The organism is Vibrio aestuarianus (assembly GCF_012395185.1).
GTDB classification, from domain to species: Bacteria; Pseudomonadota; Gammaproteobacteria; order Enterobacterales; family Vibrionaceae; genus Vibrio; species Vibrio aestuarianus.
This window is the reverse complement of sequence record NZ_JAAZTU010000019.1, coordinates 1-57,671: the sequence shown is the minus strand read 5'-3', so window position 1 is coordinate 57,671 and position 57,671 is coordinate 1. Positions and strand designations below refer to the sequence as shown.

At 42.2% G+C, this 57,671-nt stretch carries 47 protein-coding genes (1 of these 47 running past the window's edge); 23 read left to right on the top strand and 24 right to left on the bottom strand.

Translation table 11 applies throughout. The annotated features are described in order from the left end of the window. A protein-coding gene (locus HGG78_RS10760; protein ID WP_171375430.1) for a CoA pyrophosphatase crosses the window boundary here: on the bottom strand, positions 1–135 show its beginning. Its footprint begins 471 nt before the window's first position; 135 of the gene's 606 nt are visible here — the first part of the coding sequence; the start codon lies at positions 133–135; its stop codon lies beyond the left edge, outside the window. Positions 136–306: 171 nt separating this feature from the next. Between HGG78_RS10760 and HGG78_RS10755 the strand changes: the two genes are divergently transcribed. Next, positions 307–846: a heme NO-binding domain-containing protein gene (locus HGG78_RS10755; RefSeq protein ID WP_053312301.1), complete on the top strand. Its 540-nt coding sequence runs from the start codon at positions 307–309 to the stop codon at positions 844–846. A gap of 7 nt (positions 847–853) precedes the next feature. Then, complete coding sequence (locus HGG78_RS10750) at positions 854–2,554, top strand: ATP-binding protein (protein WP_172532884.1); 1,701 nt, start codon at positions 854–856, stop codon at positions 2,552–2,554. Positions 2,555–2,568: 14 nt separating this feature from the next. Here the strand turns inward: HGG78_RS10750 and pabB are convergent, their stop codons facing one another. Further along, on the bottom strand, positions 2,569–3,951 hold the full coding sequence (pabB, locus tag HGG78_RS10745) for an aminodeoxychorismate synthase component 1 (protein WP_172532883.1): 1,383 nt from the start codon (positions 3,949–3,951) through the stop codon (positions 2,569–2,571). 175 nt (positions 3,952–4,126) lie between these two features. Here pabB and HGG78_RS10740 point away from each other — a divergent pair, with 175 nt between their 5' ends. From HGG78_RS10740 to HGG78_RS10705, 8 genes are all read left to right on the top strand, one after another. Beyond that, a complete protein-coding gene (locus HGG78_RS10740) occupies positions 4,127–5,647 on the top strand; it encodes a fumarate hydratase (protein ID WP_053312298.1) in 1,521 nt (506 codons plus the stop codon). Between the two features lie 101 nt (positions 5,648–5,748). Beyond that, a complete protein-coding gene (locus HGG78_RS10735; protein ID WP_168522055.1) occupies positions 5,749–5,934 on the top strand; it encodes a hypothetical protein in 186 nt (61 codons plus the stop codon). Positions 5,935–6,125: 191 nt separating this feature from the next. After that, entirely contained in the window at positions 6,126–7,505 is a 1,380-nt protein-coding gene (locus HGG78_RS10730; protein ID WP_172532882.1) for a YcjX family GTP-binding protein, read from the top strand. After that, positions 7,502–8,527, top strand: coding sequence for a YcjF family protein (locus HGG78_RS10725; RefSeq protein ID WP_172532881.1), 1,026 nt, complete (start codon positions 7,502–7,504; stop codon positions 8,525–8,527). The genes HGG78_RS10730 and HGG78_RS10725 overlap by 4 nt, the downstream gene beginning before the upstream one ends. Positions 8,528–8,649: 122 nt before the next feature. Continuing rightward, positions 8,650–10,194 (top strand): transcriptional regulator TyrR, encoded by a 1,545-nt coding sequence (tyrR, locus tag HGG78_RS10720; protein WP_053312294.1) that lies wholly within the window; start codon positions 8,650–8,652, stop codon positions 10,192–10,194. Continuing rightward, a complete protein-coding gene (gene rimJ / locus HGG78_RS10715) occupies positions 10,194–10,772 on the top strand; it encodes a ribosomal protein S5-alanine N-acetyltransferase (protein ID WP_172532880.1) in 579 nt (192 codons plus the stop codon). The genes tyrR and rimJ overlap by 1 nt, the downstream gene beginning before the upstream one ends. Then, on the top strand, positions 10,772–11,362 hold the full coding sequence (locus HGG78_RS10710; RefSeq protein ID WP_172532879.1) for an HD domain-containing protein: 591 nt from the start codon (positions 10,772–10,774) through the stop codon (positions 11,360–11,362). Before rimJ ends, HGG78_RS10710 begins: the two co-directional genes overlap by 1 nt. A gap of 9 nt (positions 11,363–11,371) precedes the next feature. Beyond that, positions 11,372–11,845: a DUF2947 domain-containing protein gene (locus HGG78_RS10705; protein WP_053312291.1), complete on the top strand. Its 474-nt coding sequence runs from the start codon at positions 11,372–11,374 to the stop codon at positions 11,843–11,845. A 47-nt stretch (positions 11,846–11,892) separates the two neighbouring features. On the opposite strand, the gene HGG78_RS10700 is transcribed toward HGG78_RS10705, so the two are convergent. The 3 genes from HGG78_RS10700 to HGG78_RS10690 form a co-directional block, all read right to left on the bottom strand. Further along, positions 11,893–12,744 carry an EamA family transporter gene (locus tag HGG78_RS10700; protein WP_172532878.1) on the bottom strand — a complete coding sequence of 284 codons (852 nt, stop codon included), beginning with the start codon at positions 12,742–12,744 and terminating at the stop codon, positions 11,893–11,895. Between the two features lie 145 nt (positions 12,745–12,889). Beyond that, complete coding sequence (gene alr / locus HGG78_RS10695) at positions 12,890–14,113, bottom strand: alanine racemase (protein WP_172532877.1); 1,224 nt, start codon at positions 14,111–14,113, stop codon at positions 12,890–12,892. A 67-nt stretch (positions 14,114–14,180) separates the two neighbouring features. After that, entirely contained in the window at positions 14,181–15,812 is a 1,632-nt protein-coding gene (locus HGG78_RS10690; protein ID WP_172532876.1) for a methyl-accepting chemotaxis protein, read from the bottom strand. Positions 15,813–16,224: 412 nt separating this feature from the next. On the opposite strand from HGG78_RS10690, the gene HGG78_RS10685 reads away from it, so the two are divergent. Genes HGG78_RS10685 through HGG78_RS10675 form a run of 3 tightly spaced genes read left to right on the top strand, consistent with a single transcriptional unit; the run spans position 16,225 to position 19,451 of the window. After that, positions 16,225–17,646 carry an SLC13 family permease gene (locus HGG78_RS10685; RefSeq protein WP_053312289.1) on the top strand — a complete coding sequence of 474 codons (1,422 nt, stop codon included), beginning with the start codon at positions 16,225–16,227 and terminating at the stop codon, positions 17,644–17,646. A 7-nt stretch (positions 17,647–17,653) separates the two neighbouring features. Then, positions 17,654–18,991 (top strand): ATP-binding protein, encoded by a 1,338-nt coding sequence (locus HGG78_RS10680; protein WP_172532875.1) that lies wholly within the window; start codon positions 17,654–17,656, stop codon positions 18,989–18,991. Continuing rightward, a complete protein-coding gene (locus HGG78_RS10675) occupies positions 18,978–19,451 on the top strand; it encodes a response regulator (RefSeq protein WP_053312287.1) in 474 nt (157 codons plus the stop codon). The genes HGG78_RS10680 and HGG78_RS10675 overlap by 14 nt, the downstream gene beginning before the upstream one ends. Positions 19,452–19,987: 536 nt before the next feature. Here the strand turns inward: HGG78_RS10675 and cspE are convergent. Continuing rightward, positions 19,988–20,200, bottom strand: coding sequence for a transcription antiterminator/RNA stability regulator CspE (gene cspE / locus HGG78_RS10670; RefSeq protein WP_010317961.1), 213 nt, complete (start codon positions 20,198–20,200; stop codon positions 19,988–19,990). Positions 20,201–20,714: 514 nt separating this feature from the next. Here cspE and HGG78_RS10665 point away from each other — a divergent pair. After that, positions 20,715–21,809 carry a NapC/NirT family cytochrome c gene (locus HGG78_RS10665; RefSeq protein ID WP_053312286.1) on the top strand — a complete coding sequence of 365 codons (1,095 nt, stop codon included), beginning with the start codon at positions 20,715–20,717 and terminating at the stop codon, positions 21,807–21,809. A 22-nt stretch (positions 21,810–21,831) separates the two neighbouring features. Then, a complete protein-coding gene (locus HGG78_RS10660; protein WP_172532874.1) occupies positions 21,832–24,279 on the top strand; it encodes a trimethylamine-N-oxide reductase 2 in 2,448 nt (815 codons plus the stop codon). A 129-nt stretch (positions 24,280–24,408) separates the two neighbouring features. Here HGG78_RS10660 and HGG78_RS10655 read toward each other — a convergent pair whose 3' ends face one another. Continuing rightward, the gene (locus tag HGG78_RS10655; RefSeq protein WP_172532873.1) at positions 24,409–25,785 is read right to left on the bottom strand and encodes a DEAD/DEAH box helicase; all 1,377 of its coding nucleotides are present in this window, start codon (positions 25,783–25,785) and stop codon (positions 24,409–24,411) included. A 282-nt stretch (positions 25,786–26,067) separates the two neighbouring features. Here HGG78_RS10655 and HGG78_RS10650 point away from each other — a divergent pair, with 282 nt between their 5' ends. The 4 genes from HGG78_RS10650 (at position 26,068) to HGG78_RS10635 (ending at position 29,478) form a co-directional block, all read left to right on the top strand. Beyond that, positions 26,068–27,504, top strand: coding sequence for a 6-phospho-beta-glucosidase (locus HGG78_RS10650; protein ID WP_172532872.1), 1,437 nt, complete (start codon positions 26,068–26,070; stop codon positions 27,502–27,504). Positions 27,505–27,540: 36 nt separating this feature from the next. Further along, positions 27,541–28,551 (top strand): LacI family DNA-binding transcriptional regulator, encoded by a 1,011-nt coding sequence (locus HGG78_RS10645; RefSeq protein ID WP_053312282.1) that lies wholly within the window; start codon positions 27,541–27,543, stop codon positions 28,549–28,551. Positions 28,552–28,660: 109 nt separating this feature from the next. Continuing rightward, on the top strand, positions 28,661–28,882 hold the full coding sequence (locus HGG78_RS10640; RefSeq protein ID WP_053312281.1) for a hypothetical protein: 222 nt from the start codon (positions 28,661–28,663) through the stop codon (positions 28,880–28,882). A 257-nt stretch (positions 28,883–29,139) separates the two neighbouring features. Then, positions 29,140–29,478, top strand: a complete 339-nt coding sequence (locus HGG78_RS10635; protein WP_053312373.1) for a YggL 50S ribosome-binding family protein — start codon at positions 29,140–29,142, stop codon at positions 29,476–29,478. Positions 29,479–29,552: 74 nt separating this feature from the next. On the opposite strand, the gene HGG78_RS10630 is transcribed toward HGG78_RS10635, so the two are convergent. The 4 genes from HGG78_RS10630 to HGG78_RS10615 form a co-directional block, all read right to left on the bottom strand. After that, positions 29,553–30,101: an MSHA operon transcriptional regulator gene (locus HGG78_RS10630; protein WP_053312280.1), complete on the bottom strand. Its 549-nt coding sequence runs from the start codon at positions 30,099–30,101 to the stop codon at positions 29,553–29,555. A gap of 407 nt (positions 30,102–30,508) precedes the next feature. Then, on the bottom strand, positions 30,509–33,319 hold the full coding sequence (locus tag HGG78_RS10625; protein ID WP_172532871.1) for an Hsp70 family protein: 2,811 nt from the start codon (positions 33,317–33,319) through the stop codon (positions 30,509–30,511). A 51-nt stretch (positions 33,320–33,370) separates the two neighbouring features. Then, a complete protein-coding gene (locus HGG78_RS10620) occupies positions 33,371–35,254 on the bottom strand; it encodes an Hsp70 family protein (RefSeq protein WP_172532870.1) in 1,884 nt (627 codons plus the stop codon). Then, positions 35,254–35,886: a DUF2760 domain-containing protein gene (locus tag HGG78_RS10615; RefSeq protein WP_171980973.1), complete on the bottom strand. Its 633-nt coding sequence runs from the start codon at positions 35,884–35,886 to the stop codon at positions 35,254–35,256. Before HGG78_RS10615 ends, HGG78_RS10620 begins: the two co-directional genes overlap by 1 nt. 290 nt (positions 35,887–36,176) lie before the next feature. Here HGG78_RS10615 and HGG78_RS10610 point away from each other — a divergent pair, with 290 nt between their 5' ends. Further along, positions 36,177–36,707, top strand: a complete 531-nt coding sequence (locus HGG78_RS10610; RefSeq protein WP_171980972.1) for a 3'-5' exonuclease — start codon at positions 36,177–36,179, stop codon at positions 36,705–36,707. Between the two features lie 17 nt (positions 36,708–36,724). Here HGG78_RS10610 and HGG78_RS10605 read toward each other — a convergent pair whose 3' ends face one another. The 9 genes from HGG78_RS10605 to HGG78_RS10565 all read right to left on the bottom strand — a co-directional run bounded on the left by HGG78_RS10605 (position 36,725) and on the right by HGG78_RS10565 (position 46,670). Further along, positions 36,725–37,330: a CDP-alcohol phosphatidyltransferase family protein gene (locus HGG78_RS10605; RefSeq protein ID WP_172532869.1), complete on the bottom strand. Its 606-nt coding sequence runs from the start codon at positions 37,328–37,330 to the stop codon at positions 36,725–36,727. Next, on the bottom strand, positions 37,323–37,970 hold the full coding sequence (locus tag HGG78_RS10600) for an ATP-binding cassette domain-containing protein (RefSeq protein WP_168522091.1): 648 nt from the start codon (positions 37,968–37,970) through the stop codon (positions 37,323–37,325). Before HGG78_RS10600 ends, HGG78_RS10605 begins: the two co-directional genes overlap by 8 nt. After that, positions 37,936–39,645: an ABC transporter permease gene (locus HGG78_RS10595; protein WP_172532868.1), complete on the bottom strand. Its 1,710-nt coding sequence runs from the start codon at positions 39,643–39,645 to the stop codon at positions 37,936–37,938. The genes HGG78_RS10600 and HGG78_RS10595 overlap by 35 nt, the downstream gene beginning before the upstream one ends. Before the next feature lie 5 nt (positions 39,646–39,650). Beyond that, positions 39,651–40,796 (bottom strand): ABC transporter substrate-binding protein, encoded by a 1,146-nt coding sequence (locus HGG78_RS10590; RefSeq protein WP_172532867.1) that lies wholly within the window; start codon positions 40,794–40,796, stop codon positions 39,651–39,653. Between the two features lie 347 nt (positions 40,797–41,143). Continuing rightward, the gene (locus HGG78_RS10585) at positions 41,144–42,388 is read right to left on the bottom strand and encodes a YeeE/YedE family protein (protein ID WP_172532866.1); all 1,245 of its coding nucleotides are present in this window, start codon (positions 42,386–42,388) and stop codon (positions 41,144–41,146) included. Positions 42,389–42,462: 74 nt separating this feature from the next. Next, on the bottom strand, positions 42,463–44,163 hold the full coding sequence (locus HGG78_RS10580; RefSeq protein ID WP_172532865.1) for an FAD-dependent oxidoreductase: 1,701 nt from the start codon (positions 44,161–44,163) through the stop codon (positions 42,463–42,465). A 10-nt stretch (positions 44,164–44,173) separates the two neighbouring features. Beyond that, entirely contained in the window at positions 44,174–45,382 is a 1,209-nt protein-coding gene (locus tag HGG78_RS10575; protein ID WP_254068199.1) for an alanine:cation symporter family protein, read from the bottom strand. A gap of 333 nt (positions 45,383–45,715) precedes the next feature. Further along, complete coding sequence (locus tag HGG78_RS10570) at positions 45,716–46,174, bottom strand: tellurite resistance TerB family protein (RefSeq protein WP_053312268.1); 459 nt, start codon at positions 46,172–46,174, stop codon at positions 45,716–45,718. Between the two features lie 124 nt (positions 46,175–46,298). After that, the gene (locus HGG78_RS10565; RefSeq protein ID WP_053312267.1) at positions 46,299–46,670 is read right to left on the bottom strand and encodes a VC1380 family protein; all 372 of its coding nucleotides are present in this window, start codon (positions 46,668–46,670) and stop codon (positions 46,299–46,301) included. 124 nt (positions 46,671–46,794) lie between these two features. Between HGG78_RS10565 and HGG78_RS10560 the strand changes: the two genes are divergently transcribed. Further along, positions 46,795–48,105, top strand: coding sequence for a MipA/OmpV family protein (locus tag HGG78_RS10560; RefSeq protein WP_053312266.1), 1,311 nt, complete (start codon positions 46,795–46,797; stop codon positions 48,103–48,105). 97 nt (positions 48,106–48,202) lie between these two features. Here HGG78_RS10560 and HGG78_RS10555 read toward each other — a convergent pair whose 3' ends face one another. Beyond that, entirely contained in the window at positions 48,203–48,790 is a 588-nt protein-coding gene (locus HGG78_RS10555) for an FMN-dependent NADH-azoreductase (RefSeq protein WP_172532863.1), read from the bottom strand. 183 nt (positions 48,791–48,973) lie between these two features. On the opposite strand from HGG78_RS10555, the gene hrpA reads away from it, so the two are divergent. Continuing rightward, the gene (gene hrpA, locus HGG78_RS10550; RefSeq protein WP_172532862.1) at positions 48,974–52,909 is read left to right on the top strand and encodes an ATP-dependent RNA helicase HrpA; all 3,936 of its coding nucleotides are present in this window, start codon (positions 48,974–48,976) and stop codon (positions 52,907–52,909) included. A 103-nt stretch (positions 52,910–53,012) separates the two neighbouring features. Next, positions 53,013–53,498, top strand: a complete 486-nt coding sequence (locus HGG78_RS10545; protein ID WP_053312264.1) for an outer membrane beta-barrel protein — start codon at positions 53,013–53,015, stop codon at positions 53,496–53,498. A 173-nt stretch (positions 53,499–53,671) separates the two neighbouring features. Here HGG78_RS10545 and HGG78_RS10540 read toward each other — a convergent pair whose 3' ends face one another. The 3 genes from HGG78_RS10540 to HGG78_RS10530 all read right to left on the bottom strand — a co-directional run bounded on the left by HGG78_RS10540 (position 53,672) and on the right by HGG78_RS10530 (position 57,408). Further along, a complete protein-coding gene (locus HGG78_RS10540) occupies positions 53,672–53,851 on the bottom strand; it encodes a hypothetical protein (RefSeq protein ID WP_053312263.1) in 180 nt (59 codons plus the stop codon). 147 nt (positions 53,852–53,998) lie between these two features. Beyond that, on the bottom strand, positions 53,999–55,498 hold the full coding sequence (locus HGG78_RS10535) for a diguanylate cyclase (RefSeq protein ID WP_172532861.1): 1,500 nt from the start codon (positions 55,496–55,498) through the stop codon (positions 53,999–54,001). Positions 55,499–55,926: 428 nt separating this feature from the next. Continuing rightward, positions 55,927–57,408 (bottom strand): carboxypeptidase M32, encoded by a 1,482-nt coding sequence (locus HGG78_RS10530; protein ID WP_172532860.1) that lies wholly within the window; start codon positions 57,406–57,408, stop codon positions 55,927–55,929. Between the last annotated feature and the right edge of the window lie 263 nt (positions 57,409–57,671).

The following is a 57,671-nucleotide window of genomic DNA, read 5'->3' as shown; positions in this document are numbered from 1 at the left end:
ACCAACCAATACTGATGCTCGTCGTAGAGATGATGAGGAGAGGTGAGCCACTCTTTGTAGTGATTCAGCATGGTATCCCACAGGTCGATTAAGTTGAAAGCTTTGAATGAAATCGATTTTAGTTAGCTTGAACACAATTTCTCCCTTGCAAGCGATAGTAGATGACATGCACCTAAGCATAGTTATTAACACTACAATTAATCATAGGATAAAAGAGTTAGCCTGTTGATAATTTAGAATATCTGTTATTTGAAATTACGTATTTTATAGCTCATGCTTTAATTAGATTAACCCAAGGATATCGCAATGAAAGGAATTATTTTTACTGAATTTATGGAATTAGTGGAAACGAAATTTGGCCTCGAAGTATTAGATGAAGTGCTGGAACGTTCTGATGATTCGGGGATATATACATCAGTGGGTAGCTATGATCACCGTGCGTTAGTCAAATTAATTATTGAGCTGAGTAAAATGACAGGTGTATCTGCAGAAGAGTTACAACGCGTCTTTGGCGAGTATGTTTTCAAAAATTTATATGCTTCACTTCCATCGAATGCAAGCTTGTTTCAATGTGATACTTGCTTTCAGTTCATTCGTCATGTTGAAGATTATATCCATATTGAGGTAAAAAAACTCTATCCTGAAGCAAAACCACCTAAATTTGAATTTATGAATGAAAGCCAAACAGAGCTGATTTTCGACTATAAAAGTGCTCGTTGTATGGCGCATGTGTGCTTAGGGCTAATTGAAGGGTGTGCAGATTACTTTAATCAAAGCGTTGTAATCGAAATGCAATCGCAAAATGCTGATAGCAGTCATGTTCGTTTTACTGTGATGTTGAGTTGATGGCATTATGAGCACCGATGGCCCATTAGAACGTAAATTATTGAGAGAAATTGCTGCTCGCAAAGAAGCTGAAAAGCTGCTTGAGCAGAAAAGTTACGACTTGTATCAATTGAACCAACGGCTTGATTTGGCGCTTAAACAACTCGAGATTAAATCATTGCGTGATTTGCGAAAATTTGAATTTGAGGAGCAGATCGACGAAACCTTGATTTATTTTGGGCGAGCCTTCTTAAGTCGAACGTTGGATGACACGCTGCTAGCCATGTTCATCAAGCGACTTAGTGAAAGCTCAGTGATTGAATCGACCTATTTGCAATTTTCACATTCAATCTTACCTACTTTAAGTTGTCTTGAACTTGGCAACGATCAGTTAAAAACCATTGATTCTGAGCAGCACGACATTAGCTGGCAACAAGATAATCTTTATGTGCCAATTATTGTTGAGCGACAGTATGTCGGTCGATTAATTTTCGAAGTGAAATTCGACAGTGTGGAAAGAGACTTCATTATTAACCAAATGGCGTTAGTGGGTGAATTACTGTGCAGTGCAATCAGTCGGCAACTGATCATGACGCGCCATATAGAATCTCGTAAGCGTGCCGAAGAATCAGAAAAATCGACCAAAGAATTTGTAGCAATGATAAACCATGAATTGCGTACCCCACTTAATGGTTTACTAGGTAGTGCAGAGTTATTAGCCGATACACCATTGAACCGAGAGCAGTGTGATTACTTAGCCAATTTAAAGCATTCAGGCGATATGCTGCGGATCATTATCAATGACTTACTTGATTTTAGTAAAATGAATGCTGGTATGATGCAACTGATCCCAACGCAGTTTCATTGGAATGTTTTTGAGCAAGCGCTGGTGGGTATATTAATGCCTAAAGCGCAAGAAAAACGACTCTCTTTTGTAATCGAAAAGCAAAGTGATTTTCCACAGTGGTGGGTTGGTGATGTGGAAAGACTTAAACAGGTTCTGGTCAATTTAATTGGTAATGCAATCAAGTTTACCCACCAAGGTGAGGTACGATTAACGCTTAAATGGGTTAATAAGCAATTAAATATCATAGTCAGTGACACGGGAGTTGGTATTCCAAAGTCGGCTCATGCCAATTTATTTGATCCTTTTATGCAAGCAGATCGTTCAAGTAAACGTAATTTCGAAGGTACTGGGCTAGGACTTGCTATTTGCAAAAGCTTGGTTGAACTGATGGAAGGGGAACTTTGGTTTGAAAGTGAACAAGGTGAAGGAACCCAGTTTTTTATTACATTACCTTTGCAAACCTGCAGTGGCCAAATGTTACTTGAGTCTGTGACGCAAGCGAGTGAGCATGCAATACCGCTAAGTTCTCGATCTATTTTAGTGGTGGATGATATCCGAATGAATCAAATCATCATCAATCAAATGTTAAAAATGCTGAACATTCAACCTGATATTACTACCAATGGGGTTGAGGCTATAGACGCGGCACAGCGTAATACCTATGACCTGATTTTTATGGATTGTCGAATGCCAGAAATGGATGGATTTGAAGCTACTCAATTGTTACGGGAAAAGGGATATTCTATACCGATTATTGCATTGACGGCAGGAACGACGTTAGAAGAGCGCGAGCGTTGTTTACAATGCGGAATGGACGATATTCTGACTAAACCATACACAGCCAACGATCTTGAACGAATGCTGATCAAATGGCTGTGCTAATGGACGAGCAAACTTTAAGTAAGGATGGGTAAGATGCGACTGAGTTTATCCAATGTTTCTTGATATTCCGCTTCCCATTGGCTATCAGCAACAATGCCACCGCCAGCCCAGACATATAGTTGGTTATTTTCTGCCACGAGAGTACGAATAGTGATGCTTGTATCCATTTGCCCATGGCGACTGATATAACCAATACTGCCGCAATAGGCGCTACGGCGATGAGGCTCTAACTCTTCAATAATCTCCATTGCGCGCACTTTAGGTGCGCCAGTAATAGAACCACCGGGGAAGCTGGCTCTTAATAAATCAGCCGCTGAATATTGGCTCGCGAGCTCCGCTCTAATGGTGCTAACTAAATGATGAACCGCAGGAAAGCTCTCTATATCAAATAATTTTGGCACATGCACACTTCCAGGCTTTGCGACTCGCCCGACATCATTGCGCAGCAAGTCAACGATCATCAGATTCTCTGCCTGATCTTTCTCTGCACAAGCCAGTTCGCTGGCATTTTCTGCATCTATTTTAGGGTCATGATTGCGGGGACGTGTGCCTTTAATTGGCTTGGTCTCGATGACGCCTTGTTTGACTTGCATAAATCGTTCTGGGGAAACACTAATAATGGCACATTCGGCAAGACGGATGAATGCCGAAAAAGGTGCTGAATTAACCGCCTCCAGCTTTTGGTAAGCATGCCATTCATTGCCTTGGTAAGTTGCTTGAAAACGTTGCGCGAGATTAATTTGATAGCAGTCGCCATCTAATAAATAGCGTTGAATTTGCTCAAACTTACCTTGGTATTGTTGCTTGTTCATATTTGAGCACCATGGTGAGGTTAGCTCAAAATGGTCGGTATTTAGTGAAGATTGGTGGTTTAACCAATGCCAAGCGTTTTCAACATCAACACCAACAACGCAAGCACTTTGCTTTTGATGATCAACAATGACTGCCCATTGATACAGTCCAACCGCCATATCCGGTGCCGATAAATCATGTTCTGCAATGGTCGGAAGTTGTTCAACTCGTCTGCCCAAGTCATAAGCAAAATAGCCTAATGCACCACCAACAAAGGGCAAGTCTTCAGTAATTTCAATATCGGGTAAGTACTGATTCTGCAATTGACTGATTAGCTTAAAGGGGTCAAGTTGCGAATGATACTGGTATTCTGGCTCACATATCGTAGTGCGATGACCATGAGTTGTCAGCGTCACAATCGGTTGCGCTACTAGAATATCAAAGCGGCTATCGATGTGAGATGTTGAACCGGAGCGTAATAGCATTGCCCATGGGAGTTGTTCGATCTTAGAAAACAATTGATGAGCGAGATCGACATGGTAAGTCAGTGATTTGACATTAATCTTATTTATTTCGTTGTTATTCATTTGTGTAATTTGTGACAAAGAGACCGATCACTACATGGCGTGTTGAGGAAAGCAAGAGTATCATAAAAAGCGAATTAAAAGCTGCTACTTGATTGAATCACCTCAATAAGTCGAATTGCGCCACTAGGCTTACTGCTTATTGACTGAGGATCAGGCAACAGTCAAAGGAAGCATAACAATAACGAGGCATGCAATGACGGTAATTCGCAAGCAGGACGTGATCAGCAGTGTCGCTGATGCACTTCAATATATCTCTTACTACCACCCCCTAGATTTTGTTCAAGCCCTAGAAAAAGCTTACCACCGAGAAGAAAGCCAAGCCGCAAAAGATGCGATTGCGCAAATACTGATTAACTCTCGCATGTCGGCTGAGGGGCATCGTCCAATTTGCCAAGATACTGGCATTGTTACCTGTTTTGTTAATATCGGTATGAATGTTCAGTGGGACTCAGACCTTACTGTGCAAGAAATGGTTGACGAAGGTGTGCGTCAGGCTTATACGAACCCGGATAATCCATTGCGTGCTTCTGTTTTGATGGACCCTGCTGGTAAACGTATTAATACAAAAGACAATACACCAGCGGTTGTTCATATCAATATGGTGCCTGGTGATAAAGTAGATATCCAAATCGCAGCCAAAGGTGGCGGTAGCGAAAATAAAACCAAAATGGTCATGCTCAACCCGTCAGATGACATTGCTGAGTGGGTAGAGAAAACCTTACCGCTGATGGGTGCCGGCTGGTGTCCTCCGGGTATGCTTGGGATTGGCATTGGCGGAACCGCAGAAAAAGCCGCTGTATTAGCCAAAGAGTCATTGATGGAACACATCGACATTCAAGAATTGATTGATCGGGGTCCACAAAATGCTGAAGAAGAGTTACGTCTTGATATCTTTAATCGCGTCAACAAATTGGGGATTGGTGCGCAAGGCCTTGGCGGTCTAACCACTGTGGTAGACGTCAAAATTAAAACGGCGCCAACGCATGCCGCTTCAAAACCGGTGTGCATGATCCCGAACTGTGCGGCTACGCGCCATGTTCATTTCACGTTAGATGGCTCCGGCCCTGCTGAGCTTACACCACCGAAGCTAGAAGATTGGCCACAGATCACTTGGGATGCTGGAGCCAGTGCCCGTCGTGTTAATCTTGATAGCGTTACTAAAGAAGATGTTCAAGATTGGAAAACAGGTGAAACATTACTGTTGTCCGGCAAAATCTTAACCGGTCGTGATGCAGCGCATAAGCGCATTCAAACCATGCTGCAAAATGGTGAAGGTTTGCCAAAAGGTGTCGACCTCAAAGGTAAATTCATTTACTACGTAGGGCCAGTTGATGCGGTTGGTAGCGAAGTCGTTGGCCCTGCAGGCCCAACAACATCGACACGGATGGATAAATTCACCGACATGATGCTTGATGAAACAGGCATTATGGGCATGATTGGTAAAGCAGAGCGTGGTCCTGCTACCGTTGAGTCAATCAAAAATCATAAAGCGGTTTATCTCATGGCCGTTGGCGGCGCTGCATACTTAGTCGCGAAAGCCATTAAGAAAGCACGCGTTGTGGCGTTTGAAGATTTGGGCATGGAAGCGATTTATGAGTTCGATGTTGAGGACATGCCGGTCACGGTTGCTGTCGATTCGCGCGGGGCAAATGCTCACCAAATCGGCCCTGACACATGGAAAGTGAAGATTGCCGAAGCGGAAAGCAAAGCTTAGTCTAAGCGAATAATGATCAGATATAACTGCAGCTTCGGCTGCAGCTATTGTCTTCAACTTAATGAAAATCCGCTAATTATTAGAAACGTCGGGAGGGCACGATGCCTCGATTTATTCAGATTTTACAAATTGCGATAGCCGTTGTCGTCGGTGCCTTTATTGGTTACGACCTGATTTTACACGGCATCAGCATTTTTAATGAGAAGTACGTAACGATAACTTGCGTACTATGGTTTATTTTAGAAATTGCTTTGTTTGTGATCTACAAACTGATTGAAGAAGACTGAGTTCTACGCTTTCCAAGAGTGGGCCTTTCGAGGTTATATCTTGAACAAGATATAAGCCCAAAGATAGGTATTGTCTTTATGTAGCAACAACTCTGGTTAAGCCTCTGATTTTATTCGGAGGCTTTTTTGTTCATCTCGTATTAAGATAGATGAATGCACAATAGCGCCAGTGAATAAATTGGAGTGGGTGAATGAAGCGAATTCGTCGAGAAGTGTCAGACTTAATCAATCGTGGGCTAGATTCTCATGTCAGAATTGCCGTTACGGGGTTATCACGAGCAGGGAAAACGGCTTTCATTACCTCGTTGGTTAATCAGTTATTGCATACCTCAACTCATGCGAATTTGCCGCTTTTGTCTGCGGCTCGCGACCGGCGTATTGTCGGCGCAAAGCGTGTCCCGCAAACGAATATGATGGTTCCTCGCTTTGCTTATGATGAAGCAATGCAGCAACTGCATAGTGATCCACCTCAATGGCCTACGCCAACGCGTGATGTGAGTGAAATTCGCCTTGCAATCAAATACAAGCCTCAAAAACGCAGCAAAAAATTATTAGGTCATACTTCTACGCTTTATCTCGATATTATCGATTATCCTGGTGAGTGGTTGCTTGATTTACCACTGCTTGAAATGACTTTTGAACAATGGTCTGAAAAGCAGTTTTCAGCATTAAAAGAGGTGCGTTCTTCCTTAGCACAACCTTGGTTAGACGCTTTGTCTGGGCTCGATCTCACTCATGAGTCGAACGAACAAAAGCTCGCGATGATAGCGAAGCTTTACACTGATTATTTGCATGAGTGCAAAAATGCGGGACTACATTGGGTGCAACCGGGGCGTTTTGTTTTACCGGGCGAACTTGAAGGGGCGCCTGTGCTGCAGTTTTTTCCGTGTGAAAATCCCTACGGTGAAAGAAAGGTAGACAAGCATAGCTATTATTCAATGCTGAAAACACGCTATGAGGAGTATCAAACTAAGGTAGTGAATGCGTTTTATAAACACCATTTTTCAACCTTTGATCGACAAATCGTACTCGTTGATTGTTTGACTCCATTGAATGAAGGTTACGAGTCGTTTCTAGATATGCGCAGCGCGTTAGAGCAGATAATGAATAGCTTTCGCTATGGAAGAAATGGGCTGCTTAAGCGACTTTTCGCTCCAAAAATAGACAAAGTTCTGTTTGCTGCAACCAAATCAGACCACGTAACACCAGAGCAGCACCCACATTTAGTGTCACTGTTACAGCAAATGGTTCATCCTGCTTGGCAAAGTGCCGCATTCGAAAATATTGAAATGAGCTGTATCAGCATGGCATCGGTGCAAGCAACTCAAACTGGTTTTATCAATAGCGGTGATACAAATATGCCCGCACTGCAAGGGGTTACTTTAAATGGTGAACCGCTTACCGTATTCCCTGGTGATGTGCCGAAAAAGCTACCGAGTAAAGAGTATTGGCAACAACAAGGATTCGAATTTACTCATTTTAGACCTAAGACTTTTAGTAGCGATGATCCGTGTCCTCATATTCGTTTGGATAAAGCATTGGAATATCTGATTGGAGATAAGCTGAAATGAGTGATTTTAAAACCAAGCAAGTATTCGAACAGCCGCTTAGTACCGAGCCATTGGCGTCTGAAGAGCTAACAGCGCAGCAGCAATTTACGAGCAGCGAGGCTTTTGTTCCTGTTGAAATTAAAGAGCAACAAGAAGAGGCTGAAGCTCAGCTAGAACAAGTCATCAGGCCAAGTAAAGGACGAAAGTGGTTGGCTAGCGGTTTGTTAGTCAGTTTTTCTGGATTAGTCGCATGGCAAGCGATTGATTCGGTGATTACTGCCGTTCAATCGGCAGATTGGTTAGCTTTAGGTTGGTCTGGTTTTATTACTGCCTTGGCATCGATAGGTATCGGTTCTATAGCCAAAGAACTTTGGAAATTACGCTCGTTACGTCATCACTTTAGTGTGCAAGAGCAGAGTGAGCTGCTTATTTTGTCAGATAGCGTCGGTCATGGTAAGGCATTTTGCCAAGCAATCGCTAAGCAGGGGGGGATTAAAACAGAAAGCCCCGCTTATGATCGTTGGATTAATAGTGTCAACGCATCACACAGTGATGCCGAAGTACTCGATATGTATGACGCGATGGTGTTGGCAGAGCAAGATAAAAAGGCGACTCGAATCGTTTCTCAATATTCAACGGAAGCGGCAGCATTGGTGGCAATTAGCCCATTGGCTGTGGCCGACATGCTGCTTGTCGCATGGCGTAATTTTAAGATGATTGATCAACTGGCCGCATTGTATGGTGTTGAATTAGGTTATTGGTCGCGTCTTAAGTTATTTAAAGTTGTATTGATCAATATGGCCGCGGCAGGTGCGAGTGAATTGGCTATTGATGCCAGCATGGATTTAATGTCGATGGATTTGGCTGGTAAAGTTTCAGCGAGAGCGGGACAAGGGCTTGGAGTTGGTATACTGACTGCACGTTTGGGGCTAAAAGCGATGAGCTTACTAAGACCAATGCCGTGGCATCAAGATAGAAAAGTAAAACTGAGCGCCATTCGCAAGCAGATTGTGGCTAAGGTAGCGACTTTAGTGGTGAAATAGTCAGCACTTATCAATAAAACTGCGTGAATGTGAACAGCAAAACATTAGATGACTTGACGCCTTACAAGGCTTGATAGAAACTACTGTCAACTTTTCCTGACACTTTCTATTAGGATTTTTAAGTGCGTCTTGAAGTCTTTTGTGAAGATAGACTCGGTTTAACCCGAGAACTGCTCGATATTCTCGCCTCAAGAAATATCGATTTACGTGGAATAGAAATTGATGTGAGTGGCATTATTTACCTCAACTGCCCTGATATCGATTTTGATACATTCAGTGAATTGATGGCGGAAATTCGCCGAATTTCTGGCGTGAAGGATGTCCGTAAAATTCAGTTCATGCCGATGGAACGTCATAATACTGAATTACTGTCGCTACTTAATAACGTTCCTGATGCTGTTTTTGCCATTGATCTAAAAGGGTTTGTCGATATGGCAAACTACTCTGCATTATCTCTATTCAATAAGGCAGAAAAGGAAGTGATTGGCCACCCCATATCAGCACTGCTTCCTGCATTCAATTTTTCTCGATGGATAGAAGGCAATAAAGTTCGTCAGCGTGAAGACATTGTTTTGGATGGTCTGGATTACATGATGGAAATGATGCCCGTCTACATTACGGGTGATTCCAAAGAGTCCACTTTAGCCAGTACCATGATGATGATCCGCTCCAAAAGTGCCTCGACTATTACGGATGATCACTTGCCATTGCATAACAATCTAGGCTTTGAACATTTTGTGGGTATTTCAAACCGTCACAAAGCACTTATTAGCCAAGCGAAAAAACTATCAATGCTCGAACAGCCTTTATTAATTGAAGGTGAGACTGGCACTGGTAAAGAAATGTTGGCGAAAGCGTGCCATAACCGTTCCCATCGTGCGGCATTCCCATTTCTGGTATTAAGCTGTGCTTCAATGCCTGATGATGTGGCTGAAACAGAATTGTTTGGTCATGCACCTGGCTCATTTAACCATCAGCAGGGCCATAAAGGGATATTTGAACAAGCAAATGGCGGTACCGTTTTCCTTGACGAAATTGGTGAAATGAGTCCCCATTTACAGATTAAACTACTGCGTTTTTTACAAGATGGCACTTTTCGCCGCGTAGGGGAAGAACATGAAGTGCATGTTGATGTGCGCGTTATTGCTTCTACACGCTATAAATTGGCTGACTTAGCTGAATCTGGTGCGTTTCGCGAAGATTTGTTCTACCGTCTTAATGTGTTAACGCTACGAATTCCTGCGTTACGAGAACGTTCAAATGATGTCCAACCACTGCTTGAACTGTTCATGGCTAAGCATATCAATAAGATGGGAATGAAGAAGCCGGAACTGGCTGAAGATCTTGTAGACCAGTTAGCGCTTTATCAATGGCCTGGCAATATGCGCCAATTAGACAACATGGTATTACGCGCTTTAACGGAAATGCCTGACAATGTCCTTAGTATTGATCTTTTCCATCTTCCACAGCTCGAAACGGTGACGGCAAGTAGTACTAATATCAATATCGACGGTTCACTAGATGACATCATGAAAGAATATGAAGCGCAGATTTTAGAGCGTTTGTATCAGTCGTTTCCCTCAAGCCGAAAATTGGCAAAACGCTTGAATGTCTCTCATACGTCGATTGCCAATAAGTTACGTGATTACGGAATTCGGAAAAATTAATGCACTCTCATAGTACGGTTGCACAAGTCTATGAAGTGGACGAGGACATTGTGCTAAGAACTGCTCAACCCGGCGATGCTGATATGATTGTCAGTTATTTTAATGCGAACAGAGCACATCTTCGTCCTTGGGAGCCGAAAAGGGAAGCGGCATTCTTTGACGTGAATGGTTGGCGTCAAAAGCTGATCAAACTGCATGAGCTGCACAAAATGCAACTTGGCTATTACTTGCTGATTATCGATAAAGTCAATAACGAGATGCTTGGAACCATTTCGTTTAGTAACATGTCGCGTTTCCCATTTCACGCTTGCAATTTAGGGTATTCACTGGCTGAACATGCTCAAGGTAAAGGTATTATGGGGCGTTCACTGCGTATGGCATGTGACTATATGTTTAACGTACAGAATATGCATCGAATCATGGCTGGGTATATGCCATCTAATAAACGCAGTGAAGCGGTTTTAATGAAAATGGGCTTCCAAAAAGAAGGTTATGCAAAAAACTATTTGCTGATAAATGGCAAATGGGAAGACCATAATCTCACCGCTTTGATTAATCCAGATTGGAGAGCAGATTAATGGATCCACGCTTAGGGCAACAGCTTGAGCTTGTGATGGAGCTAGATCGATTAAAATCGGTTTTAAGACGTACTCGAGTAAGATGTGCTGATGGTCGATTAGAAAATAGCGCTGAACACAGCTGGCATGTTGCTCTAATGGCTGTTTTGATGGAAGAACATTCAAACCAACCCGTTGATATAGCAAAAGTCATTAAAATGTTATTGCTGCACGATATTGTTGAAATTGATGCAGGCGATACCTTTGTTTATGATGTGGTGGCCTCGGCAGAGCAAGAAGAAAATGAGTTAAAAGCCGCGCAGCGATTATTTGCTTTGTTACCCAAGGAACAAGGTGATGAACTACTTGCTGTTTGGTTAGAGTTTGAAGCCGCACAATCGGCAGAAGCTCTATTTGCCAAAGCGTTAGATCGCATTATCCCCATGTTGCTTAATTTTCATAATCAAGGCCAAAGTTGGCTTGAACATGGCGTAACACGTCAACAAGCATTAACCGTGAATTGTCGTATTGATGACGGTTCACATGCGCTGTGGCAACATGCACAGCAAATGATAGAACAAGCAACCTTAAATGGTTGGTTAAAACCTTAAGGAAATTCAATGTCTTATTTGCCTTTGGACCAATACCAAAGAAAATGGATTTTCACACACAACTCAATGCCAGTTTCAGAGCAAGATTTGGCTCAAATAAAGCCAATGTCTCAGGCTAGATCTGCCCAATTTTGGATTGAAAATATTAGCGCACAAAGCCCTGATTCTGAGCGACTCAGTTCTCAAGATTGGCCTTGTAAAAAAGATAGCTGGACAAACAATACCAGTTGGATGAGTGAATGGGAAAGTGATGATGAAAGTATGCCGCAGCTCATTTTAGACCATATTGATTGGCAAGATGATGTAACAGTGTACTTTTGTTATGAAAAATACAATGTGATTGAAACCAAGTGGGTCACATTTAAGAAACATTGGAAGAATTTTTTATTCTACGACGATGGCCCTATCTTACTAGGTCGACGACGTTCACAAGCATTGTGGTTTAATTCAAACGGCCAAGTTAAACTCGGTAATAGAAAATGATAAAAAAAAGCAGCCTCGGCTGCTTTTTTGGTGATAGGCATTGTGAGCTATTTCTTGGTTGACAAGGTGCTCCCCATTGAAGCGGTAATGATCATGGTTATTGCTAGCCATTGATTCACATTGAGCTGTTCATGCAAAATCAACAAACCAGCCAGAGCGGCGATTGCAGGCTCTAAACTCATCATGACACTAAAGTGCTGAGTAGTCAGCCGATTCAAGGCAACCATTTCAAGACAATAGGGTAAGGCACTGGATAGTATGGCGACTAACAATGCCATGGGTAATATCGACCAGTTCCAAATAGAGGCCTCGGCTAATGACACGCCAATGGGAAAAGCAAATAAGGCAGCAATACTCATGCCTATTGCAACCGTTGCACCACCCGAGCCGACACTGCCTGCTCGTTGCCCGAACCAAATATACAAAGCCCAGCAACCTCCGGCTGCAAGCGCTAACATAACACCAATCGGGTCAAGAGCATCAACACCGGTTAAGTCCGGTAATAAGAAGATGATCCCTAAAATAGCCAATGTGACCCAAATAAAATCGCGTTTCCGTTTTGACGAGAGTAGTGCAATTAGCAGTGGTCCTGAAAACTCAAGTGCAACACCAATGCCTAAAGGAATGCGCTCAATTGCGAAATAGAACATCAGTTGCATTCCACCTAAGCTGGCCCCATAAATAAACATCGATCGCCATTGGGTAAGAGAAAGCGTTAAGCGCCACGGACGAAAAATTAACACTAATATCAAAGCAGATAAACCAACCCTCAATGCTATAGTGCCACCAGGGCCTACTATCGGAAAAAGTTGTTTTGCGAGAGATGCACCAGACTGAATCGTCGTCATCGCTAAAAATAATGACAGTATGGCGAGTAGTATAGGAGATTTGATTGGCAAGATGTGCGCTCAACTCAGTATGGGAATGCGGCGATTATGCCCGAAAAATATGTTGGTTTATATATTCGGTAATAGAGAAAATTGGAGGAAGTTATTTTGTTATACAGTCACCGTGAGAGCTTAGAGTCTCACGGTGAACTTAATATTATTTTACGTAAAAACGTGGGTTAGCCGTTCCCCAAATGGTATACAGTTCAGGGAAAATTAGTTCGGCATTTTCTTCCATTTCAGTAACGGTAATTCGCTCTTGCTTCTGCTTGCCAAACAGAGTGACGTCTTGATTTGGTAGTATCCCTTTTATATTCGTAACATCAACTAACGTGGTGTTCATCGAGGTTACCCCAATAACTGGAGCTCGCTGTCCGTTAACCAATACATCACTGCGATTCCCCATTTTTCGTGGATAACCATCAGAGTAACCTACGGGTAAATTAGCTAAGACACTATCTCTCGTCACTCGGTAAGTACTGTCGTATCCTACAGTGCTGCCTTGTGGTAAATGATGAAGTGAGGCAATGCGCGTTTTAAATGAAATAATTGATGGATATTCAGGATTAGTAGGCAGATCACCATAAAACACACCGCCAGGACGAACCATATCGAGTTGGGCTTCAGGAACATTTAGAGCGGTGTATGAATTAGCAACGTGTAAAATCAGTTCACTACGTTTGAGCTTAGCTTGCTCAATTAACCAAGCTGAATGGGTATTAAAGCTGGCTAATTTGCTACGTATTTCGTCAGCATTGTAGTTTGGAAAGTGGGTCATTATCCCAACAATTTTAATACCGTCTTGGGTGGCGATTTCGACGGCTTCTTGTTTTCCGGCTTCGGTTGACATATCTATGCCATTACGTCCCATGCCACCATCATTTAATGCCAAATGTACTTTCAGAATTTTACCTTTCTGTTGACTCAACTGAGCCAGTTGCGCAGCTTGAACTTGGCTACCGATAAGCTCTTCAATATCTAATTCTATGCTCTGTGCGATTTCATCTAGGCTAGCAGAACGAACTCGGAGCAACTGGCCTTTAAAACCACTTTCTCGGACAGCTCTTGCTTCTCCATTACTTGTAATCGCAATACATGGAATTTCTTGAGCAAGAATGGTTGGCATTAAACCTCGTATACCATTCCCATAAGCATCAGCCTTCATTACGGCGCATATTTTAGTACCCGTATTGATGTGGCTTTTAAATTGTTCAATATTTTGTTTAAACTGGCCGAGATCGATTTCAAGCCAAGAGTTGGACTGCTGAATGTCTTGAACCGATGGCTGTTGTGAACTTAGGCTTAAAGGTGCAGATGAAGCAGTAAAAGAAGGTAAAGCCATAGCAACAGAAAGTGTGAGAAAAGAAGCTTTTAAGTTCATTGAATCTCCCATTATATAGAAACTAGAAAGCCCCAACCTGGGGCTTTCTGTATTGGTAAGGTTGTAATTAGTGAAGCTTGAAACGCCCCATTGCATCTTGAAGTGTCACAGATAGTTGGCTGAGTTCCTTACACGCTTGTGCGGTTTGCTCAGAACCTTCCGCCACTTCTTGCGAAGCCACGTGGATATTTTCAATATTTCGACTCAATTCGTCGGCAACAGAATCCTGTTCACTGCACGCACTTGCGATTTGGGTTCCCATATCAGCAATCTGGGCAATCGATTTTTCGATGGAGAGCATTAACTGTTGCGAATGGCTACCTTGAGTCACACAAGTCTCGATACTGGCGCGAGAGTTCTCCGTTGCTTCTTTGGCTTGTTTGGCCATCGATTGTAATTTCTCGATGATGGTCGTAATTTCTCCTGTAGAAGCTTGAGTTCTACCTGCAAGGGTGCGAACTTCATCAGCAACTACCGCAAACCCTCGGCCGGATTCTCCTGCTCGAGCCGCTTCAATGGCAGCATTGAGAGCTAATAAGTTGGTTTGTTCTGCAATATTGCGGATTACATCAAGCACGACATTAATTTGTGTAGACTGCTTCTCAAGATCTGACACTGTTTCGCCCGTTTGAGTAATAATTGTAGCTACTTGCTGAATAGATTGAACCATATCTGCATTATCTTGAGCACCTTCTTGAGCTTTAGCGTTTGCATCCATGGCTTGTGATGCTGAATCTTCAGTATTACGCGCAACATCACCAACAGCAGCTTTCATTTGTGTCATCGCGGTAGCAACTTGTGTAACTTGATACTGCTGTTCTTTCATGCCTTTCGCTGATAAATCCGATATTTGAGTCATTTCTTCGACGGCACTGCTCAATTGAGTTACTGCTGCGATAATTTCTTCAATTAATTGACGTAGGTTGTTCTGCATTTTTTCGGAAGCGTCGGCAAGATCACCCAACTCGTCGTTTCCAATAGCATCGCGATCTATCTGATTAGCTAAGTTACCTTCTGCGATAGCATTAGCTTGGTCTACAACAATTTTCAGAGGACCACAAATTAGACGAGTCAAAATCAGAGTCATTAAAAACATAAACGCAAAAATCGCAATATTACTGATGATAGCGGTGGTGTTTAAATTCGTTACGGACGCTAAAATAGTATCGCGGTTTTTATCCATCGCTTTTTGTAAAATAGCGATGACAGAGTCCATATCTGATTCAATACCTTGAAAACGAGTCAACGAGTTGGCTAATAGTGGATATGCCGTATCACTATCTGCTGCCATCATTGCGGTATTGAATTTTTCCATCGTCGACGTGTAATCATTCCAACCAGACATCAAGCGTCTAAAGGCTTGTTCTTCTTCACCCGGCCAAACGGTTTTGCCATACGCTTCTAAACTCGATTCGATCTCTTTACGAACCTGTTCATTGCGATTAAGAGTTTGTCTTACTTCTGCTGGGTCTTTTAGAAGTAAAACGGAAAATTGGGTACGACGCCAATAAGACATTTTGTCTTTGATGCTATCAACATTCTGCAGCGCAGGAAGGGTATCGTCTGTATAGTTAAGTAATTCATTCTTAACTTTTCCTAGTTCGTTGATAAGGAATAATCCGAAACCTAAGTTGATAATAGCGATGATGCTAAAAGCCAGCGCAATTTTTTTGCCAATGGAAAAATTTCGTAAGAACATGAATGAGTTACCTTTGATTCGTATTGCCTAAAACCGCCAAAGCGAGCAACATCCATTTAACGACAATGTGATCTAAATCCTGAAAGTCGCGCATGATATCATGCCATTAATAAATAAACGACGTTTATGCTATTAGATTAGTAGATGTTTTCGATGTTAAAAATAATTATTATTAATTTGTTGTTAATTTATTGTGGCTAAATACTCAGTAATTGATTGTAAACCTGTGCTGAGGATGAATGTGTAATTTGCAACCTAGCACACATTATTCACAATTGTTTCGCGCGTAATCTTTATTCATTGATCTAAAGCCAAACTTTGCATTGTTCGAATACCACATAATGGGACGCAGTTCGAAATTGGGCCTCGCTACAATTTTCGTATATAAATCAATACTCAGGAAGAGTTTTATATGGTACGTCCTTACTTAAAATTTATTCTCCCAATCCTTATTCCATTGGTCATTTTAATGCTGCCGGTATCGGCGTTTCCATTTGATGGGTTGACGATCATTCAGCAACGAGTGATTGCTATATTTTTACTTGCCGCACTTTGTTGGGTATTTGAACCTATTCCTATTTATGCCACTTCTGTTGTGGTGATCGTGTTAGAGTTGCTGATGCTATCTGATAAAGGCATATGGTTTTTCCGTCTAGAGGAAGGGCAGCCCCATTTCGGAGGTTTGTTGAAATACAATGAAATAATGGCGACCTTTGCCAGCCCTATCATCATGCTGTTTTTAGGCGGCTTTTTTCTGGCTATGGCAGCAACAAAATATCGCTTGGATGTAAACCTTGCCCGCGTGTTGCTTAAACCCTTTGGTCATAATCCTAAGTATGTGATGTTAGGTCTGATGCTGATCACCGGAATTTTTTCGATGTTTATGTCCAATACCGCGACCACCGCTATGATGTTATCGATACTAACACCGGTGATAGCTGTATTTGGTCCCAAAGATCCGGGTCGAATTGCTTTTGCTTTATGTATTCCTGTCGCGGCTAATATAGGTGGGATCGGAACCCCGATAGGTACACCGCCTAACGCTATTGCGCTTAAATATCTTGTTGGCGAAAATTTAATCACGTTTGGTGAGTGGATGGCATTTGGTGTGCCGTTTGTCATTATTATGATGGCATTAGCGTGGTTTCTAATTGGATCAATGTTCAAGGCTGAGCAGCAACATATCGAATTAACGATTAAAGGAAAGTTTCTAAAAACGCCGAAAGCGATTATGGTTTACATCACCTTTGCCTTAACCATTGTACTTTGGCTTATGGGTTCAACCCATGGCATGAATTCTTATACTGTAGCCTTGATACCTGTCGCTATCTTTTCGCTAACAGGTATTATCAATAAAGAAGATTTAAAACGGATTTCCTGGGATGTTTTGTGGTTAGTTTCCGGTGGTATCGCTTTAGGCTTGGCGCTTGATAAAACGGGTTTAGCGCAACTGATGGTTAACAGCATACCATTTGATCAGTTTTCACCTTACGTTGTTTTATTTGGTGCGGCATTCTTGTGTCTGACTATGGCCAACTTTATGTCTCATACTGCAACAGCAAACTTGTTGATGCCGATTATGGCAGCATTAGGGGCTTCTATGGCATCACTGACACCACTTGGTGGAGAGATCACCTTGATTCTTGTTGTTACATTCGCCGCTTCATTGGGAATGTCACTTCCCATTAGCACCCCTCCTAATGCACTAGCTCATGCAACCGGCCATGTACAAAGCAACCAAATGGCCAAAGTCGGCGTTATTCTTGGCATCGTTGGTGTATTGCTTAGTTTCTTGATGGTGTGGATTTTACATACCGTTGGTCATATTGGATAAACCTGTTATGGCGGATCAGAAATTTACGGCATTAATTGAGCGCTACTTTCACCACCCGCAGCGAATGGTCAAGCTTCCTGCGGGCAGCGTTGTGATTGAACAAGAAGGTTATAACGATCGACTTTACTATGTATGGTCTGGTGAACTTTCAGGCCACTACTCAGAAAAGGATGAGAGAAAAACCAAAGTGTTTACCGCAAGTGTGGGAGCTTTTATTGGTGTACACAGTTTTTTTTCTGGGACGTGGACAGCATCGTCAACTGTGATGGCCGAAACCGACGTCGAACTTGCGTGGATTGATCGCTCAACAACCGTGCTAGATGAAAAAGAATTTGGTCCTCTTACCGCGCAATTTACGCCTGTTATTGTTAATGAGCTTTCACGCAGACAGCGTCGTGCAACACAGGAGTCTCTAGCTAAAGAAAGAGCGTTAGAAAGACTTCATTCAGCTGAACAAATGACAACTTTAGGGCAGTTAGCCGCGGGTATTGCCCATGAACTTAATAATGCCATTGGTGTAGTAAGTAGTAAGTCTGAACGCTTGGAAATCTTGTTCATGGAGTTACTTGAAGAAGTACATCCTGAAGCCAGCCAGTTTTTTGATTTTGGTTTGCTATATGGCCAAAAAGTATCGTCTAGCGAAGCAAGAAAAAGAGGGTCTCTGTTTGAAAAAAAATATGCTTTGCCCAAAGCCATTGCTCGTGATTTAGCAAAAGCTGTTGCTGATGATTATTTGTCGGCACACTGGCTAAAGAATCCCCATCTCGCTATTCGTTATTGGCAAATGGGGAGAGACTTACATGATTTACGTTTAGCCTCTAAACATACAGTCGGAATCGTTAAGTCTGTTAAACAATTGGGGCGGACAGAAATAACCCAACAAGAAGAGTTCGATATTAACGATACCATTAACAGAGCTCTCGCTTTATTACAAAGTGATTTGCGTCGGGTTAGTGTGCGTATCAGACCTGCATCTCTTCCTATATTTAAAGGTTCACAAACCGAATTAGTACAGATTTGGGTGAACCTTATAAAAAACGCTTGTGATGCAATGCTTGAAACAGATAAGCCAGAAATAGAAATACAGACTAGGTTAAGTAAGCAACGTATATTAATAACGATTGCAAACAATGGGCCAGAAATAGATGAAACAACCAGACGTAAAATATTTCAACCTAGCTTTACAACAAAAAAAGGTGGGTTGTCGTTTGGCTTAGGACTCGGGCTATCAATAGTAAAACGTATTGTTTCCGGTTATGGTGGAAACGTAGCGCTGAAAAGTGATAGCGAGCGAACAATATTTAGAATCAAGTTACCAATTGAGGGCGATTATGGAGAAGCTTAATATTATTTGTGTCGACGATCAAAGGGAAGTGCTTAGCGCTATTTTGCAAGATCTTCAGCCGTTGGCAGTCTGGTTAAATATTGAGGACTGCGAGTCAGCACATGAAGTGCTGGACCTTATGGATGAGTTTGATGCACAAGGAGAGTATATCGCTGTATTGATCTCTGACCATGTGATGCCGGGTAAAACCGGCGTAGAACTGCTGACAGAAATTGCTGCAGATTCAAGATTTGCTAAAACTAAAAAAGTATTACTAACAGGGCAGGCAACCCACACGGATACTATTAATGCGATTAATACAGCAGGAATACAGCGCTATTTCGAAAAACCTTGGAATGCTAAAGAGCTTGTTCAAGCTGTTCGTACTTTAGTTACGGAGTTTATTTTTGATCAAGGTTTAGATTATACCGAATATCAGAGTGAGCTTGACCAAAATATTGTTTTTGAAAGGTTAAGATAGAAAAATAATGCCCAAATAACTTTAATGGCGGCAATTAAAGTTTTTGGGTGTTAATTTGTCAGGTTAAAATAACCGATGTGTTCTTTATCAGAATTTAAAACGTCACCTTGCTGAGTCGCTTCATCATATAAAAAATAGAGATGAAGAGTATCTAAAATACATTTTTCTTGGCTTAATATATGTCTTGTTAAAATATCGCTATTAAGTTGGTGTATTGATGCATTCCAGGTGTGATTTTGAATGTTAAAGTTAATGTTCATATTGTTGGCGTAATTTTGGTGTTGCTTTAGATTTAGCAAACCAGAAACGCTTTCTTCCAGTTGTACGAGAAATAATAAATATCCTTCAGATATAAAAAATTATTGTTTAGATGATAATTGTCAAAACGATTGTTTCAAAAATGGCTGAGTGTTCGAACGAGTAAAACAGAGAGAAACTAAGCGGAAGTTTGATAGAGAAGTTTGGAAAATGTAATCTAATTTGCGGGTTTTATAAGAGCGTTGGCTAGTCACCAACGCTCATACGCTTATGCGAAATTATTCAGCACGAACGTTAGCAGCTTGAGGACCTTTAGCACCTTGTTCTACAACAAAAGATACTTTTTGGCCTTCAGCTAAAGTTTTGAAACCTTCAGAAGCGATTGCACGGAAGTGTACGAATACATCTGGACCGCCATTGCTTTGAGAAATAAAACCAAAACCTTTAGTTTCGTTGAACCATTTTACTGTGCCAGTAGTTGTGTTAGACATGTTATGTCCCTTATAAAAAATTTAAAATACAGGTGTTGCTTTGAGACGAATTATTATAATGAGACTATGAAACTAGAGGACACTTAGAATTGAATCTGAAAGGGAACTTTGGCTTACTTGTTACATTAATAACCCTGTTCAACAGAGCGGATGCAGTTTCACATGGTGCAAGCTAAAAGTAAAGCATTTATTTAATATTTTTTATAAATAAAAAAACAAATCAGTTTCATACAGTTCGTTTGTTCTCTGAGCTGAACGACAGCGTGATCTATTTCTCACGTTGTATGTGCTTGCTGCAATGAACAGCTAACTTTAAGAGCCCACTTACTTTTTCTTCTTCCGTTTTTCCTAAACCGCTCAAAGTGTGCGCAGTGTCACTCCTGATATAGCACTGTGTTGTCTATTGTCAAACTAAGATACTTCTTTAGGGGTACGTTCTTTATGGGGCACTGGGTAGGCATATTAGGCGTTCAGTGAACTGTCGTTCAACCATCACCAGCATTTGTGAGGAATAATGAATATTAAAAAGAGAACAATAGTAGGACTTCTTGCTATTGGTGTAGTGATTGGCTGGCTAAGTCTTGGTGGTACTCATGCCATTTTAGAAAAGACTTCAAGTACTGAATTTTGCTTGTCATGCCACACCATGGATACACCATTTAAAGAGTACCAGGGCTCCGTGCATTTTAGTAATGCCAAAGGGATTCGCGCTGAATGTGCAGATTGTCATATTCCGACCGATACCATGGATTATTTGATCACTAAAATCAGAGCGTCGAAAGATATTTATCATGAGTTCATCACTAAGAAAATTAGTACGGATGAAAAGTATGAAACACATCGAGCGGAAATGGCAGAAACCGTATGGGCGCAATTGAAAGCAAATGATTCAGTTACCTGTCGTTCTTGCCATAACGAAGACGCGATGGAAACTTTTGACCAAACGGCAGAAGCGCAAAAAATGCACCAATATGGCATTGATAATAATCAAACATGTATTGATTGCCACAAAGGTGTGGCACACATACTGCCTGAAGTGAAAATGGATAGCCAAGCCTTGGCACACTTAGTAGATGAAGCGAGTCTAACGCCGCTAGATTCGTCCGTGGTATACGCTATGCAGGCTACATCTATGGGCGATTTGGGCACGATTAATCCAGCAACCCCACTAAAAGTGTTAAAAGGAGCAGACGGTGTTCGTACTATTGAACTGACGGGTTATCAAATGCAAGGCGCGGAACAAGTCTTGTATATGGGAGAAGGTAAACGTGCTGTTATTGCTATGTTGACTGAAGCTGGGCAACAAAAGCTGAGTGTAGGGACATACAATGAAGATGATTATGGAAATAGCTGGCGTCAGGTGACATTGGAAGCACAAATAGATACGCCTGTACTCGGTAAGATTGATTCTCTTTGGGCATATGCAGAGCAGTTAGACAATGTTTATTGTTCAACTTGTCACGCTAAGATTCCAAGCAATCACTTTACTGTCAACGCATGGCCTTCTGTAGCGAAAAGTATGGGTGATCGTACATCTATCACTAAAGAGGATTTAGAAATCCTGACCAAATACTTCCAATACAATGCGAAAGACGTTGTTGCCCAATAAGACATGATATAAGGATTCAGTGATGACTACTCTCACACGTCGAAGTTTTCTAAAAGGCGCGGGCGCAACCGCCAGTGCTATCGTGATTTCTTCTGTTGCCCCTATGCCTGTATTTGCTGAGCAGCGAAGTGGTTCTGCAGTATTAACAGCAGGTCGTTGGGGGGCAATGTTGGTTGAAGTTAAAGATGGAAAAATTGTTTCCTCGACCAATGCATTGCCACAAAGTGTTCCAAATAGCTTACAAACTTCCGCTCCAGATCAAGCGCATACCAAAGCGCGGGTGAAATACCCAATGGTGCGTAAAGGCTTTCTTGCGAACCCGCAAAAACCAGATGGAAAACGTGGTGACGATGAATTTGTACGCGTTAGCTGGGATAAAGCATTGAAGCTAATCCATGAACAACATTTACGAATTCGAAATAGCTATGGGGCTGAAAGTATTTTTGCAGGCTCTTACGGCTGGCGCTCCAGTGGTATTTTGCACAAAGCGCAAACATTATTACAACGCTATATGAGTATGGCTGGCGGGTACTCTGGTCATTTAGGTGATTATTCGACTGGAGCGGCGCAAGTAATCATGCCGCATGTGGTAGGTTCGATAGAGGTGTACGAACAGCAAACCACTTACCCGGTGGTTCTCGAGACGAGTGATGTTGTTGTGCTTTGGGGGTTAAACCCGCTCAATACCCTAAAAATTGCATGGAGCAGTACTGATGGGGCTGGTATTGAATTTTTTCATCAACTTAAACAGTCTAAAAAGACCATTATTGCAATAGACCCAATGCGTTCAGAAACCATTGAGTTTTTTGGTGAAAATGCACAATGGATTGCGCCGCATCCAGGGACAGATGTAGCAATGATGCTAGGTATTGCTCATTCTTTGGTTTCAAAGCAGCAACATGATATTGAATTTATAAATAAATATACAGCGGGCTATGACAAGTTTGAGGCGTATTTACTAGGCAAGACGGATGGCACCCCTAAAACTCCCCAATGGGCTGAGGAAATTTGTGGTGTTTCGGCAAAGCAGCTTGAATTACTTGGTGATATCTTTAGCCGAAACCGAACCATGCTGATGGCCGGTTGGGGAATTCAACGTCAGCAATATGGCGAGCAGAAACACTGGATGCTGGTTACATTGGCATCAATGCTCGGGCAAATTGGCTTGCCTGGAGGTGGGTTCGGATTCTCGTACCACTATTCTAATGGTGGTAACCCAACGAGAACGGCGGGGGTGTTACCTGCAATATCGGCAGCTATCGATGGAGCGTCATCGGCTGGGAATGATTGGGCAGTTTCAGGTGCGGTCAATAGTTTCCCAGTAGCTCGCATTGTCGAAGCGCTCGAAAACCCAGGGGGCAGTTACCAACACAATGGGCATCAAAAAAGCTTCCCGGATGTTAAAATGATTTGGTGGGCTGGTGGTGGTAACTTTACACATCATCAAGACACAAATCGTTTGATTCGAGCCTGGCAAAAGCCTGAGTTAATCGTAATTTCCGAACCGTATTGGACAGCGGCGGCAAAGCATGCGGACATTGTGTTGCCAATTACAACCTCGTTTGAACGTAATGATTTAACCATGACCGGGGATTACAGTAATCAGCACTTAGTGCCAATGAAACAAGTGATTGAACCACAATACGAAGCCCGCAATGATTTCGATGTGTTTGCGGATATGGCTGAGCTGCTTAAAGCTGGAGGTCGAGCGGTTTATACCGAGAATAAATCGGAAATGGAGTGGTTGGCTGGTTTTTATAAAGAAGCACAAAAGATTGGTCGCCAAAACCGTGTTGCGATGCCTAACTTTAGCTATTTTTGGAAACAAAACCAACTCATTGAGATGAAGTGGAATGAATCAAACGCTAAGTTTGTTCGCTATGCCGCCTATCGAGATGATCCAATTTTGAATCCGTTGGGAACGCCGAGTGGTAAAATTGAAATTTACTCTAGGACCATCGAAAGCTTCAATTATGCAGATTGTCCACCACACCCAACTTGGCTACCACCAACTGAATGGGTGGGAAATGCAAAAGATGGAGAATTGCAATTAATGACGTCGCATGCGGCGCACCGGCTGCATAGTCAATTGAATTATGCCAAGTTACGTGAGCTGTATGCGGTTGCTAACCGAGAGCCAATTTGGATTCATCCTGAGGATGCTAAGTCTCGTGGAATTCAAGATGGTGATTTGGTGCGAGCATTTAACCAACGCGGTCAGGTATTGGTTGGGGCTTTCATAACGGATGGTATTAAACAAGGCTCGGTATGTATCCATGAAGGAGCATGGCCAGATTTTGATAAGCCGCATGGCATCTGTAAAAATGGTGGGTGTAATGTATTAACGGCAGACATTCCTACATCTCGCCTCGCTAATGGTTGTGCTGGTAACTCCTCGATTGTGAAAATTGAAAAATACAGCGGAGAAGCTTTACCACTAACGGCATTTACGCCACCACAAGGCGTCTAGGGCTGCATACCGCAAGTTATCCATAGCTAAGCCGCCTTGTGCGGCTTTTTTTCATTCAAGTTTATGGTTCAGTGAAAGCAAGAAAAGAGGCTTAGATGCCTCTTTTCTCGTTAAAGATAATTGATGGTCTTACGCCTGAGCGCTTTTGGGAGCACGTCGAGGTCGATTTTGTCCACCACTACGAGCTGGTTTCGTGCCTTGAGTAGTCACTGCATTGCTTGGGTTGCGTTTGGGCTTGTTCGACGTATTGGCGCTGCGACCGTTGGCCACATTGCCTGAGCGTTGACCATCGTTATGCTCTGGCTTATCTTTTTTAGGTTTCTTTGGCTTTTTCGCTTTTATAGGCAAGAGTGATGGCGAATTTTGCAGTTTATTAACCGGAGAAAAACCTTCAATTTCAATACGCTCTAGCACATTTTGCGTCAGGCGTTCAATAGCAAACATATCTTTCGCTTCATCAGCGCACACTAAAGAAATCGCATTACCTTCGGCGCCAGCACGGCCAGTACGACCAATGCGGTGTACATAATCTTCAGGGACATTCGGCAGTTCAAAATTGACTACTTGTGGTAACTGGTCAATATCGATTCCACGTGCAGCGATATCCGTTGCAACAAGAATACGAATTTCACCATTTTTAAAGTTGGCTAAAGCCTTGGTACGAGCACCTTGACTCTTGTTTCCGTGAATAGCCGCAGCAGTGATGCCACTTTTCTCTAACTGGGCAGTTAAACGGTTTGCACCATGTTTAGTGCGCGTGAAAACCAGTGCCTGTTTCCAGTTATTGTCGTTGATCAATTTGATCAGCAACGACGGTTTTTTAGACTTATCAACGGGGTGAACCCACTGTTTAACCGTTTTAGCGGTACTGTTGCGTGGTGTAACTGAAATCTCGACTGGATTATTGACCAACCCTTTCGCTAGTTGTCTTATCTCATCAGAAAATGTCGCTGAAAATAAAAGGTTTTGACGTTTAGGCGGCAGTAACGCAAGAATCTTTTTGATGTCTCGAATAAAACCCATATCCAGCATGCGGTCAGCTTCATCAAGAACCAATATTTCTAACTGATTAAATTTAATCGCTTTTTGATTGTAGAGATCAAGCAGGCGGCCTGGTGTGGCAACCAAAATATCCACTCCACGACGCATTTTCATCATTTGTGGATTCACTTTGACCCCACCAAAAACCACTTCAGATTTAAGCGGTAAATTCTGTCCATAAGTGGTGACGTTATCGGCAACTTGGGCTGCTAACTCACGGGTTGGAGTGAGAATTAAAGCACGAACTTGGTTCGGTCCTGCTTTCGGCCCTTTCACGAGTAAATCTAAAATAGGAAGGGTGAATCCTGCGGTTTTACCTGTGCCTGTCTGAGCAGCTGCCATCACATCTTTGCCTTCAAGTACGGCTGGTATGGCTTTCGCCTGAATTGGCGATGGTGTTTCGTAACCCTGAGAAGCGACAGCTTTCAGGATGGCATTAGATAAACCCAGAGAGGCAAAACTCATTAAAATGTCTCGATATGTAAAAGAATAGTGATCCGCATCATGTTGCGGAAAGGCGCAAGCATACAGCAGTCACGCAGAAAGTGCTATGGAATGTATGTCTGCGATTACTTCAAAACGAAGCGTAACGTTGTTTAGCTTAAATAATTACTTAGTGAGTGAGGTTAAATACTCAATTGTAACCGGTTACAGAAACCGGTTACAATTTGGGTTGGATCGTTTATTATTTAGTTAACATGCCTTGGCTATGTTTTCTGAATGAAAGTGAAATGAAAGGTGGATTCGATGCAAAATAATGGGTTTCCAAAAAATTTTTTATGGGGTGGTGCGGTTGCAGCACACCAAGTTGAAGGTGGTTGGGATAAAGCAGGTAAAGGCATCAGCATTGTTGATGTTTTATCGAAAGGGGCTCATGAAGTACCTCGAGTGATTACTGATGGCGTTGGTGATAATTATTTTTACCCAAACCACCAAGCGGTTGATTTTTTTGGTCACTACAAAGGAGACATTGCGTTATTTGCTGAAATGGGCTTCAAATGTTTTCGAACGTCGATAGCTTGGACTCGTATCTTTCCTAACGGAGACGAAGAAACGCCTAATGAAGCTGGGCTACAATTTTATGACGATCTGTTTGATGAATTACTCAAGTATGGTATTGAGCCTGTTATCACGCTATCGCATTTTGAAATGCCTTTGCATTTGGTTAAGCAATACGGTAGCTGGAAAAATCGTAAGGTCATTGATTTCTTTGTTAAATTTAGCCAAGTCGTGATGGAGCGTTACAAAGAAAAGGTAAAATATTGGATTACATTCAATGAGATAAACAACCAACGTAACTGGGAATTGCCATTATTTGGTTATTGTAATTCAGGCGTTATTTACTCAGAACATGAACACCCAGAGCAAGTGATGTACCAAGTGCTTCATCATCAGTTTATTGCCAGTGCTTTGGTGGTTTCATTAGGTCACCAGATTAATCCTGAGTTCCAAATTGGCAGTATGATCCACATGATGCCGCTATACCCAGCCTCATGCCGACCTGAAGATATGATTCGTTCTCAAGAACTGATGAGAGAGAAGTATTTCTTTAGTGACGTACAAATTAGAGGTTATTACCCTAGTTACATTTTACGTGAGTGGGAACGTAAACAGATTCACATTGATACCCAGCCCGAAGATGAGACCATTCTACGCAATGGCTGCGCCGATTATCTGGCAATCAGCTACTACATGACGAATATTGTTTCAGCTGAAGTAAACCCAGATGGAGAAACGACAAGTCTATTTATACAAAGTCGATTAAATCCACATCTGAAAGCTTCAGAATGGGGGTGGCAAATTGATCCTGTAGGACTACGCTATGCGTTGTCTGAGCTATATGAACGCTATCAAAAGTCGATTTTTATCGTTGAAAATGGTTTTGGAGCGATTGATCAATTAGATGATACAGGTGTGGTTCAAGATGATTACCGCATCGATTACCTCCGTGCTCATATCGAAGAAGTGAAAAAAGCAATTACGTTAGATGGTGTTGATGTGATGGGTTATACCCCTTGGGGGTGTATAGATTGTGTCTCTTTCACCACTGGTGAATACAAAAAACGTTATGGTTTTATTTATGTTGATAAACATGATGATGGAAGTGGCTCAATGGCACGTAGCAAAAAGAAAAGTTTTCATTGGTATCAATCAGTGATTGAATCTAATGGTGAGCAGTTATAAGTCTTTTCAACTATCCCCAAACCACTTGGAGTTACAATGGCCACTATCAACGATGTTTGTAAAGCGGCAGGGGTTTCAAAAGCCACTGTTTCACGGGTGATTAACCAAAATGGTCAAGTGAAAGACAGTACCCGTAATGCTGTTTTACAAGCAATGAAAGCGTTAGGCTATCAACCGAATGTTCTAGCTCAAGCACTTGCAACTAACAGTGCAAACGCTATTGGTTTAATACTGCCTCAATTTCAAGGAAGCTACTTTGGCACGTTGCTTCACCAAGCGGCTCAGGGAGCACAAAAGGCTCGAAAAACGCTGCTAGTGATGGATAGTCATAATAGTGCAGAAGGTGAGCAAAGCGCAGTGCAATTACTGCAAAGTCAACGTTGTGATGCAATCATGCTTTATAGTCGGCATCTCACCAATCAAGCATTAAAAGAGCTACAAGCGACTTTGACTGTCCCTTTGGTTATCTTAAATCGAACCATTGAAGAGGTAGGACTTCACAGTTTTGGTTTTGAACAACAGCAATCTAGTGCTTTGGCGATGAAGCACTTGTTGGCGCTTGGTCATAACAAGATCGCATGTATTGCATCCCCACTAGATAGTGATACTGGCCGATTACGATTTGCGGCTTACCAAGCTCAACTTGAACAAGCTGGTATTGCTTTTGACGTCGCTTTAACGTTTGAAGGCGATAATATGATGCAGTCAGGGTATGCTGCAGTTGTGAAGTTCTTAGAACAAAAAGCTATCTTTAGTGCTATTTTAGCCTGTAACGATGATATGGCGTTAGGAGCGATGAGAGCCTTGCACGAATATGGTCTTTCGATCCCCTCTGATGTGTCGGTGATTGGTATTGATGATGAACCGGCAGCGGCTTATTCAGTCCCTAGCTTATCAACGGTCTCTTTACCGATTGAGCAGTTAACGAAAGACGCGGTGGAATTAGCTCTACAGCTAGCTGAAAGGAAAAATATTCAGCTAGTTACGGCTCATCGCTATTTAGGTCAGCTTATTCAACGCGAGTCAACGGCATCAGCTACTTGCTGATATCTATTTATTTTTTCAAAAAAAACTGTATAAATAAACAGTAAAAAACTTGACATCATAATAGCTTCTACTAATCTGTATGTATACACAGTAAAGTTGGAGGTGAAATATGTTGTGGGAAACGTTAGAACGAGTTAACCGCCTTCGCCAAGAGGCGTTAGCCAATCCAGACTTTGTCCAATCTGCTCAAGAACATGAAGAAACGCTAAAACAAGTCGAGCAGTACTTTGAACCAACAAAACGTCGCAAGGTTGCTAAACGTGCAAAGAGCTTGGCTGATATCTATGAGCAGGCAGAGTTTGGTGAAAATCCATCTGGTGTTCAGCATTAACCATTGATCAAATTAATCATCAATCTAATAAAGAGAGAGGAGCCGTTGAAGTGGCTCTTCTCTTTTGCTATTGGTTTAACTGTTTTATATATTCGCCACAGTAGAGTTAACACAGTGTTTTCAGTGAGAGAAGTGCCCAGTCAAAGATGCGGACTGCTTTGAAATTGGCCACTTGAGATGGTTTTGTTTAGGAATCATTTGGGAAATGAAGTCGAAAGGTGTATAAAAGCGCCATTCAAACCGAAAGAGAGAAGATGATGAAAATTGAGAAGCTAGAAAACAAAAACCGCCGTATCCGTAAAAAACTATTTTTAGGTGAATTTGCGATTTTAGGTTTTGAAGTTAGCTGCGCGACATCTATCAAAGATTTCGAGCAATATGATCTCTTCGTTGATGAGTTTATTGATTACATCGACAGCATTGGTCTGTGCTTCGGCGGCGGTGGTCTAGAGCTATTCGAAGGATTCTTGTGTGCAACGGAGCGTTACCGTTCAGTGACAGAAGAAGAAAAAGCGCAAGTCGTGAAATGGCTAGAAAGCCGTGCGGAAGTAAACAAAGTTGACGTTAGTGAATTAGTTGACGCGAATTACGCATAATCACGATAACTTGTTAAAGTCTCATTAAGTCGATGACAAAAAGCCAGAGTGTGTTTACTCTGGCTTTTTACTAACTAAAAATCAGCCTGCTTAACGAAATAAGGGTTGCTGTATTTCTGAGCTGGGCCTAATTTGGAAACTACCAACTTATTCCATAGCGCTTTGTCAAAACCTTCTTTAGGAATTGATGGATAAAGTGTCTCTGCTTCTTCTCTAGCAAAATTCAAGAACTGCTTTTTCTTAATCTGATTATACTCTTTTGCTATTCGATTAAAGTTACGAATCCATTCTTGCTTATACTTGCGCAAGGCCGGCTCCGCCTGCTCGAGAGGAACACGTGATAGATAGACTCGCTTATACGATACTTTGCGATCGATCATCGTTCTCATGCTCGTTTGGATATAACGGCCATGATGAGTAATCGAAATATCATTTTCATCAAATAGGTTTACGCACCAGCCTTTTGGGAAAAAGTGGGGTTTCCTAAATTGCTTGTTTCTTGCGACCAATACTTGGTGTAGCACCAAATCTGACGTGCCTTTAAAGGTTCTTTGCCATTTGGAAATTCGAATTTGTAATGAGCCTGGTAGGCGGTAGACATTAGTAAATTTATCTTCGTTCATGACTTCTACAGTAATTAGTTAAGTACACCACTTGAAACAAATATTGAGATTATTTGCCCGATGAAAACGGCACCATAATTTATGAAATGCCAACAATGACAGCCAACGACGTAAAGTTGAATTATTGTAATTACGTATAGATCTCACGCTATCCATCACCATTTCGATGTGCTGTGAGTATGAGAGATTCTACAAGGTTTATACAAAAATGCGAGCTTAGCTTGGCGTTAAATATGTGTAGAGTACGCAATATTTGATTTTTTGTTGAAAAATTTAGAGATAATTCGTTGTATTGCCGGAACAAGTTAATAGAAATAAACTCATCTAGAGATAAAGCACCATACCCCATAGCTTTCCCCACAGGGGGATTGTAACAAGGCTAAATAGAAAATATGGTGCATTTGATGTTATTGGTTAAGTAAAATTAGTCCATTTGGCAGGGCATCACCGAATACACGCTTTGATTCACTTTCTGAAAGTGTATTCACTTCCTCGACAAGCGCGACCCAAGACTCCGCGACTCTACTCTGTTTTAACTTACTCAAAACTTGTAAGCGGTATTGATCTGAAATATCAAGCTGTCTATCGCCTGTTTTTCTGCATATCATCACTGCAGCAAAGGCTATCATCGGCTCTTTTTGCCAGTTTTGTTCCAGTATTTTAGGAAGCCATTGCTCTGCTTGTTCACGGGGGATAACCGAATGGTGGCTGCCATATAATGGAGTGCGAGATGCTAGTCGGCCAACCGCCCACCAATGTGCTTGTTCAAATTGAGTATGGTTGATGGCTTTATTTAAAAACCAGCTTGCCAATAACACTTTATCTTCCACTTCTAGATTTTCTAGCGAAGCCGCAAGTCGTACCATCGATTCATAACCTTTATCTTGCGCTTCTTGTGCCGATTTAGGGTTTTTCATTGCTCCAGGATGAAGGTATTTGGCAATATCGGACAAAATGGTTTCCTGCTGTTCTTGATTTAATCCACCAGCAATACGTCGCCAAAATACCCACCAATCGCTCCAACCTTGATGATTCTGAAACTGAATACCTTGTTGGTATAAACTCCAAATTTGTTCAATGCGCCATGCATCGGTTGGGTCACCAAACCCAGGTCGAAGAGCAAACCCCGCTAAACGTAGCCAGTTTTTCTCATGCTGCTCAGAACGACGTCGACGCTTTCTCCCTTGTGTGAACGAATCAAATAAGTGACGTAGCGTAGTAAAATCCCACTCATCTCGTTTTCCTAGCCATTTTTCTAAGTCTTTGCTGAGTGTTTTTATTGCCTGACTATCGGCACTATTTTTATTGCCGCTGTAAAGGCGGGTGATCAGATCTTTCGAGTCTTGCAAGCGAGGATGAAGTTTAACTTGTTCATCATCACTGGCTTGTTGGTTACGTACTTCAAATTCAAGTTGCCAGCGTTTACTCTCATCTTCCACACTGACACACTCAATTTTTAGTGTGCCAACCTCGGTCAGCTGGCAAGCCAGTTGCACTTCCACTCTCTGCTTTTGATTGGCATGCATGGTTGGCTCATCTGTACCATGCAAACTCGTAATGTAAGGCGGGAGAGGGCTAAACATGTCATGATCAACGGGCACTAAAATGCCATTTTGTAGAGCGGTATTGTTGGATAATGTGTCATGAGTGGACGTCAATAGGTTGAAACGAACCGGTTCACCTAACGTGAGTGAAAAACGTCGGCTGGTGAGTCGAATCTCTTGTCCTTCTTCTGTGCCTTTGGCAAGAAGACACAATGCTTTACCTAGTTTATTTCTTTCTGGTAGATGCAAGAAGTAAGATCGGGCAGATCCCCCGCCAATTTTAAGTTGTGCACCCCGGCGAGCTTTACTAAAGGCAACCGCACCCAATGCAACAGACCAGTCGGGGTGAGGGTTATCAAGAACGGTGATATCAGAACCGCGCCAATGTGTTAGTAATTGGATAATGCGTGAAGTAATTAATTCACTATTAAACACGCCGCCATTAAGTAAAAGCCCAACCGGAATGGCGGGGGTGTTTTGCTCATGCTTTAGAGCGCTGCGTGACACGTGTTGATGTTGGGTCAAAAACTCGGCGACATGCTTACTGACCGCAGGGTCTGCCACATAAGGCAAACCAAATTCAACAACGGCACTGCGGCGTCTGTTCGGAACATCATCAAAGGAAGATATTGGGAAAAAACCATCTAGGGCAATTTGATGTACTTCTTGTTTGGTCAGGGAAATACTTTTTGTTCCCCCCAGAAGTTTTGAGCCGCTGCCGAGCATCGTGATTTTCATTTCATCGGGTGCTTGGCTTGAAAGCAGTTGCTCTTTGGCTTGTCGAGTTTGTTGAATCAGTTTGGTTAAGCTTGCTGCGGTGAGTTTTTTCGATTGATTGAAACGTTGCTCAGCCAAATGCGCGAGGGCTAAGTCGAGGTTATCACCCCCTAGCATTAAATGTTCACCCACGCCGATTCGGTCGAGGGATAGCTCACCTTGATCTGAGTGTTTTGCTTCAATCAAACTTAAATCTGTCGTTCCTCCGCCAACATCACACACTAAAATTAAAGGCAATTGTTGTAATTCATCTGCGGCAGTATGGCGGTGACGTGCGTACCAGTCATAGCATACCGCTTGTGGTTCTTCGAGTAAGACAATGCGATTCAAGCCTGCAAGTGAAGCCGCTTCAACGGTGAGTTTACGCGCGGTTTCATCAAAAGAAGCCGGTACCGTGACGACGACTTCTTGATCTTCCAATAGGTTACTTGGGTGTCGGTAATTCCAAGCTTGTCTAATGTGGTTTAAGTAACTGGCACTTGCCACAACAGGCGACACTTTATCGACATCCGCAGCTCCGGCCCAAGGCAAGATATCTTGTCGACGATCAACCGCTTGGTGTGAAAGCCAGCTTTTGGCACTAGAGACTTGGCGTCCTTCCACTTTTGCTCCGAGATCGCGAGCCCATTGGCCGATGATGACATTGGCCGTGTCACCAGTAACAGGTTGAATATTCCACGGCAGGGTTAAGTCATTGGCTGAAATTTGTCCATCAGCAGGGTGATAGCGAAATGATGGTAATAACGGTTTACGAACCACTTCACCGGGGCCGATGAGTTGGTCAATCTCAAAAAGACTAACGGGGGAACTTTCTAATTGATCGGTTATTTCACAAAATGCGACCACAGTATTGGTGGTTCCTAAATCAATACCGACAAGAAAACGAGGAGAGGTCATGGTGGCACCTATATTTCAAAAACGGCATCCATAAGGATGCCGCTTCAAAGTTTACTGAGTGGATTGCGAATCTTCTCGCACATCGAATTCTACGTGCCATTTTTGGCCATTATCAGAAGCAATTGCCTCAAGATATAAAGTGCCTAATTCCGTGACACGTGAAGCTAACGTCACTGGCACGACATCACCTTGACGACGTCCTTCAGATATTGGTAGCGTTACTTGAATTTCTGGAAGTTCTTTTAATTCATCGGGTGCCCAGTAATCGAGGTGAGTACCTGCTTGATCTTCACGACGTACGGTTGACCCAAAGAATTGGAAATGCACAGGTTCTCCAATTACTAACCCAAATTCTTGGCTAGGCACTGGTGTGCTCGAACCTTCTTCCATACCAAATGGAGCGACACATAGCGCTTCCATTGGTGGTGCCATTCCCGGTATGGCAGGCATTGCACTTTCAATTCCGACGTAGTAACTAGAGGCAATGCCACCGCGAATACGAACGCCCTGACCACGGCGAACCGCACCATAATAGGCAGCGCCGCTAGCAACGGCAAGATCAAGATCTAAACCGCTTAAACGTTTAGCGTGCGCCGCGTTAGCCGAGCTTAGCCATGCGTTAATGATCCCAAATAAACGATCGGCCAGTAAATTCGACTTCAGAACACCACCGTTAAATAAAACAGCCGTAGGTTTGATGAAATCGGCTTTTGGGGCGTCTCCCATACCAGGCATACCCGCAAAAGGGTTATATTCATTGTGCGGAGTTGTTTCACTGGTGGCATTAGCTTGCTTTGACAAGAAAGCCGCAATATGACGAGTGATACCAGCATCTTGTGCGTAAGGTAAGCCCATTTGAGTCAGTGCGCCGCGCGTTTTTTGTACGGGATGCTCACTAATGCTGACACTTGGGAAAAAGCCATCCACTAACATTTGCTGAACTTCTTGTTGAGTCAGTTCTGTTTTTAATGTGCTACCGAGTAGCTTTGAGCCTCGGCTAGGCACAACAATCGGCACGGAAGCGAGTTCGCGGTCATTAAGTAGCGCTTCTTTGGCATCACGACAAGCGTGTGTCATCGCTTGTATTTGCCACGGAGCTAGCTCTTTACCTTCTTGCGCCAGTTTCATTTTAAGGCGATAGGCAAGGGCGAGATCCATATTGTCGCCACCAAGTAAGATATGCTCACCGACGGCAATACGATTCAAGGTTAGGTTGCCTTCCTCTTCAGTTACTTCAACTAAAGAAAGGTCGGTGGTACCACCACCAATGTCGACGACTAATACAATATCACCAACATTAACTTCATCACGCCACGCCTCATTGCTGTTATCGATCCAGCTATAGAGTGCAGCTTGCGGTTCTTCAAGCAGTGTTAGGTGATCAAAACCAACGTTACGTGCGGCTTCTGCGGTTAAATCACGGGCGGCTGGGTCAAAAGAAGCGGGTACGGTAATAGTCACATCTTGCTCAGAGAGTGGCTGCTCTGGATGAGCATGATCCCATGCTGCTTTTAAATGTTCTAAATAATATTCCGTTGCTTTCAGTGGCGAAACCTTTTCAATATCATCACTGCTTCCGGCGGGAAGGAAAGCTTCTCTGCGATTGACACCACCATGGCACAACCATGATTTTGCACTAGCGACAAGACGAATCGGGGTTTTACTGCCAAGGTTACGCGCAATCGCGCCAACTAAAGCGGTTGGTTCTGTTGACCAAGGTAAAACACGTGAAGCAGCATTCATTTCATGTTCGTGAGGTTGGTATAAAAACGAAGCTAATTGAGTTCGACTTTCCACGGTGCCTGGTGCGGTGAGCTGCGGAATGCTCATCACTGAAACGCGTGCATCTTCATCTTGAGTATCAACAAAAGAGAGTACGCAGTGGGTGGTACCTAAATCGATACCAACACTGAATTTAGGGGATTTCTGTTCCATTACAGTTCAACCTCAGCAGGGGCGATGATACTAGCGTCGTAGTTTTCTGCTAATTTTGGCAGTGTCATTGACGTTGCTTTCCAACCTTTATGAACGAGTGTGCCATTAAACGGTGCGCTGCCTGTAACATTACCAGTAAGACGAACCTGTTGTGGGTTAAAACCAGCTTCAATGGTAATGCGGGTTTCTTCGTCTTCTGAGCGGATTGGGCTTAGTTCGACATAATCTTTCAAAACTTTTTGACCGCCAGCGTGAATGACGCGCGCGGCCGCACCGACTTCTTCGTCAGAAAAAGCAGAGACATCTTCATTGAGAAAATCAATCAGACGCGCTTCTTGCTGCATAAGGGATAGTAGTTGCATTGCAGAGTCTGTTGAGGCAGTTGCTAATTTGGATTCGACTTCAACCACACGCTCTATCACTTTTTCAACTTCAACAATTTTCTCAACTTCAATGATTTTTTCGATCGGTTTTTCGACTTCGACAATTTTCTCAACCGGTTTTTCAATGACTTTCTCAACGACTTTTGATTTGCGAGAAACGGCAATAATGAGCAGTAAAATGCTGGATGCAGCAAGACCTGCGTGCAGCATATCAAATGTAGTAGGAATCATATTTAAATCGAAGTTCATACGGAATTCTCTGTAGACAATGGTGCAGAGGTTATTAGAGTGGCAACGTCTGCGCTGAATAGACTTAAAAATAGGGACGAAGTTTACCATATTCAAGCCTGAAGGCTTTAGGAAAGTAGGATTAATCAGGATTAAGACGATTTAATAGCTCACTCTTTAAACAATAAAAGCTCAAATGAACGATGAACGATGATTAACTGCGCGAACGGCTTTTTACAGAGTCGAGTTTTGACAGCGAGTCAGGTAAAATTCATCACTCTGAAAACTAAATTAAAGGATTCGCCTGAACAATGAACTATAACCGAGTTGTCTGTTTCGACTTAGAGATGTGTTGTTGGAATGAAAATGGCGTTGGGACAACTGGCGAAATCATTGAAATTGGCTTGGCTGAGATTGATGTTCAATCAGGTGAAATCGTCAAGCGTGCACAATATTATGTCAAACCAGAACAAGATGAAGTGTCTCTGTTCTGTAGTGAGCTGACTGGAATTACGCCACGCAAAATTGAAAAGCAAGGTCGTCCTTTGGTTGACGTGCTGAAATCGATGGTAAAAAACTTCGGCGGCCCAAATAAAATTTACGCCTCATGGGGGCGAGATGACCTAATTCTTGCTAATGAGTGTCAACAAAAAGGCATTGATATGCCATTTAAAGAGTTTTTAAACCTGTCGACCTTGTACCGCATTCAACACCGACTCAAAGAAAAGCGCATAGGTCATCGCGCCGCGCAAGAATCTCAGGGTATTGAATGGGAAGGCCGTCAGCATTCCGGTTATGTGGACGCTTACAACCTCGCCAAGCTTGCTCTAACCATGTTGTGAAAGCTTAAGCACATGGCTTATTTTAAGGTGTGAAAGCCAGAATAGATTCGGGTAGCGGTGGTAAACCAACACGCAGCACCAAATAGATAAGCGAGCATGGAGAAGTGGCTTGGTAGCAGGCAAAATGCAATGAAACAGGCGATGGTCTCCGTGCCTTCTGTCAAACCACTCATATAATAGAGCGACTTGTGTTTATACACCGGGTTTTCGATGCCACGTTTGCCCGCCATAACAGCAAATGCAAGAAAACTGCTGCCAGTACCGATAAATGAAAAAATCAGAAAGGCGCCAGCCACGGCATTTTGTTCTGGATTTGCCAATACAAAACCAAATGGAATCAGTGAGTAGAATAAAAAGTCTAAGCTGATATCAAGAAACCCGCCGGAATCGGTGATTCCCTGTATTCTGGCCAGAGCGCCATCCAAGCCATCGCATATTCGGTTTAATACAATAAATAGCAGTGCCCATAAGTACTGTTCAGTCACCAATGCTGGCAGTGCAAAACAGCCCACGATAAAACCAAATACAGTGGTTTGATTGGCGGTTATGCCGCATTTATTTAATAGGCGAGCGCCGAGAGTTAAAGGTGCGCGAATGACTTTGATACTTAAACGATCAAGCATGGCTTGTCTCCCATGGCCAGGTTAATACAGCGCTGCCTGCGGGTACATCTTGCTTATCGTGTGTCACCATCAAAGCAGGGATGTTGGCTTGTTTCAGTTGTTCAAACACCCAATCCCTAAACTGTATACGCAGATCTTTGTCCAATTTGCTAAAGGGTTCATCAAGCAGGGCAACTTTAGGTTTGGCTAACAGCATTCGTATCAATGAGATTCTCGCTCGTTGGCCGCCAGAGATTTGGTCTGGGAAAGAGTTGGCTAAATTGGCTAATGAAATATGAGTGAGTGCCTGTATCGCCTGCTCTTTTCGGTGGCGGCCTTTTATTGAATTGGGCAGGGCAAAAGCGAGGTTTTCCCATACAGATAGGTGAGGGAAAAGCAAATCATCTTGAAATAATATCCCCACTTCTCGTTGATGAGCTGGGAGTGAATTTAAGGTTACTCCCTCTAAAGTTAACGTGCCTGAATAGTCAAACTCATTGGACAAATGACCGGCTATTACATCGAGTAAGGTTGATTTTCCACAGCCGCTTGGTCCCATTAAGGTCAGAATTTCTCCCTTGCCTATTTGCATATTAAGCGAAGAAAAGAGTAACTCACCTTGGGATTTACGGATGGTGAGGTTTTCGAGACAGAGACTCATTCGGTAATAAACCTTTTAGTGTGATTCGGCGATACTTTATTTGTAATCGACTGATAAATATTGATAAAGAAAAGAATAGTAGCGGCAAAATAGCTTGCCAAATGGCATAGATAGCCGTCACTCTGCGGTCGAATCCACTCGACAATGCAACCGCTTCAGTAGTCACAGTACTGATGCGACCTGCACCTAGCATCAAGGTGGGCAAATATTGCGCAAGACTCACGCTAATACCAACAGCCCAAGCAAAAACAATAGTAGGTAGTAGTATCGGTATTTTTATTCTCATCCAAGTTTGTAGCGGTGTTTTACCCAGACTTAATGCGACCTTGGTGAGCCCGTTGTCAAAGCTCCTCCAAGGGCCGTCAAGCGATAGATAGACAAAAGGAAAAGCAAAAAAAACATGAGCCCAAATGACCCAAAAGAAATAAGCATCACTTTTCAAATAAAGCGCTACAACTTGTAGCCCGAATAAAACTGACAATTGTGGTATTAGCATCGGGATTGCAATGATATAACCTGGGATCTGCCACTGGTATTTGCATCGATATTCATGAGCAATGAGGGCAAAAATCAGTGCAGTTGAGGAGGCGATAATCGCAATGACCACACTTTGGTTTACCGTGCTTAAGATACTGTGCCACTCTAATTGCCAGAATCGGTCGCTGTAATGGCTTGGCAGTAAATCAGGGAAACGCCAACGTTGAGCAAAGCTCCAAATGACCATCAGTGGCACCATCAAAAGGGTCAGAGAAATAATACCAATGAACAATGTTTTACCGGGTAACATTACCCCATAACGGCCTGAATATTGCCAATGTCTCCACAATTTGGTGACCGTCCACTCAACTCCACGAGCAAAGACAATCAATGCTGAAGCAATGGCAAATAGCACCATCGCTCCGGCGGCAGCGCGTGGTAATAGTGTTAGGTCGGGGTCACTAAACCATTGCCACACTAATACGGCAAATGTGGGGGGATTGGTGGGGCCAAGAATTAAAGCAACGTCGACTACTGACAGACTATAAGCGATTACTGCGAGCATCGGAAAACGGAGTTTTACCAGCCATTGGGGGAAAATACATTTCCACCACATTTGCGCTTGGCTATAGCCTAAAGATGCACTCACTTTTTCAATGTGATCGATCTTGAGTTGGGAAAGAATCGAAATGCTCATTAGCAGTAGAAAAGGGACTTCCTTTAGCGCAAGCATCACTATCAAGCCCACTGCATATGGATCTTTTATAAACAGTGCAAGGTCATCTACATTGTACGAGTTTGGCTCAAAGCCGAACAGACCGTGTAAGGTACGAACCCCCATACCCGTCGGTGCAAACAGGAATGCAAAACCAATCGCGAAAGCGACATGCGGCGTTGCAAGTAGTGGCGAAAGAGAGAGTTCTACTTTACGCCAGAATTTACTTCCCCAGCTCGCCTGTAAAATGGCAAAACTGATTAAGCAGGCGATATAGCTGCTAGCAATTGCTGAGTATACGGTGAGCCCAATAGAGCGCCATACCCCTTGCCACTCAAAGACCATGGCAAATCCACCGAGTGATAAGTGATGCAGGCCAATCGGTGGTATATAACCGAACGAAGAGGCCACGACCCCCAGCAAACCGGGGACCGTGGGGATAATACAAACTAAAATAATGATCAGATAGAGGGCTTTTAACATCTACTTCAGCTTCCGTAGCGTTTAAGCCACTCTTTTTCTAGCGCTGATTGCCAACTAGGATGTGGCTCTCCCACGGACTTGAACTGTTTGGTGTTTTTCGCAGTGCCGGTTAAATACTGGCTACTTAATACCGACGGGTCGCCCCATACCTTGAGATCTCCTTTACGAGATTGTGCTTCAGGGCTTAGCAGAAAGTTAATCGCCACTTGTGCGCCTGCATTAGCGGTCGCATTCCAAGGTATGGCTAAGAAGTGAATGTTTGAAAGTGCACCATACTCCATCGCATAGACTTTGGTTGTATCCGCTAATGTGCCATTGGCTTGAGCTGAGAAAACCGCATTTGGATTGAAAGTAATCGCAAGGTCAAGTTGGCCGTCATCCAGTAATTGAACGGTTTCAGAAGTACCAGCTGGAAATTGCTGACCGCCACGCCACGCGACTTTATGGAATTGATCAAGATAATTCCACAGTGGTTGAGTGATAACGTCAAAGTCACTTTGTGTAACTGGTTTGGCTAATGCCGCGTCATTATCTGTCAGTTCAATAAGCAGCGATTTTAAAAAACTAGTACCGTGAAATTCTGGTGGACGAGGGTAGCTTAAGCGATTGGGGAACGCTTGGGCGTAACTGAGCATTTCGGCAAAAGAATGCGGAGGATTATTAAGCGTGGCGGAGTCATGAATAAACACCAGTTGTCCTACACCCCAAGGAGCTTCTAGCCCTTCTGTTGGCTCAGCAAAATCGTTGTCTATGGGTAGTGTTTTATCAACATATTTCCAGTTAGGGAGATCTTGTACGAAAGGGCCAAATAATAGGTTGTTATCCTTCATGGATTTGAAGTTTTCACCGTTAATCCAAACCATGTCGACACTGCCATCGTTATCTTTCTTTGCTGCTTTTTCGGCAATCAGTCGTGTTGTCGTTTCGGCGATATCAGTCACTTTGACGTGCTTGAGAGTTACTCCATATTGTTGTTGAAGTTCTTTATCAGCCCATTGTAAATAACGATTGATTTCTTGACTGCCACCCCAAGCATGAAAATAAACGGTCTGTCCCTTTGCTTGCTGTTCAATTTGTTTCCACTCTTCGGCATGCGCCTTGACGCTAAAAGCTAATACGGTAATTCCTATTGTGCTAAGTAGCTTGTTCATAAAGTCATCCATCTATCGTTATCAATAAGTTAAGGTGCTAAGCATAGTAAAAGCATAGCCTTTAACTCATGGCCATTATCGAGTTTTTTTGATAATAGTTTCAATTAATTACTATTATTGTGACATCAAATATTTGTTCTTTTCTTACAGACCGGATTATGACGAGAAAACTTCCCTGTTGATATTGTTTTACGCAACAGAGTCGTATTGAATGAGTGAATATTAATCGAGAAGAGGCGGTGATTGGCTGGATAAAAAACTGGGTGCTCTATTGACGCTTAAGACATGCTTTCAATAGAACACCCAGTTGATATGATTTAGTGATATTGCTTTTTAGTTTGGTGGTATTAGCTTATTTTTGCTGCAACCTTGTTACCCAATACACCACCCATCACGAGGAAAATAAAGAAGATCCAGCCAGATAGCGAAAGGTTGGCAATCGGTGTATATAAAGCACCAACGTTACAACCGTTAGCAAAGCGAGTACCTAGACCCATGAGCAAACCACCCATAGCGAATAAGCTAAGTTGCTTAGCGCTGTAGTTGAATGAAAACTTAAGTTGTCCCATAAGTAGCACACAAATTAGGGTACCCACAACGATACCAAAGTTTTGTACTGAGATCGGGTGCTCAAAGAATGGCAGAGCAAACATACTTACTGGGCGATCAGCAAATGCAGCAACTTGCTCAATCGGCACCCCAATAAATGTCAATGCTTGACCAATCCAAATACCAAATGGCGTAGATGCCCCCCAACCAGATTGAGTGACAGCAAGCATTAAGGTGAACAGGACAATGATCATAGTTGCACTAGCTTTCATTGACCAAGGTGTCACGAACATTGCTTCATAGGTCGCTTTGCTGAATAGCTTAAATGGAGTATGCGTTGGTTGTTCCAGTTTTACATGCTCTTGGTCTATTTCTGTATCAATACCGCGATATGTACCTGAAGCGCGACGCTTATCCTCATATTTTTTCGATAAGTAAACAACAATACCAGCGAAAATAGCCGTTAGGACAATCGAACCCAGATAACCATCTAAACCATCAAAAGCGAATAAATCAGGTAAAAATACTCCAGATGTATAGCTGCTACTAGTAAATAAAGAGTCAGTGATCCAAGCTTGAGAGCTTTGCAAAGGGAAGCCTAAGTAGACGCCTAAGCCAAAGAAAATCAAAGTAATAAATGCACGAGGCAAGTCAGTGATTAGATCTGTCATAACCCCTGAAGCGCAGCAAGAAGAGAAGGTCATGCCGAAACCGAAAGAGATGCCACCTAGAATTAAACCAAAGTTAATTGGGTTTATCCATAAGTCATACCCTTTTGGATCACTGGTGAATAGGAACCCTGCGTTTACAATCGCAGTAATAACGAATAAAAACATTAAGATTTGCATGAGTTTCGTCGAACCACCTCGGTAAGCTCGATTAACACTACCTGCAAAACCCATAAAACCTCGAGTTAATGCATAGCCTAAGCCCATGCCGACTAATAAGCGGAAAAAGAGGGTTTCTGTTTTTAGAAAAATGCCGCCGAGTACAACTGCTGTAATCGCGACAATGACACCGAAAATATTTTGTTGCTTATTCATAATAAAAATCTATTTTAAAAGAGTCGATCAGTCACCTGACCGACATATATTAGGGGTAAATTCAGTTAGAAGTCTTAGTCGAAGTTATAATCGGTAACAATTGGCGTACGCTTTGTTGTTACATCATTAAAGTATTCGAAGAAACTTAGGCCCATGAAACCACCGGAGATATTGAATACGTTGTTAAAGCCCATTTGCTGTAGAGCCAATACTGCGTTATAGCTGCGTTGGCCGCTACGGCAATGAACGTATATTGGTTGGTTTTGGGGTAGCTCGTTGGTACGGTCACGAATCTCGCTCAATGGAAGATTCAGTGCGCCTTTGATGTGGCTCTGGGCATATTCATCCGCTTCACGGACGTCGACAATGAGTGCACCTTGTTCAACCAATGGACGTACATCACGAGCATGAATCTGTTTGAAATCACCACGCATTAAGTTGGTTGCTACATAACCGGCAAAGTTAACCACATCTTTTGCGGTACCGAACGGTGGCGCGTAACATAGTTCAAGATCTTTCAAGTCATATATGGTGCCGCCAAACTTAATGACGGTAGCAATCACATCGATACGCTTATCGATATTGCCTAAACCAATTGATTGGGCTCCCAAAATACGTCCAGTTGGAACTTCAAAAATCAATTTAAAGTGTGCGCCATGTGACTCTGGCATTAATCCAACTTTATCATTTGGAATTAGCTTAACCGTATCGTACTTGATGTTGAGGTTATTCGCTTTAATGAACGCTTCATTCATGCCTGTTGCTGCTGCATTATAACCAAATACTTTTACTACTGAAGAGCCGATGAAACCACGGTTATCAATGCTCATACCATTGATATGGTCAGCCACACTACGCGCTTGTTTTTGTGCTGGACCCGCTAAAGGAAGTAGGAAATTATCATTAAATAAATAGCCATAGACTTCAATTGCATCACCAACCGCATAAATGTTGGTATCCGCTGTGCGGTAGTTTTGGTCTACTTTGATGCCACCAGTTTTTCCCAATTCAAGCCCAGCATCTTTTGCTAAGTGCGTTTCAGGTGTCACACCAATGGCCATTACGACCACGTCAGATTCAACCACACGCCCCGACTCAAGTACGATGCTGTTTGCATTAAATTCAATGACTTTGTCACCGACAATTAGGTCAACACCGTTTTCAATAATCTCTTTATGTAAGATTTGTACCATGCCATAGTCAAATGGTTTCATTATTTGTGGCATCGCTTCAATGAGCGTTACTTTGTAGCCTGCTTCTTGAAGGTTTTCAACGGCTTCAACACCAATAAAACCGCCACCGATGACGCTTATATTTTTGGGATTGGTGCCTTTAATATGTCGGTTTAAGCGATCAATGTCGACAACGTTGCGGATTGAGAATACTTGAGCTTTTTCAATGCCAGGTATTGCTGGAACGATAGGTTTTGCGCCTGGAGATAGTATCAGCTTATCGTAAGACTCTTGGTATGTCTCACCTGTTAGTACGTGCTTGACGGTAACGGTTTTCTCTTGACGGTTAATTGCCACGACTTCCTGGCTAATTCGCGCGTCGATACGATACTGAGATGCAAATTTTTCAGGACTCATCAACACTAAATCTTCTGCTTTTTCTACCGTACCGCTGAGGTGATAAGGGAGGCAACAGTTTGAAAATGACACGTGTGGACCTTTTTCAAACATGACGATTTGATCGTCTTCACTATGACGACGAAGTCGAGCCGCAGCCGATGCACCACCAGCAACACCACCAACAATTAGAATTTTTTTACTCATAATAGTTACCTTAATATGTTAATAACTTAAAATTTTTTTTACTTAAAAAACGTGAGATTGCAATCAGGTTCAATGCTCCAACCACAAACATCAGTAAATTTGATGCATCAAAGATCACTCCAAAATTAGCGACGCTTAAACATCCTGAGATGCTGATTAAGGTCAAATAAACGGCGATGCGAGCATTTAAATGCAGATCTAAACTCGTGTTCACATAATGGAATGAGCCTAAAATGGTGGTAAACCCTGAGATAACGAAGAAAGCTAATACAACAGCAGCACCTAGTGCCCCTGTGACATGATAAGCAGTAAGAATAAAACCTTTGATTCTAGTAAAGCCATCAGCCACTAGCTGCACATCGGCAAAATGATGTGTGCCGTACGAAAAGACGTAGCTGGTAATAACAACAGCAATAAAGATGCTGATTACCGTGGCTAGGGTTTGCACAGCTGCTTCACGCCGTGGTGAGTTTAGGCGCTCAGAACTAGAAAGTGCCGCTGTACCTAATGAGGTTTCACTAATTTGTATAATTCGTTGGAAACCAAATATTAGCCCGGCAGGTAAACCGATACCGATAGAACGAAATTGAGTAAAATCATTATAGATAATCTGTAAATAGCTAATAAAAAAATCCGATGTCTTAGCTACAAAGAAGATAAAAAATACAACATATGCGATGATCAGACTAAAAATCATCGATGACAGCGCATTAACGAAGATCTGATGACTTTTTGTGAAAATAACTATACTGACCGCGATCAGTATAGGTATTACAATCCCAAGTAACGCTGTCGTCGCGGTGAACTGATAATCAAAATATTGAATAGAGAAAAGGCGTACAACGGTTTGTACCCCAGAAAATTGAAAGCCAACAAAACCGAAAGCGTAAAGTGCCACTAAACCTAGAGCGTATATTTTAGCTGCTGAGTGGTTAAGGTATTTGTTAATAAATTGGCGTGGGGTTAGTTTTGCTACCTGAGTAAACAGTACTTCTGAATAAGTGATCGGTACCATAACTAACATGCCGATAGCAATCCACAGGACGATACCTTCACCACCAATACCATTTTGTGAGCCTAGCCACATAGCAGCTAATACACCAATAATTGCACCAGTTCCTGTTTTGGAAGCCAGTGAAATTGAGAGTGCGCTATTGATTTTGCTAAACTTCCATTCGCTGTTGTCTGCATTTGAGATGCGATTGCGAACTTGAAGCATGCGGAAGTTTATGTGGAGACCAAGTAAGATCAAGAATGGAAGAAATATCCCCCATAAAGCATCACTGATGTGATTTACCCAAAATGAAATCATAGAAACTATGGTTCTCTATACCGATTTCAATTCCGTCTGACTAAAAAACCACTTCTTTTGGTTAGTGTGAGTTGCATAAGCTAATAGGCGGATAAATATAATGAAATGCTAAATTAGTGTAAAGTTAAACTCGTGCTGTTATTGATAGAGATCAATACTACGATTTAAATGCATTTCGTTATGGTGTCAGCTATTGAGGTAAGAAAGCACGGTTTAGCATTTTTTATCTCGCACTATGCGTTAAACCTTTAGAGATGAAGTTTGTATCGACAATTTTGCGCGAATAAATTCACTATGGTCAACATACAGTAGCTCAGCGGTTTTGCGGATTACTGCATCTTCTAATGGATCAATTTCACCGTCAGCATGAGCAACTTCCCACATGGCTTTTATTAACTCATAGCGAGTTTCTTGGGTGAGTTCACGTAGCTGCGAAGTGAAATCATAAAGGGAAGCGGATTGTTTAACGTTTTCTTTAGCTTGTTTGAGTAGAGCGGTTGTTTGTTCATCGTCTAAGTTCAATAGTCGCTTAGTAAGTTGGAAAGTCGCTTCACTTTCTTTTTGATCGATTTGGTGATCAGCGCCAGCGACTTCTTTAAGTAAGCAAGCTATAGCAAGGTTAGGATTCGTTGCGGCTCTTTTTCCTAAATCTTGTCCATCTAGAAGTTGTTTAAAAAGCGATGTTATGGCATTGAACATAGTAAAGCCCTTGATTAAATCTTTTCTTTACAACATTAAATAGTGGCGTTGAAACAATAATGCAAGGTTAAAGTAGTAATACAAGTAAGAAGCCTAAACGTTTTTGCTTTGAAATATTGTTTGGTCAATACCTGTCATTGGGATCTGGTGGGACACTTGGGTCTTCAAGTATTTCGATAACTTCTGAACTAGAATACTCATGGCCCATGAGAAAAAGCGCTAACATGGCGTCGGCTTTTGACTTGTTATCCGCTTTTTCAGCGAGGATTTGCTCAAAACGTTGACGAATCATTGTAATTTCATGCTCAACAAAACCTCGAGCCTCATTTTCTCCTTCTCCCTCTTCGGGGGCGTTATCGAACTCTAAAAATAACAAGTTGTCATCCAACTGAGTATCGATTAACCGTTCGGGCAGCCACACTTCGCCCATCACCAATTCTGGGTCTACGTTTTCAGGTAGAGAGTCTAAAATTTTTCTTAGTTCAGATGCTTTCACAATTCAGTCATTTAAGAGATCATAGCCGCTATTGTAACGGCCATCTTAATATAAACATAAGGGATCCTGAGTTGATTGCTTAATATTTAAGTCATTAATGCAGGATTTCGTGAGAAAAGTAGTGATGAGAATTTATTTTACCCCAAAAAAATGGTCGGTTTTACTGGCTATGCTGATGTCATTTCATGTTAAAGCAGAAGCAGAACAAGAATGGGGTATTGCTGCAATGTACCGCTCGGCATCTATTCCGTTTCATACCATTACAGGTGACTCGTCTGTAAGTACGTTTGTTCCTATGATGTATTTTAAAAACGACTATGTGTATATCGATGGCTTGGAAGGTGGAGCGTATTTATACAGTAATGACCAATCACCTTACAAAATAAGTGCGTTAACTCGATTACGCTTTGTTGATGTACCACAGTCGGCACAAAATGCGCTAGAAGGTGATTCTGCGGACTTTGGCTTCCAACTCCGTTATCAATTTGATGAGACATGGCATGTAGATGTTGAGTTAATGAGTGATGATCAGTTTCGTTTTCATTCAAACTTACGAGCTACCGCTGAATTTGATTTCGGTGATTGGGAGCTAACACCGAGTGCAAATCTTCGATATAAAGCTGCAGATTTCAATAGTTCTTACTATTCATTTAGTCAGTTAGGCGGTGAAAATATTGGTGCTGGCATTGACCTTAAAGTGGGAGTAGATGTTCGTTACCATGTCGTTTCAAATTTATATCTATTAGGGTCAACCAGCGTAACTAGGTTAGATGATAATGCCTACAATAGTTCAGCGGTTGATGACAGATACCAAGGTGAGCTCTTTGTAGGATTTGGATTTTTCAATGATAAATCGAAAGCACCAAAAAGTGATCTAACAAATCACCGCTATTTACGCGTCGCTCATGGGTGGGGAACACCATCAAATATTGGTGAAATTTTTAATTTTCAAACAGAAAAAGATCCGTACAATAACCAGATGACGTCGTTTTTTTACGGTCATCCACTTACCGATGAACTGTTTGGTTTACCAATAGATATTTATTTTACTCCAGGTGTCGCTCATCACTGGTCATCACAAGTTCAATCATCAAGTTCTGAATTTATTGCAGCGATCAAGGCTTACTATACATTCAACTGGCCAACTCAGTGGCGATTTGGTTTTGCAGAAGGTATGTCTTATATCGACAACATCACCTACATTGAGCAGTCAGAGATGGAAGAGAAAGGGTATACGCCGAGTCATTTGCTCAACTATCTCGATTTTTCTTTTGATGTGAATATGGGGGATTTATTTGACAGCAGTGACTTCAAGCACGTCTGGTTTGGTTATTCTTTACATCACCGTTCTGCGATTTTTGAGAAAGCTTCTCAATTTGGGCGCATAAAAGGTGGCAGTAACTACAACACCATTTATGTACAGGTTGATTTCTAATAACAAAAGACGGCCACCAATTGGAGGCCATCTTTTTTAAACCAAACTTGTCTTACCAAATCAGGATTATAGCAATGCATAGCGCTCTATAAAATCATTACAGAGTAATCGCTTCCAGTTGCGATGTAGCACTTTTAATGCCATTCGCTGCATTCTCTTCGCCCATGTTCATGCCCTCTGCGAAGACAAATTCAACATCTGTAATACCGATAAAGCCAAGGATAGTCTTCAAGTATGGGGTCACATTATCTGTGGGTGAATCTTTATGGATACCACCACGAGAGGTGATTACAATTGCTTTTTTACCTTGGATTAAGCCTTGAACGCCTGATTCAGTGTATCGGAATGTGACACCCGCGCGAGCAATCAAATCGAACCAGTTTTTTAGTTGTGTTGGAATCGTGAAGTTATACATAGGTGCAGCAATCACTAACGTATCCGTAGCTTTAAGTTCATCAATCAGTTGGTTAGATATGGATACGATTTTTTGCTGTTCATCAGACCGTTCTTCTGTTGAACGTAGTGCCGTTGCTACAGCGAAATCCAATACAGGGAGAGGATTTGCTGCTAAATCACGAAGTGTAACTTGTTGTGGCTCAAATTTCGTTAAATAGGCGTCAAGCAGTTTGCTTGACTGAGAGTGATCACCAAGAATGCTAGATTTAAGAGCAAGAACGCGAGACATAATGTATTTCCTATAGGGTATCAATAACTGGATGAATACATCGTAGTCGATTTGAATTGTTAGATAAGTTGTCTGAATTGGTCAAGTCATTCTAAAAAATTGAACAAGGATAATATCATCGCACTGGCAAGGATTATGGTACAATCCGTGCAGTTTTGTGTAATGAAAAGAATAGGAAACGCTTTGACCTCGTCACAGCCAAATCAAGAAAAACAGACCGCCGTCAAAACCAATAGTGCGGCGTCACTACGCAATGCATTAAGCGAATGCATGATGCGAGATAGGTTTCGTTTTAGCAAACGTATTACTGGTGCAAGTAAAATCAAAAATGAAAAAGCCAGAAACGCCGTCTTTGATGAAATCGCTTTAGATATCGCTCAATCAATGATGGTTGCTCAGCAACGCGTTCAACATCGTGTGAAAATTGACTATCCAGATTTGCTGCCAGTGAGTCAAAAGCGTGATGATATCGCGCAGGCGATCGCTGAAAACCAGGTAGTCATTGTTGCTGGTGAAACTGGGTCGGGGAAAACGACGCAGTTACCTAAGATATGCGCTGAACTTGGGCGTGGTAAATATGGTTTGATTGGTCATACACAGCCACGCCGTCTTGCGGCTCGTTCTGTTGCGAATCGTATTGCTGAAGAGATGGAAACCGAGTTAGGCGATTTTGTCGGCTATAAAGTTCGTTTTAACGATCAAATCTCCGACAACACTCAGATCAAGTTGATGACAGACGGTATCTTACTGGCTGAAATTCAACACGACCGCTTTTTGAATCAATATGACACCATCATTATCGATGAAGCGCATGAACGTAGCCTCAATATCGATTTTATTTTGGGTTATCTCAAAGAGTTGCTGCCACGTCGACCAGACCTAAAAGTGGTGATCACTTCTGCGACGATTGATCCTCAACGTTTTTCAAACCACTTTAGTGGCGCGCCGATTATCGAAGTCTCTGGGCGCACTTACCCTGTTGATACGCGCTACCGACCTCTATTTGGTGAGGATGATGCCGATCGCGATCAACTCGAAGGTATTTTTGAAGCGGTAGATGAACTTTGCGCAGAAGGTCTTGGCGATATACTTATCTTCATGAATGGTGAGCGTGAAATTCGTGATACCGCTGAAGCCTTGGGTAAGCGTAACTTACGTGATACCGAGATCGTGCCGCTTTACGCTCGTTTGTCAGCTGGCGAGCAAAATAAAATTTTCCAACCTCATGCAGGTCGACGCATTGTACTCGCCACGAACGTAGCAGAAACGTCCTTGACCGTACCGGGTATCAAGTATGTGATTGACCCAGGTACTGCACGTATTAGCCGATACAGTTATCGCACCAAAGTACAACGTTTACCTATCGAGCCGATTTCACAAGCGAGTGCAAATCAGCGTAAGGGGCGTTGTGGACGTGTCGAAGAAGGTATTTGTATTCGTTTGTATTCGGAAGAGGATTTCCTGTCTCGTCCAGAATTTACCGATCCAGAAATTCTTCGCACTAACTTAGCGTCTGTTATTTTGCAAATGACAGCACTAGGACTTGGGGATATTGAAGCGTTTCCCTTTGTTGAAGCACCAGATAAGCGAAATATTTTAGATGGTGTGCGACTACTGGAAGAATTAGGGGCCATTGTTCCTGATTCAAAGAAAAAAGATCAAGATGCTAAAAAACGCTTAACCGATATGGGGCGAAAATTGGCGCGTTTACCTATCGACCCGCGTTTGGCTCGTATGGTTCTGGAGTCGACGCGTTTTGGTTGTGTAAAAGAGCTAATGGTGATTGCCTCTGCACTGTCGATTCAAGATCCGCGGGAAAGACCATCCGATAAGCAGCAATCTTCTGATGATAAACATCGCCGCTTCTTTCATGAAGAGTCCGATTTTCTCACCTTGGTCAACTTGTGGGATTACATTCAAAAACAGCAGAAAGCGCTCACTGGGAATCAATTCCGCAAACAGTGTAAACAAGACTACCTAAACTATTTACGTGTACGTGAATGGCAAGATGTCTATTTCCAAATCCATCAGTCAATGCGCGAAATGGATTACAAACTCAACGCTGAACCGGCTAATTACCAATGTGTTCATAGTGCGATTTTGGTAGGTTTGCTGTCCCATATCGGTATTAAAGATCAAGAAAAACACGAATATCAAGGTGCACGTAACGCACGTTTTAATATCTTTCCTGCATCGGGTTTGTTTAAAAAACAACCCAAGTGGATCATGGTGGCTGAGCTAGTTGAAACCTCCAAGCTATGGGGGCGTATCGCCGCTAAAATCCAGCCTGAATGGATTGAGCCCCTAGCCAAGCACTTGATTAAACGTACTTACAGCGAACCGCATTGGTCGAAAAAGCAAGCTGCTGTCATGGCTTACGAAAAAGTGATGCTCTACGGTGTACCGATTGTTCCGAAGCGTTTAGTCAATTACAGCTCGATAGATGAACCTCTATGCCGTGAAATATTTATTCGCAGTGCGTTGGTCGAAGGTGATTGGGAAACAAAACACGCATTCTTCAAGCAAAATCGCAAGTTGCTGCTTGAAGTAGAAGAGCTAGAACACAAGTCACGTCGCCGCGATATTTTGGTCGATGACGAAGAACTGTTTGAGTTTTACGATCAACGTGTTGGAACTGATGTCGTCTCTGGTCGTCATTTTGATGCATGGTGGAAAAAGGCGAGTAAAGAGACTCCGGAGTTGCTCAACTTTGAAAAAGAGATGCTATTCAAAGGTGATGCCAGCCATGTTACAGATTTAGATTATCCAAACTTTTGGCATCAGAATGGGATAAAGCTAAAAATAAGTTACCAGTTTGAACCTGGTATTGATAGTGACGGTGTCACTATTCACTTGCCATTACCAATATTAAACCAGATTGAACCGGCAGGGTTTGATTGGCAGATCCCGGGTTTACGCCATGAGCTGGTGGTGAGTTTGATCAAATCACTACCAAAAACGGTTCGTAAAAACTTTGTGCCAGCGCCTAATTATGCCGATGCCTTTTTAGCCCGTGTAACCCCTATGGAATTGCCGTTGTTGGATGCAATGGAAAAAGAGCTACGCCGCATGACTGGTGTTGAAGTCAAGCGTGAAGATTGGAATTTAGACCAAGTGCCTGATCATTTGAAGGTCACTTTCCGAGCTGTCGATCATCGAAACCGTAAGCTCAAAGAACATAAAGACTTACACGAATTGAAAGAAAGTTTGAAAGAAAAAGTTCAAGAGACACTTTCTCAAGTTGCCGATGATGATATTGAACAGCAAGGTTTGCATACTTGGAGCTTCGGTGAGTTGCCAAAAGTGTATCAACAAAAACGAGGTGGGTTTGAAGTCAAAGCCTACCCAGCCTTAGTTGATGCAAAAGATAGTGTGGGAATTAAGCTCTTTGAAACGGAACAAGAGCAAATCAGTGCAATGAAAGCAGGACAAAGACGTTTGATTTTGCTTAATGTCCCATCACCGATTAAATATTTACACGCGAATTTGCCCAATAAATCTAAACTGGGCCTATATTTTAATCCTTATGGCAAAGTTTTAGATTTGATTGATGACTGCATTGCATGTGGTATTGATAAATTATTAGAAGAGCGGGGCGGTTTAGTCTGGCAACCCGAGGAATTTGAAGCGCTAAAAGAGTATGTGCGTGCGGAATTGGGCGATACTGTAGTGAGTATTGCTCAACAAGTTGAAACGATTCTGACAACGGCCTTCAACATTAACAAAAAGTTAAAAGGCAAAATCGATTTTACAATGGCGTTTGCTTTGTCTGACATAAAAGCACAAATCGAAGGGCTTCTTTTCAAAGGATTTGCCACTGAATGTGGTTGGAAACGTTTACCTGATATTTTGCGATATTTACGTGCTGTAGAGCGACGGATGGAAAAATTGCCAGTTGATCCGAATAAAGATCGTCTGCACATGCTGAAAATTGAGTCAGTGCTCAATGATTACAAAGAACTACTCAACAAGATCCCACGTGGCATAGCAGTACCAGAAAACGTTAAAGAGATCCGTTGGATGATAGAAGAATTACGCGTCAGTTTGTTTGCTCAACAACTCGGAACACCTTATCCAGTTTCTGATAAGCGAATTAAGAACGCGATTGATGCCTGTTAGGTATAAAATTTGCATCAGATAAATGTATCCACTGTAATTTGACGCTATGTGGCAATGGAGTGCCGGTTTGACTCCGTTGCCAAACAATATAAAAAGGTTAATTATGAAAAAGACTTTACTAGCTCTTGCTCTGATTGGGGCATCTTCAACGGCTTTTGCTGATTCTTGGATCTACGGTGGCGCTTCTGTTGGCCAATCGGATTTAGACAGCGAAACTTCAACCTCATATAACATTCATGTAGGGACTGGTATTTTACCTTTCATTGGTATTGAAGGCGGCTACACTGATCACGGTAAATTTGAATATACGGGCGGTGACCTGAAAGCATCTTCAGTTTATTTTGCTGTTAAACCAAGCATAAACTTTGGTCCTCTGCAAATTTACGCAAAAGGTGGTATTCACTCTTGGGATCTTACTGACAGTCGTGCGGCTTTCTCTGATGATGATGGCTTTGATTTTATGTACGGTGTGGGTGCGGACTACGCAGCATTTGGCCCAATCTCTCTTGGTGCTAACTACATCAACTATGTAATGGATAAAAGAGACGTAGGCACTTTGTCTTTCACAGTATCGTTCAATTTCCTTTAAGTGTCGTTAACCTAAGCTATTAGGTGATAGTCAAAACGCCAGTACTCAACGACTGGCGTTTTTGCTTTTCTAAACTAAGCGAATAAGCGAGCTTTGGGGAAATGGTGGCAGCTTTTTCTATATCTGGCGCTTTATCAATAATCTCAAGGGATTTAATGAACTCTTAAACTTATTTAGTCAAGGTTTTCAAAAAAATCGCTCTCTAAGTTTTCACCTTTATCATTTACCAGCGGAACGATAATATCTTCTTGCCCACTACGTAAAAAAATTAGTGATTGGTATGACTCATAGGTCATATTAACTTCGACAGCATTATCTACTGAGGCATCGGTAATTGAGAATGAAACTTCCATTTGTAGCGTATTTACAGTAGTCCTACTTTAGTCGTATTTTTTGTGCGCATAGTTATGAAAGTGCTAGAAGTGGCTCTGATTGGTTTGTATTTGATCAAATTTGCCTAATCAAATTGAACCTTACTATTTGTTAACAGAACTTAATGACTATTTGCGGGTCTCAGACCATGCAGTGGCCTTGTTGCGCCCTGCGTCTTTTGACTCATATAAAGCTTTATCCGCTCTTGCTATGACATCATCAATACTTTTATCGCTGTCATTGACTTCAGCAACACCCAAGCTGATGGTGATTCTCTGAGGTGACGAAAATTGATGTGACTCGACTTGTTTGCGAAGCAATTCGGCGACCTTAAGTGCGCTGCTTTCGGGAGTGCTAGGGAGTAACACAATAAACTCTTCTCCACCCCAACGAGCAAACGTGTCGGAATGCCTGACTTTTGAAGCGATAAGTTCGCTGAGCTCTTTTAGATACGCATCACCGATGTTATGGCCCAGACTATCGTTGATTCGCTTAAAATGGTCAATATCGAACAGAACCACACTAAAGGTTCCACTAGACTCCCTATATTTGACGAACTCAAACGTTAAGTTCTCGGTAAACTTGTTGCGATTAAACAGCTTAGTCAAAAAATCAGTGTTGGAAAGATACATCAACTTTTTCTTGTACACGTGCTCTGAGTATATATTCCACGCATAAATCATGGATACAAGTATAACCAAAAGTGCGTACATCAGAAATGTGTTACGCAGCCCCCCTACCGCAGTATCTTCAGAGCTGGTAATCAAGTAAGCCACATGTTGATTTTTGAAGTTCTGGAATGAGATAAAACTCATTGCATAATCTCTGTTAGACACCGTTATCACCTGAGAGAAGGTCTTTTCAAGTTCAATCAGTGGGCTCAACTCTGCGCCAAGGCTCTCAACATTTTTGAGTAAATCCCTATACTTAATATTGGCAAGATTCTGTTCAAATACCGCTTTGTCATAGTAGTAATCTTCAGATAGTAAGGTCGGAATATAGTTGCCTTTCATGTCCTCGAATAGCTTGGCATCCACTGTAGATTTATTGATCACAAAGTAAAAGTCGTCATGTGGATAAAGTTCGAACAGAAGCTCAAGGATGCTTCCCATAGACAAAGAAGCTTCAACACTTCCCAAAGGCTGCTGTTCAAAAGTAAGCGGGTAGACAAATCGATAACCGTTGAACACTTTACCTTCTTCAAAACCTTCAATGATTTGCTGTTGTGTATTGGCAAGCCTCACTGATTCACGAACAGAAAATAAGTTATCACCATACTTTTCAGGTTTGTGTACTCTTAAGAAACTATCACCATTGGCAAAGTGAAAGTGCAATTGACGAAAGTTATGGCCCTTCAACAGATCGTAATTTGGTTTCAGAAGTTGATATATTTTTTGTCGACTCGCATCCCTGACTGGGCCTGGGGATTCTACCGCCTGTTTAAAAAGCGTCATCACCTGTGTATCCTGCGATATTTGCTGGTATACGTAATGAGAAAATTTCTTAAAAACACCCAAACTCGCTTCGACTTTTGATTGCATAATGGCCGAGTAGTTGTTTAATATGCGAGTCTTTTGCTCATGATATTCGCGATTTAGCACCGTGAAAGAAATGATATTCAAAAGCATCAACAATGTGATGTGAATTGACAATTTAGATCCAATGACGCTTTTCAAATTACTTGTCGATATCAAAACATTACCTGTTTTTATAAGGTGATGGTATCAATAATGTTAGTTGAAAAACGATATTATAACTATAAAAATATCAATTAAAAATATCGGAAGCAACACCTACCTTTCTAGCTAAAAAAGTCACTTGTTATCGTGAAAATAGAACTTCGGCTCCTCGTTGTATTGTTACTTACTACAGCCAGCTAAGACCCCATCAATACTATGGTGGAGGGGTTATCAATAAGTGGCTTTAAAATGGTATTGATTAATTTTACTTTAAAGGGCTACTGATGGTTTGCACTTTGTCAAAGCACGAGTCATGTAGGGTAGCCCTCAGTGTGAAGCGACGCAATATTACCTGTGTTGGAGCCTCTATAGCTATATCACAAATAACGGCTTCGAAGGTGGTTTTGGAAATGTAGAGGGTTTAGAGTTTCCCTTGTTGCCTGAGTGACTAGCTCATCGGTAGTTAGCAAGCTTCCTTTACTCCAAATGTTATCTGATAACCAAGTGAAGATTGGGGTTAAGTCACCACTTTGAATCGCGCTATCCACATCGACGGTCTGTCTTATTGCTGCCATAAATTGAGCGGCATACATAGCGCCTAATGTATAGCTGGGGAAGTACCCAAAGCTCCCATCAGTCCAGTGAATGTCCTGCATACAGCCGTTTTTATAATTATCTTTAGTCGATAGCCCTAGATACGCCTGCATTTTTTGATCCCATAGATCAGGAATATCAGTATGTTGAATTTTACCATTCATCAAATCACGTTCAATTTCATAGCGTAGAATGACATGAGCAGGGTAGGTAAGTTCATCAGCATCAACGCGAATAAAGTCTTTCTCTACACGAGTGTAAATTTTTTGGAAATTATTAAGTTCAAATACATTTGCTTCATTATCAGCGATATGTTTGGCTGAAAGTTTTGCAAGGTGTTCAATAAATGCGTTGCTACGACCAATTTGCATTTCAAAAAACAAAGATTGAGATTCATGTATCCCCATTGAGCGAGCTTCGCCTGCCGGAATCCCAGCAAGGTTTTTAGGCAATCCTTGTTCATAACGAGCGTGGCCAGTTTCATGGACGATACCCATCAAAGATTGTATAAATTCGGCTTCATTATAACGAGTGGTGATACGAACATCGCTCGGAACACCACCGCAGAAAGGGTGAACACTTTCATCGAGTCGGCCATGTTCAAAGTCAAATTGCAGTAGTTTCATTACTTCCAAACCGAGTGCTTTTTGTTTCTCAGCAGGGTAATGTCCGCTAGGCAAAATGATATGCTCAGACTTTTGCTTATCAATAACTTGATCAATGAGATCAGGTAACCAAGTCTTCACATTAGAGAAAACACGGTCAAGAGATTCGGTATTAATGCCAGGCTCATATATGTCGAGCATAGCATCGTAAGGTGTAAACCCAGTTGCATCCGCGCGAATTTGTGCTTCTTCTTGAGATAGCTTAACCACCTCCGCCCAATTTTTTTCGAAACCGACCCAATCGTTGTTACCACGTTGAGTACGCCATGCATGCTCACATTTAGAACCAGCCAAAGACTTGGCTTGAACTAATGCTTCTGGAAGTACATTTGCTTGTAACCATTGACGTTTTAGCTCGCGTAATATCGATTTTTGTTCATTATTCAATGCTTCTGTTTCTGCCTGAGCAAACCAATCAGACAACTGGGGTTGAGTTAACAAGCTATGAATATGTACCGATAGCTGTGCCATTGCTTCTGAACGAGCTTGCGCACCTCCTGAAGGCATAACTGCTGCCTGGTCCCAGCCACAAATGGCAGCTAAATGGCTAAAGTGAGATATTTTTTTAGAATGTTGTACTAACTTATCGAATGTATACATGATATTTGCCTTCCGTGACTTAAAAATAAGAGATGAGTGTAGCAATCAATATCACTTCAACCAAGCGTTCAACTTTGTGCTTTCATCGCAATTTTCTACCCCACAAAGCAAAAAGTTGCTTATGCTAGGCAGGTTATTGCTCGATATGTTTTATTTGTCAGTATAACTCATTGAAATTAAACAATCTTAAGGTTGGCATCGACCTTGCTCTATAGGTGATGAATTTGCGCAAAATACATTCATCATTTAAGTAAAGTAAGGAA

Excerpts from the sequence above, each read along its gene's own strand:
- HGG78_RS10755 (WP_053312301.1), top strand. The coding sequence starts at position 307 with ATGAAAGGAATTATTTTTACTGAATTTATGGAATTAGTGGAAACGAAA.
- HGG78_RS10750 (WP_172532884.1), top strand. The coding sequence starts at position 854 with ATGAGCACCGATGGCCCATTAGAACGTAAATTATTGAGAGAAATTGCT.
- HGG78_RS10740 (WP_053312298.1), top strand. The coding sequence starts at position 4,127 with ATGACGGTAATTCGCAAGCAGGACGTGATCAGCAGTGTCGCTGATGCA.
- HGG78_RS10735 (WP_168522055.1), top strand. The coding sequence starts at position 5,749 with ATGCCTCGATTTATTCAGATTTTACAAATTGCGATAGCCGTTGTCGTC.
- HGG78_RS10730 (WP_172532882.1), top strand. The coding sequence starts at position 6,126 with ATGAAGCGAATTCGTCGAGAAGTGTCAGACTTAATCAATCGTGGGCTA.
- HGG78_RS10725 (WP_172532881.1), top strand. The coding sequence starts at position 7,502 with ATGAGTGATTTTAAAACCAAGCAAGTATTCGAACAGCCGCTTAGTACC.
- rimJ (WP_172532880.1), top strand. The coding sequence starts at position 10,194 with ATGCACTCTCATAGTACGGTTGCACAAGTCTATGAAGTGGACGAGGAC.
- HGG78_RS10710 (WP_172532879.1), top strand. The coding sequence starts at position 10,772 with ATGGATCCACGCTTAGGGCAACAGCTTGAGCTTGTGATGGAGCTAGAT.
- HGG78_RS10705 (WP_053312291.1), top strand. The coding sequence starts at position 11,372 with ATGTCTTATTTGCCTTTGGACCAATACCAAAGAAAATGGATTTTCACA.
- alr (WP_172532877.1), bottom strand. The coding sequence starts at position 14,113 with ATGAACTTAAAAGCTTCTTTTCTCACACTTTCTGTTGCTATGGCTTTA.
- HGG78_RS10690 (WP_172532876.1), bottom strand. The coding sequence starts at position 15,812 with ATGTTCTTACGAAATTTTTCCATTGGCAAAAAAATTGCGCTGGCTTTT.
- HGG78_RS10685 (WP_053312289.1), top strand. The coding sequence starts at position 16,225 with ATGGTACGTCCTTACTTAAAATTTATTCTCCCAATCCTTATTCCATTG.
- HGG78_RS10680 (WP_172532875.1), top strand. The coding sequence starts at position 17,654 with ATGGCGGATCAGAAATTTACGGCATTAATTGAGCGCTACTTTCACCAC.
- HGG78_RS10675 (WP_053312287.1), top strand. The coding sequence starts at position 18,978 with ATGGAGAAGCTTAATATTATTTGTGTCGACGATCAAAGGGAAGTGCTT.
- cspE (WP_010317961.1), bottom strand. The coding sequence starts at position 20,200 with ATGTCTAACACAACTACTGGCACAGTAAAATGGTTCAACGAAACTAAA.
- HGG78_RS10665 (WP_053312286.1), top strand. The coding sequence starts at position 20,715 with ATGAATATTAAAAAGAGAACAATAGTAGGACTTCTTGCTATTGGTGTA.
- HGG78_RS10660 (WP_172532874.1), top strand. The coding sequence starts at position 21,832 with ATGACTACTCTCACACGTCGAAGTTTTCTAAAAGGCGCGGGCGCAACC.
- HGG78_RS10655 (WP_172532873.1), bottom strand. The coding sequence starts at position 25,785 with ATGAGTTTTGCCTCTCTGGGTTTATCTAATGCCATCCTGAAAGCTGTC.
- HGG78_RS10650 (WP_172532872.1), top strand. The coding sequence starts at position 26,068 with ATGCAAAATAATGGGTTTCCAAAAAATTTTTTATGGGGTGGTGCGGTT.
- HGG78_RS10645 (WP_053312282.1), top strand. The coding sequence starts at position 27,541 with ATGGCCACTATCAACGATGTTTGTAAAGCGGCAGGGGTTTCAAAAGCC.
- HGG78_RS10640 (WP_053312281.1), top strand. The coding sequence starts at position 28,661 with ATGTTGTGGGAAACGTTAGAACGAGTTAACCGCCTTCGCCAAGAGGCG.
- HGG78_RS10635 (WP_053312373.1), top strand. The coding sequence starts at position 29,140 with ATGAAAATTGAGAAGCTAGAAAACAAAAACCGCCGTATCCGTAAAAAA.
- HGG78_RS10630 (WP_053312280.1), bottom strand. The coding sequence starts at position 30,101 with ATGAACGAAGATAAATTTACTAATGTCTACCGCCTACCAGGCTCATTA.
- HGG78_RS10625 (WP_172532871.1), bottom strand. The coding sequence starts at position 33,319 with ATGACCTCTCCTCGTTTTCTTGTCGGTATTGATTTAGGAACCACCAAT.
- HGG78_RS10620 (WP_172532870.1), bottom strand. The coding sequence starts at position 35,254 with ATGGAACAGAAATCCCCTAAATTCAGTGTTGGTATCGATTTAGGTACC.
- HGG78_RS10615 (WP_171980973.1), bottom strand. The coding sequence starts at position 35,886 with ATGAACTTCGATTTAAATATGATTCCTACTACATTTGATATGCTGCAC.
- HGG78_RS10610 (WP_171980972.1), top strand. The coding sequence starts at position 36,177 with ATGAACTATAACCGAGTTGTCTGTTTCGACTTAGAGATGTGTTGTTGG.
- HGG78_RS10605 (WP_172532869.1), bottom strand. The coding sequence starts at position 37,330 with ATGCTTGATCGTTTAAGTATCAAAGTCATTCGCGCACCTTTAACTCTC.
- HGG78_RS10600 (WP_168522091.1), bottom strand. The coding sequence starts at position 37,970 with ATGAGTCTCTGTCTCGAAAACCTCACCATCCGTAAATCCCAAGGTGAG.
- HGG78_RS10595 (WP_172532868.1), bottom strand. The coding sequence starts at position 39,645 with ATGTTAAAAGCCCTCTATCTGATCATTATTTTAGTTTGTATTATCCCC.
- HGG78_RS10590 (WP_172532867.1), bottom strand. The coding sequence starts at position 40,796 with ATGAACAAGCTACTTAGCACAATAGGAATTACCGTATTAGCTTTTAGC.
- HGG78_RS10585 (WP_172532866.1), bottom strand. The coding sequence starts at position 42,388 with ATGAATAAGCAACAAAATATTTTCGGTGTCATTGTCGCGATTACAGCA.
- HGG78_RS10580 (WP_172532865.1), bottom strand. The coding sequence starts at position 44,163 with ATGAGTAAAAAAATTCTAATTGTTGGTGGTGTTGCTGGTGGTGCATCG.
- HGG78_RS10575 (WP_254068199.1), bottom strand. The coding sequence starts at position 45,382 with ATGCTTCAAGTTCGCAATCGCATCTCAAATGCAGACAACAGCGAATGG.
- HGG78_RS10570 (WP_053312268.1), bottom strand. The coding sequence starts at position 46,174 with ATGTTCAATGCCATAACATCGCTTTTTAAACAACTTCTAGATGGACAA.
- HGG78_RS10560 (WP_053312266.1), top strand. The coding sequence starts at position 46,795 with ATGAGAATTTATTTTACCCCAAAAAAATGGTCGGTTTTACTGGCTATG.
- HGG78_RS10555 (WP_172532863.1), bottom strand. The coding sequence starts at position 48,790 with ATGTCTCGCGTTCTTGCTCTTAAATCTAGCATTCTTGGTGATCACTCT.
- HGG78_RS10545 (WP_053312264.1), top strand. The coding sequence starts at position 53,013 with ATGAAAAAGACTTTACTAGCTCTTGCTCTGATTGGGGCATCTTCAACG.
- HGG78_RS10540 (WP_053312263.1), bottom strand. The coding sequence starts at position 53,851 with ATGGAAGTTTCATTCTCAATTACCGATGCCTCAGTAGATAATGCTGTC.
- HGG78_RS10535 (WP_172532861.1), bottom strand. The coding sequence starts at position 55,498 with ATGCTTTTGAATATCATTTCTTTCACGGTGCTAAATCGCGAATATCAT.
- HGG78_RS10530 (WP_172532860.1), bottom strand. The coding sequence starts at position 57,408 with ATGTATACATTCGATAAGTTAGTACAACATTCTAAAAAAATATCTCAC.